The sequence below is a fragment of the Shewanella sp. ECSMB14102 genome (assembly GCF_000813075.1).
Lineage (GTDB): Bacteria > Pseudomonadota > Gammaproteobacteria > Enterobacterales > Shewanellaceae > Shewanella > Shewanella indica.
On the sequence record NZ_JWGX01000053.1, the window covers coordinates 1 to 49,316 of the forward strand.

Consider the following 49,316-nt stretch of genomic DNA (forward strand, 5'->3'; position numbering starts at 1 on the left):
TCAACAACTTGAATAGCATTAGCACCAACGTATCTGATGCCCGTAGCCGTATTCAGGACGTGGACTTTGCCAAGGAAACGGCACAGATGACCAAGCAGCAAATTTTGTCTCAGACATCTTCTGCCATGCTGGCCCAGGCTAACCAGTTGCCTCAGGTGGCTCTGTCACTGCTGTAATCCAAGCGATTAAGGCATAAAAGGTTATAATCAGGAGGGGGAGGGCTTAGTGCCCTCCCTTTTATTTGACGTACCGGGAATAATGGGTTTGCAATGTCACCGGATGATGTTTTAGTCCTTTATGGCTTTTGTTGTACTGGTTATGATGTGACCGATTGCCAGATGTCCAAAGGATGAAAGTGCGTCCTTAAGTTTGTGGCAAACCGTAACAGTGAGTAGGGAGAAACCTATGAGCGGTGAAATACAAATGGCTCCTGCAATTTCAGTTGTGGCAACGCCAGCAACTGAAAAATATGACAGGGCACAACAGAATAGCAGCTCAGACAAGTTGGCTGAAGTTGGCACGAAAGCTGCTTTGAATCCAACAGAGCTAGCCGGTGTTGCGTCCGCAAAGCCAGTCGAGGCTGAAGTAGATACTGATACCCTGATAGCGCTGACAGATTCTCTGACTGATATGATGAGCATGATGCGTAAGGGGTTGGAATTCAGGGTCGATGAGATGCAAGGAATGCCAGTTGTTAGTGTGATGGATATGGACTCGGGTGAACTGATAAGACAAATTCCTTCCGAAGAGGCTTTGGCCTTGGCTGAGAAAATGTCTGAAATTGCCGGTGTATTGATGAAGACTGAGGCGTAACTGGTACGTCACAATATTTAGGAGGTTAGCATGGCGGGTTTAACTGCGACCGGCATAGGTTCTGGGCTGGATATTAGTGGTATTGTTTCTGCTTTGGTTAATGCCGAGAAAGCCCCCAAGGAAGCTAGGCTCAATCAGACAGAAGGGTTGATCAACACTCAAATTTCGGCGATAGGTGCGTTGAAAAGCAGTATTTCCGAGTTTATGGATAAGTTGAAACCCTTGTCTGAAAGCAAAACCTTTACCGGCTTTACTTCCAACTTATCCAAGAGCGATTATTTATCGGCCAAGGCGACGCCGGATGCCGTTGCCGGCAGTTACAACCTGGTGGTTGAACAGTTGGCGCAGAGCCAGAAACTGGGTTCGGCCAATGTAACCGACGTGACCTCCCCTATTGGCAGTGGTTCGCTGGACATTGATGTTGCAGGTGAAAGCTTTGCAATTGAGGTCAACAGTGATGATTCGCTGCAGGATATAGTGAAAAAAATCAATAGCGCAGAGGATAATGTAGGGGTCACGGCGACTATTATCAACAGTGATGCCGGCCCCCAGATGGTGCTGACTTCCAATAAGACCGGAACAGACAATCAGATTCAATTATCGGCTACAGATGATACTGGCACTGCGTTGGCAGATACTTTTGCAATGACGGAAGTTCAAGCCGCTAAAGATGCCATATTGTATGTTGATGGATTGAAGGTGACATCAAATTCCAATGAGGTTGAGAATGCCATTCAGGGGGTGACATTAAACCTCAAAGATGCGGATGCCGATAAAAGCACAACTCTGACCATAGAGCCGGACAGGGCTGGGGCAACCAAGGCGATTAAAGAGTTTGTTGATGCCTATAACAGCATGATGGAAACGGCCCGTGGGATGTCGAGTTATGATCCTAAGACCAAGCAGTCAGGTGTATTTCAAGGTGACTCTCTTATCCGGAGTTTACAAGGGCAATTTAGGGGGGCCATCTCATCGTCTTACGGTGAAGGTATGGCGTTGGCCAATCTGGGGATCAAGACTACCCGCGATGGTTCTTTGGAACTTGATGAAGATCGTCTAAAAGAAGTGCTGGAAAATGATTTAGCCAATGTCACAGACTTTTTTACCAATGAAGAGAATGGGTTCGCGGCTAAAATGAAAAGCGTTGGTGATACCTATGTCCAAACTGGCGGATTGCTCGATAGTCGTGATGAATCACTGGATAATCGTCTGGCCAGGATTGGAGATGAACGCGAGTCTCTGGAATTAAAAATGAAGGCTTATGAGGCTAGACTCACTAAACAATACAATGCGATGGATTTACTGGTTGGCCAACTCAACTCCCAAGGAGCCTTGCTGAGTCAGCGTTTGAATTCTCTCCCTGGATTGGTATCCAAAGATAAGTAACTCTATTACGGAGGTTAATTGAATTTGGATCAGCAGATACTGTTGAATGAGTTGGCAACTTTGTCCAAGAAGCTTGTGGGTGTAGTTGACCAACTTGAGCAATGCTTGATGGAGCAACTGGAAGATCATGAAGAGTTGGCCAGAGTCTTGCATGAATTGGTATTCGAGCGCCAAAAATTAATCGAACAGTTGGTAACATTACCGCTGGAAAGTAGTCAAGATGCATTGGAACAACAACACCAACTGACTTTGGACATAGAACGTCGGATTTCTGTTGTTAGGAAAGCCTATGCCGATACTTTGATTACGCTCCGGGGGAATGATCGCAAACTGAATGTTTATCGATCCCTAGATTTTGAAAGGTAGGAACGAGCTATGAGAGGTTCACTGCAGTCGTATAGAACAGTTTCTCTGGAAAGCCAGCTTTCTGAGGCGAGTCCTCATAAAATCACTCAAATGATGTTCAGCGGGGCTTTGGAAAGAATCGCGCAGGCCAAAGCTGCGATGGAGCAAAATAATGTTGCCCAAAAAGGCGTCCTCTTGGGTAAAGCTATTGGTATTATCCAGGGGTTAAGAGGAAGCTTGGTAATGGAAGCCGGTGGTGAGATCGCTACCAACCTCAATAATCTGTATGACTTTATGCTGCGGCGTATTACAGAGGCGAATCTCAACAATGATGTGCAGGCTCTGGATGATGTTGCGGCTGTGCTGCGGGATATCAAAGAAGCCTGGGATGCTATCCCCGCCGATAAACATCATCTTACGGCTCACGAAGAAAACCGCTGAGTTATTGCTCACTCTGAACAAAGGCGCTTAAGGCGCCTTTTTGACGTTCGTCATTTAATTGACGATATCGACGTTTATACCCTGAATTTAGACTAAAATCTGGAAGGGGTAGGCAGAAAAGCCATCCTAGGCTTGCTTATATCGTGCCGATAATACAATATTCAGCATTGCTACAAATTTAGCTGAGTATGTGAAGAAAGCATTGCCAGACTTTCCAGAGCAACTAACACTAATAATTAATGCGAATCCATAATTGCCAAAGCTTAGCGGCCCACTGAATGATGCATACAGATCAACGAATTTTACTTGTCGGACCCCCCTCTGAGCGTACCAATCGCTTGTCTTGTGTTTTAGAGTTTATTGGTGAGCAAGTCGAAGTCGTGGCTCCCGATACAATTGATGCACAATCGCCGGAAACTCGATGTCGGGCCATGATTTTGGTTGCAGATAGCGTAGAGGGTGATGCATTACAATCACTGATGTTCAAACTGCCATGGCAGCCCATGTTACTGCTTGGGCAGAGTAGCATTAGCTCCTCGAATCTGCTTGGCCGGATTGATGAACCCCTGAGCTATTCCCAGTTAACCGAGTTATTGCACTTCTGTCAGGTTTTTGGCCAGGTCAAGCGGCCTCAGGTACCTACCAGTGCCAATCAAACCAAACTGTTCCGCAGTCTTGTTGGCCGTAGCGAAGGTATCGCCAATGTGCGCCACCTGATCAACCAGGTGGCCGGCTCTGATGCCACAGTGTTGGTGCTGGGCCCCTCTGGTACCGGTAAAGAAGTGGTTGCCCGTAATATCCATTATCTTTCAGAGCGTCGTGATGGCCCTTTTATTCCGGTCAACTGCGGTGCCATTCCGCCGGAACTGTTGGAAAGTGAACTGTTTGGTCATGAGAAAGGTTCTTTTACCGGTGCCATCAGCTCCCGTAAGGGGCGTTTTGAACTGGCCGAAGGCGGCACTCTGTTCCTCGATGAAATCGGCGATATGCCACTGCAGATGCAAGTCAAGTTGCTGCGGGTGTTGCAGGAGAGAGTGTTTGAACGTGTGGGTGGCAACAAGGCGATTAACGCCGATGTACGGGTAGTGGCCGCGACTCACAGAAATCTGGAAACCATGATTGAAGAAGGGGAGTTTCGCGAAGATCTCTTCTATCGTCTCAATGTATTTCCCATCGAAATGCCGCCCCTTAGTGAGCGCCGGGATGATATCCCGCTATTATTGCAGGAGTTGGTCAGCCGGGTGTTCAACGAAGGTAAGGGCCGGGTGCGTTTTACCCAGCGTGCCATCGACTCGCTTAAGGAACATGGCTGGTCCGGTAATGTCCGTGAACTGTCCAATCTGGTTGAGAGGTTAACTATCCTCTATCCGGGTGGTCTGGTCGACGTTAATGATCTACCGGTTAAATACCGTCATATTGATGTGCCCGAGTACTCGGTTGAGGTTAGCGAAGAACAGCTTGAGCGTGATGCCTTGGCATCTATCTTCAATGACGAAGAACCGGTTGATCTGCCTGATACCCGTTTCCCCAGTGAGCTGCCGCCTGAAGGAGTCAATCTCAAGGATCTCTTGGCTGAGTTGGAAATCGATATGATACGCCAAGCACTGGATCAGCAGGATAATGTCGTTGCCCGCGCCGCGGAAATGCTTGGTATTCGCCGTACCACTCTGGTGGAGAAAATGCGTAAATACGGCATGAGTAAAGATTAATATCCTGATAATTTTTGACTTTTAAGTTGGCATAAAGTCTGCATTAACCCTGTCAGCATCGTATTTTTGACGGGGTTAATATGTCCGCAAGCCCGCTGGCACAGCTCGAAACCATCTCTCATCATGGCCGCGAATGGATCCCGGTAAGGGAAGCCGCCAATATGTCCAATCGTATGGAGCATATTCTGCAGGCCATGCCTTCGGGCGTCGTTATCCTCAATGGTGACGGCTTGGTCAGCGAAGCCAACCCGGTTGCCGAATCTTTGTTGGGTGTTCCTCTGGTGGGTCAGCGCTGGCTCACTATTATCAATCGCGCCTTCGCACCGCAAAAAGACGATGGTCATGAAGTTTCCCTGCGCAATGGCCGCCGGGTGAAACTGGCGATTACGCCGCTGACACCGGAGCAGGGGCAGCTGATTATGCTGACCGATCTCACCGAAACCCGGCTATTGCAGCAAAACCTTTCCCACCTTGAACGCCTGTCTGCTCTGGGAAAAATGGTTGCCACTTTGGCGCACCAAATACGCACTCCGCTTTCTGCCGCTTTACTTTATGCCGCCAATTTGGGCAGCCCAAGGCTGGATACCGGCTCCAAAGAGCGTTTTCAGGGCAAACTGCTCGACAGACTTTCCGAGTTGGAGCAGCAGGTCAATGATATGTTGTTGATTGCCAAAGGTAAGCAAGAGGAAGCCTGCGACAGAGTGCCTTTCTCGACAGTGCTGGAAAAAGTGATGGCCAACTGCGAGCCAATTGCCGCTAAGCAAAACGCCGAATTGAGTCTGCAACTTGAAGGTGACCGCGAGATGCAGGTTAATCTTCATGGATTGAGCTCTGCCATCAATAATCTGGTGATCAATAGCCTGGAAGCCGGTGCCACAAACGTCATTCTGCGTCTGAGCTGTGACCAGGCACTGCGCCTTGATGTGATAGATAACGGCAAGGGGCTTGATAGCAAGATGCAAAAACAGGTGTTGGAGCCTTTCTTCACCACCAAGCGTCAGGGTACAGGGCTTGGGCTGGCGGTGGTGCAGTCAGTCGTGCGCAGCCACGGCGGCAAATTGGATCTCAGCTGTGAGTTGGGCGCCGGTTGTACCGTTACGCTGACATTCCCGCTGACGACAGCTTCTCAAGGGGGGGCGGTATGAGCGAAGCAAAAATTCTGTTGGTGGAAGATGACGCCGCGCTTCGGGAAGCGTTGCTCGATACCTTGTTGCTGGCCAGCTATGAGTGCGTCGATGTCGCCAGTGCCGAAGAAGCGATAACGGCTTTGAAAGGTAATCGTTTTGACATGGTGATAAGCGATGTACAGATGGAGGGTATCGGCGGTATGGGACTGCTGGATTATCTGCGTCAGCAGCATCCGCAGTTGCCGGTCCTGTTGATGACGGCCTATGCCACTATCGATAATGCAGTTAGTGCCATCAAATTGGGGGCGGTAGATTATCTCGCCAAGCCGTTTGCTCCTCAGGTGCTGCTTAATCAGGTGAGTCGTTATTTACGTCCCAAAGTGGTTAGTGGCAGCCCCGTAGTGGCCGATGAAAAGAGCTTGGCCTTGCTGGCATTGGCGCAGCGGGTAGCCGCCTCTGACGCCTCTGTGATGATAAGTGGCCCCAGCGGTTCGGGCAAAGAGGTGCTGGCTCGCTATATTCATCAGCATAGCCAAAGACCTGACGGGCCTTTTGTGGCGATTAACTGCGCCGCCATCCCGGAAAATATGCTCGAAGCCACCTTGTTTGGCTACGAAAAAGGCGCCTTTACCGGGGCTTATCAGGCTTGCCCCGGCAAGTTTGAACAGGCTCATGGCGGCACCCTGTTGCTCGATGAGATTTCCGAAATGGAGCTGTCTTTGCAGGCCAAGCTGCTGCGGGTGCTGCAGGAGCGTGAGGTTGAACGCCTGGGTGGCCGCAAGACCATTAAGCTCGATGTCAGGGTGCTGGCAACTTCCAACCGGGATCTGAAAGATATGGTGTCCAAGGGCGAGTTTCGCGAAGATCTTTATTACAGGATCAATGTGTTCCCGCTTGCCTGGCCGGCACTGAATCAACGACCGGCGGATATCATTCCGCTGGCCAAGCATCTGTTGGCACGCCATGCCGAAAATGCGGCGATTAACCCGGTTCCAACTCTCAGCGATGCTGCTGTGCGGCGTTTGTTGGCCCACCGCTGGCCGGGGAATGTCCGTGAGCTGGATAACGTGATCCAGCGAGCACTGATCTTGAATCAAGGGCAGATAGAAGCCGGCGATATTATTATCGATCTGCAGGATGTTGCGCTGGGAGATACCACAGCCCAGGAAACGCCGGAAGCACTCGGTGATGAACTCAAGGCTCAGGAGCATGTAATTATTCTCGAGACTCTGGCTCAGTGTCAGGGCAGCCGTAAGCTGGTGGCCGAGAAGCTTGGGATCAGTGCCCGCACTCTCAGATACAAGATGGCGCGTATGCGTGAGATGGGCATAGAGGTGCCCGCCTGAGTCATCTCCCAAAGTGGCCGTCAGGCCGCTTTCCAATCCTTTTTGTCTTTCCTCTGGCTCTGCTTGAATTCAGGGCCTTTAGCTCTCTCAATCTTGTTTTTTCCACTTTTGGCAAACTAATTGCATAGAGTCCGGTAACCCAGATTTTTCGTCAATTCGCTGACGACAGGAGTGAGAAGATGCAAATAGGTGCCAATTCTTTATTGCAGGAAATGCAATCACTTAAAGGTGAAATTGCCCCAACGGGATTTCAGTCTTCGCCTGTACGTCAGGTGGGCAATACCTCAGGGGCCGACTTTAGCCAATTGCTGGCCCAGGCGGTCGGCAATGTCAGTGAGCTGCAAAGCACATCATCCAATCTGGCTACCCGGCTGGAGATGGGCGACACCACTGTTTCTCTGTCTGACACTGTCATTGCCCGCGAGAAAGCCAGCGTTGCCTTCGAGGCTACAGTGCAGGTGCGCAACAAGCTGGTCGAAGCTTACAAAGAGATTATGAGCATGCCTGTTTAAGGCCTGCTTGCATCACAGATCCCGGATAACAGGAACGCACAGTGAGCACAGAATTAGTAGCAGGATCCAATGTTTCCGCCGCTGGAACTACGCTGGATGGGGTCCAACAGGAAAACAAGTCGGGTGTATTGGGTTCCCTCGGGGGAGTCGATATGTTGCGGCAGATCACCATGATCCTGGCATTGGCTATCTGTCTGGCGCTGGCGGTATTTGTGATGATCTGGGCTCAGGAGCCTGAATATCGGCCACTGGGCAAGATGGACACTCAGGAGATGGTACAAGTACTCGATGTACTGGATAAGAACCGGGTGCCGTACAAGATTGAAGTCGATGTGATAACTGTTCCTGAAGATAAATATCAGGACGTGAAGATGATGCTGAGCCGCGCCGGTATAGATTCCAGCGCCGATGCCAAGGATTATCTGAGTCAGGACTCCGGCTTTGGTGTCAGCCAGCGGATGGAGCAGGCACGGCTGAAGCAGAGTCAGGAGATGAACCTGGCGCGGGCGATTGAAGAGCTCAATAGTGTCAGCCGCGCCAAGGTGATCCTGGCGCTGCCAAAGGAAAATGTGTTCGCCCGCAACCGTGCCAAGCCAAGTGCCACTGTGGTGGTCAATACCCGCAGGGGCGGTTTGGGCCAGGAGGAGGTTGATGCGATAGTGGATATCGTCGCCTCAGCGGTTCATGACATGGATCCCAGTCGGGTGACAGTGACAGACTCCAACGGCCGTTTGCTGAATTCAGGCAGTCAGGACGGGGTATCTGCCCGCGCCAGGCGCGAGCTGGAACTGGTACAACAAAAAGAAAACGAATACCGCAACAAAATTGACTCGATTCTGATGCCCATTCTCGGCCCGGAAAACTTCACCTCTCAGGTGGATGTCAGCATGGACTTCACCGCCGTCGAGCAAACTGCCAAGCGTTTCAACCCGGATCTGCCATCACTTCGCAGTGAAATGACAGTTGAAAACAACAGTGTCGGTGGCAGCAGTGGCGGTATCCCCGGAGCCCTTTCCAATCAGCCGCCGATGGAGTCCAATATTCCTGAAAACGCTGCCGATGCGACGCAAAGCAGCAGTGCTACTTCAGGCAACAGCCATAGGGAAGCGACCCGTAATTTTGAGCTGGATACCACCATCAGCCATACCCGGCAGCAGATAGGTGTGGTACGCCGGGTCAGTGTCTCAGTGGCGGTCGACTACAAGGCTGGGGCTGCCGGTGAAAATGGTCAGGTCGCCAGAGTGCCTCGCACAGGTGAAGAGATGGCCAATATCCGTCGCTTGCTGGAAGGCGCCGTTGGCTTCAACAGCCAAAGGGGCGACATGATAGAAGTGGTGACTGTGCCCTTTATGGATCAGCTGGTTGAAGACCTGCCTGAGCCACCTCTGTGGGAGCAGCCCTGGTTCTGGCGGGCGATGAAACTCGGCATAGGTGCCTTGGTGATTTTGGTGCTTATCCTGTTCGTGGTGCGTCCCATGCTCAAGCGCCTCATCTACCCCGATGGCCAGAATATGCCGGATGAACCTGCGCTGGGGCACGAGCTGGCAGACATTGAAGATCAGTACGCTGCCGACACCCTGGGCATGCTCAACCGCCCTGAAAGTGAATACAGCTATGCCGATGACGGTTCGATTCTGATACCGGATCTGCACAAAGATGATGATATGATTAAGGCCATACGTGCTCTGGTGGCCAATGAACCTGAACTGTCCACCCAAGTGGTGAAGAACTGGTTGCAAGAAGATGCCTGAAAAAAAAGCGGATAAACCAGCCGAGAGCGGCTTCGACGTCAAGAATCTCAACGGGATTGAGAAGACCGCCATTTTGTTGCTGAGTCTCAGTGAAGCCGATGCGGCCTCTATTCTCAAACACTTGGAACCCAAACAGGTTCAAAAGGTGGGTATGGCCATGGCGGCCATGCAGGAGTTCGGCCAGGAGAAGGTGGTGGCGGTTCACAAGCTGTTTCTGGATGATATCCAGAAATACTCCTCCATCGGCTTTAACAGCGAAGAGTTTGTGCGTAAGGCACTGACTACCGCGTTGGGTGAAGACAAGGCCGGTAATCTTATCGAGCAGATTGTCATGGGCAGTGGCGCCAAAGGCCTCGACTCGCTCAAGTGGATGGACGCCAGACAGGTGGCGACTATCATCCAGAACGAACACCCGCAGATCCAAACCATTGTTTTGTCCTATCTTGAACCGGATCAGGCGGCGGAAATCTTTGCCCAGTTCCCGGAAAACACCCGTCTCGATTTGATGATGCGTATCGCCAACCTCGAAGAGGTGCAACCTGCAGCACTGCAGGAGCTGAACGACATCATGGAGAAACAGTTTGCCGGTCAGGGTGGCGCCCAGGCGGCCAAGATGGGTGGTTTGAAGGCTGCTGCCAACATTATGAACTACCTGGATACCGGGGTGGAGAGCCAACTGATGGAAACCCTGCGCGAGTCCGACGAAGAGATGGCGCAGCAGATCCAGGACTTGATGTTCGTGTTCGAAAACCTCATCGATGTCGACGACCGTGGTATTCAGACGCTGCTGCGGGAAGTGCAGCAGGATGTACTGATGAAGGCGCTCAAGGGCGCCGACGAGCCATTGAAGGAAAAGATCCTCGGCAATATGTCCAAACGTGCTGCCGAATTGCTGCGTGACGATCTCGAGGCCATGGGGCCAATTCGTATCAGCGAAGTGGAAGTGGCCCAGAAAGAGATATTGTCCATCGCCCGTCGCTTGTCCGATGCCGGAGAGATTATGCTCGGTGGCGGCGGCAGTGAAGAATTCCTCTGACAGGCGAATTTGAATGACAGACAAAAAGGTGCCCCACAATATTTTGCCGCCGGATGAAGCAGACGAGTTTGTTCATTGGCAGTTGCCCGATGTGGGTGACGCCATGCCGTTTAAGCCGAGTAACCTGTTTGGTCACAAACCTGGACGCATAGAGCCCAAGGCTGTTGCCGAAGAAGTTATTTCGCCACCGACTTTGGCTGAAATCGAATCTATCCGCGAGCAAGCCGAGCAGGAAGGTTTTGCCGAAGGTAAGGAGCAAGGGCTGGCCAAAGGCCTGGAGGAAGGGCGTCTTCAGGGCTTGGAACAGGGCCACAGTGAAGGTTTTTCCCAGGGGCTTGAGCAAGGCCGGGAAGAAGGCCTACAGCAGGCCGCCGCCATGATAGAACGTTTCGATGCTTTGCTCGCTCAGTTCGAGGCGCCGCTGGCGCTGCTGGATACCCGGATAGAAGAATCGCTACTGACCTTGGTCGCCACTTTGGCGCGCAATCTTATTGCCCATGAATTGAAAACCCATCCGGAACATATACTGGCGGCGCTCAGGCAAGGGATAGATGCCCTGCCACTCAAAGAGCAGAAAGTGAATCTGCGCCTGCATCCCGAAGATATGGCTTTGGTCAGCGAGCTCTACGGTGAAGAACAACTGGCACGTAACCGCTGGACACTGGAAGCCGATCCCGGCCTCAACCGGGGCGATTGTGTGGTGGACAGCCAACGCTCGCAAGTGGATATGCGTCTGGAAACCCGTTTGGACGGGGTGTTTGCCAATCTTGAAGCCGAACAATCCATGTTGGCGAAAAGGGCTGCTCAGCAGCAGGCCGCAATAGACGATAGGATAAGCCCGCCTATACCGGACAGCGAGCAGGGGCAAACGCTTGCAGATGAACAAACAGCCGTTGTGAGCGACAAGGCCGAGACCGCAAGTCAAGAGGGCGAACAGCCCAGCGAAGGAGACGCTCATGATGCAGCAGCGCCGAAGCCAACTGCTGAGTGAACTCAAACACTTGGCCGAAAAGCAAGCGCCGTTTCAAGCGGTTGCCAGCGGCCAGTTGGTGCGGGTGGTTGGCCTGACGCTGGAAGCCAGTGGTTGCCGGGCGCCGGTCGGTAGTCTCTGCGCTATAGATACCATGGCGGGTAAGCTTATTGCCGAGGTGATAGGTTTTGACGATGAGCTATTGTATCTGATGCCGGTGGAAGAACTCAGGGGCGTGCTGCCCGGAGCCAAAGTGATGCCGCTTGGTGAGCAAACCGGGCTCAGCGTTGGTTTGAGTCTTCTTGGTCGGGTGCTGGACGGTAACGGCCAGCCGCTCGATGGTATGGGCGCCCTGCACACAGACGAACAAGCCTCGCGCCACAGCCCGGCAATCAACCCCTTGGCCAGACGGGCGATTACCGAACCGCTCGATGTAGGCGTCAGAGCCATCAATGCCATGCTTACCGTGGGCAAGGGCCAACGTATGGGGCTCTTTGCCGGCTCCGGCGTGGGTAAGAGTGTGCTTCTTGGCATGATGACCCGCGGCACCACGGCCGACATTATTGTGGTTGGCCTGGTGGGGGAGCGTGGCCGGGAAGTAAAAGAGTTTATCGAAGAGATCCTGGGCGCAGAGGGACGGGCCCGCTCTGTGGTCATAGCTGCTCCGGCAGATACCTCTCCCTTGATGCGCCTTCGCGCCTGCGAAACCTCGACTCGGATAGCCGAGTATTTTCGCGATCTCGGCTATGATGTTCTGCTGTTGATGGATAGCCTGACCCGTTATGCTCAGGCGCAGCGGGAAATCGCCCTGGCGGTCGGTGAGCCGCCGGCAACCAAAGGCTATCCGCCTTCGGTATTTGCCAAGTTGCCCCGTTTGGTGGAGCGCGCCGGTAATGGCGGTGAAGGGCAGGGCTCGATCACTGCCTTCTATACTGTGCTTACCGAAGGGGATGATCAGCAAGATCCCATTGCCGATGCCTCGCGGGCCATTTTGGACGGTCACATAGTGCTGTCGCGGGCCTTGGCCGACTCAGGGCATTATCCGGCGATAGACATTGAAGCTTCCATCAGCCGGGTGGCACCTATGGTGATAAGTGAGGCGCACCTCGAAGCGATGCGGCGCGTCAAGCAGGTGTATTCGCTCTACCAGCAAAACCGGGATCTGATCTCCATCGGAGCCTATTCCCAAGGCTCGGATCCGCGTATCGACAACGCCATACGCCTGCAACCCGCCATGAACGCCTTTTTGCGGCAGGGGATGCGCGATGCTATTAGTTTCAGTGATTGCCAGCAGATGTTGGGGCAGCTGGCAGCCCAATGTAAGGTGTAATATCACTCTGTGCATGGGTTTTGGGGCTCGACAAAAAAGTGCTGAGAATAGGGTAGCCAGAGCCTGATTGAGAGAGTCGGGTTAAGGCCCGCAAGGCAGGCAATTTTAAGGAATAGTAATACAGATGGCGAAACCCGATCCTTTGCACACAGTGTTGAAACTGGCGGTCGAAGCCGAAGAGCAGGCGGCACTGCAGCTTAAAGCCGCGCAAATGGAATGCCAGAGGCGTAAGTCTCAGTTGCAGGCGCTGCAGGAATACCGTCTTGACTATATGAAGCAACTCGATGCCCAGCAGGGGCAGAGCATTGGCGCCTCCTATTACCAGCAGTTTCATCGATTTGTGCGTCAGGTAGATGATGCCATAGGGCAACAACTCGCCGTGGTTGCCGAGGCCGATAAGCAGCGGGGCTATCGGCAGCAACATTGGCTGGAGAAGCAGCAAAAGCGTAAGGCGGTGGAGATGTTGCTGGAGAAAAAAGCCCTGCAGGCCGAAGCCAAAGCCGCCAAACAGGAGCAGAAACTCATCGATGAGTTTGCTTCCCAGCAGTTTTTTCGTCGTAAGCTGAACCACTGAGCTTCCACAGACTTTCATTCCCGGACAATTCCTTGATAATCCACTCTATATTTTTTGTTGGCGTGAATTTTGCTTTATTTGAGACAGAGACATTAATTCTGACTCGGCCTATCTTTATCTATTGAGGGCCTAGGTGCTGGAGGAAGGCATGCAGCAGTTATCCAATATCCTGATCGGCAATGCGGGCGGCAAGGGAGTTTCCGCCACAGATGCACTACAATCTACTGATAACGAAGCTTTTTTCGCCGCTTATCAACAGGCGCAGACTAAATTTTCATTTGACTCACAAAGCGTTAAGCCGACATTTACCGGCGGCAGTCTTGATAGTGAAAACCTCCATGCAGAACAGGCCGTTGATGTCTCGCTCATTTTGGGGCAGATAGCCATGGGCAAGAACTTGCCGTCTGAAGACGGCACTATGGTCACCGCTATGGCCACCGAAGTCGATGAGCAAAGTCTGCTAACACAGATTGCCGCACTTACCGGGCTCAAGGAAGATGAGATCAAGGCCATGTCTCCCGAAGAACAGATACAGCTCCTGGAAAACCTTAAACAGAGTGGTGTCGAGCTTGGCATAGTAGCGACAGATAGCCCGGAAGGCGCAGAACTGATTACCGCTGACGAAAGTGACGAGAGTGAACAAGACAGCGCCAAACTGACCGATACTGATCAGAAAGCGGCAAGCAAAGGCGATAGCGAAGCAGAGGATGAAACCTTAGATGCTCCTTTGCTGGCTCTTGATATGACGGTTACGGCAGATAAGGCCAAGTCTCAGCAAGGCGAGCAACAAATGGGTTGGCCGGATGCTGATAAGTCAGCGCGTAAGGCGGCGACTCAGGATGGTATGGCAGCTGTGGTTCGTGAAGCTGTGCTCAATGCCACAGAGGAAAAGAGTGACAAGATCTTGGCGCAAAGCGTAATTGCCGATAAGGCCAAGACAGATACTGCCGGCAAGTTGGGTGCTGCGGTGGCCGCGGCGGCAACTGCTGTTGGCGCTGACGGCAAGAGTGACAAAGCTGTCGCCAAGGATGTTCTCGCCAGCTTAGTCAAGGCTGAGGTGAAAGGTACTCAGACTGCTGCCGAGGTGCGAAGCCCTGTGAGTGACGCCATACATCAGGCGCTAAAGGGTGATGCGGCATCAACCCAGACAGATATCAGCCCATTCCAGCAACAGCTGCATCAACAAGGATTACAGCCTCCCCAGCGGGGAGAGATGGCCCAATATCAACTGTCGTTGAGGCAGGGGATGGAGCAATCACTGCAAACCGCCGATATGGTGCAACGCTTTGCCCCCGTGATGCGGCAGCAGTTGATCACCATGGTCAGTAATGGTGTGCAACAGGCTGAAATTCGTCTCGATCCACCTGAGCTTGGAGCCATGATGGTCAGGGTTCAGGTGCATGGCGATCAGACCCAAGTGCAGTTCCATGTCACCCAACCGCAAACCCGGGATATGCTGGAACAGGCTATGCCCAGATTGAGAGAAATGTTGCAGGAGCAGGGAATGAACCTGGCCGATAGCCATATTTCCCAAGGTGGTCGTGAGCAAGGCGAGCAGCAAGGTGGCAATGGCGGTGGTTTTGCCCAGGAGAGCGCCAACGGTGAAATTTCCGTCGAAGAAACGGTACAAAGCACAAATCACACAACAAGTTATGGCTCGGGTATAGATTATTACGCCTGAGCAGGTAACCTATAGGGATGGCATTTTTCCGCGGGCAGTGCGGTTGATTAAGGGATAGGAAAGAGGATGGCAGAGCAAGAAGAGCTTGAGCTGCAAGAGGCGCAGGCGCCTAAAAGTAGAAAGAAACTCTTTATCTTCGGTGGCATAGGTCTGGTGGTGTTGCTGCTGATTGGCGCTGGCTTGTGGTTTTTCCTGGGTGGCTCAGATGATTCTGCGAACGATGCAGCCAAGGGGGAGCAGGGTACCGAAGTCACTCAGGTCAACGACAGCAGGGAAGCCTTCTATGTCGCTATGCCCAGACCATTTCTGTTCAACCTGCCGGGGGCCAACCGTTCCAGGCTGGTGGAGATTAAGGTGCAGCTTATGGTGCGGGGCAGTGATGACGATGTCACTATCAGGAAGCATGTTCCATTGATTGAAGATGCACTGCTGACTACCTTCAGCGGTGCCGATGTCGAAAAGCTCAGCAGCCAGGCGGGTAAGGATGAGCTCAGGCAGTTGGCGCTGCTCAATGTGCAAAACACGCTGCAACCGGTAACAGGCCGAAAAGTGGTTGAGAAAGTGCTGTTTACCGGCTTTGTGATGCAGTAACAGGGACAAGAGGCGAAGGCAATATCGTGAGTGATTTATTAAGCCAAGACGAAATTGATGCGCTGCTGCATGGCGTGGACGACGTCGAAGAAGATGATTCGCAGGAGTCGACTCTTGAAGCTCAGTCCTATGACTTTTCTTCACAGGATCGTATCGTCCGTGGCCGGATGCCGACTCTGGAAATTGTCAACGAGCGCTTTGCCCGTCACCTGCGGATCAGCATGTTCAACATGATGCGCCGGGCCGCCGAAGTCTCCATTAACGGCGTACAGATGCTCAAGTTTGGTGAATATGTGCACACTCTGTTTGTGCCAACCAGCTTGAATATGGTGCGCTTTAGTCCGCTCAAGGGCACGGCACTGATCACCATGGAAGCCAGATTGGTGTTCATTCTGGTGGACAACTTCTTCGGTGGTGATGGCCGTTTCCACGCCAAGATTGAGGGACGGGAGTTCACCCCGACAGAGCGGCGCATAGTGCAACTGCTGTTGAAGATTATTTTTGAAGATTACAAAGATGCCTGGGCGCCTGTGATGGATGTCGAATTCGACTATCTGGACTCAGAGGTTAACCCGGCGATGGCCAATATCGTTAGCCCGACCGAAGTGGTGGTGGTGAACTCTTTTCATATTGAGGTAGACGGTGGTGGTGGCGATTTCCACATCACCATGCCTTATTCTATGATCGAGCCAATCCGGGAGTTGCTGGATGCCGGGGTTCAAAGCGATAAGCAAGATACCGATATGCGCTGGTCTCAAGCGCTGAAAGACGAGATCATGGATGTCGAAGTGGGGCTGGATGCGCGCTTGCTTGAAAAAGAGATGACCTTAAGAGAAGTGATGGAATTTAAGGCCGGTGATGTGATCCCGGTTGAGTTGCCTGAGCATATAGTGATGAAGATTGAAGACTTGCCTACTTACAGATGTAAGTTGGGGAGAGTCAAGGAAAACCTGGCGCTGAAGATCTGCGACAAGATCCCGCGTCCGGAAACGGTCAAGACCGAACTGCAGCTGGTAACCCGCAAAGGGAAATCCAAGGATATCTCGGAAATATAAGGTGAGAGAGAATGAGTACTGAAGAGATGGACGATTGGGCGGCCGCCATGGCTGAGCAGGCTGAAGAGGAGGCCAAAGCGGTTGATTTGGATGAGCTGAAGAATGATGCCAAACCCTTGTCGGAAGAGGAAGCCGCCAAACTGGATACCATTTTGGATATTCCCGTGACTATCTCCATGGAGGTGGGACGCAGCTTTATCAGCATTCGCAATCTGTTGCAGCTTAACCAAGGCTCGGTAGTGGAACTGGATAGAGTCGCCGGTGAACCTCTGGATGTGATGGTCAACGGCACCTTGATTGCTCACGGTGAAGTGGTCGTGGTTAACGACAAGTTCGGTATCCGTTTGACGGATGTGATAAGCCAGACAGAACGCATTAAGAAACTTAAATAAGCCGGTGGCCATGACTCAAACAACGACCCAGGCGGCAACCGCCTTGACTCACGACGGCGGCAGTAGCCTGGCGACTATGGCCAGCATGATGGGTGGGCTTATCCTGGTACTGGCGCTGATTTTTGTGCTGGCTTATCTGGTTAAACGCCTTAATCTGGTGCCGGGCAGCCAATCGGCTATTAAGACCCTGGCGGTTACCCCGCTGGGGCAAAAAGAAAGGTTGGTGTTGGTGGAGTTGGACGGTCAACAGTACCTGCTGGGAGTTACCGCGGCGCAAGTTTCCCTGGTGGATAAGCTGGAGCGGCCGGTGACTATAGACAACGAGAGCTTCGCCGCCAAGCTCAGACAAGCCAGGGTGAAACCATGATGAAATATTGGCCACTCCTGCTACTTCCCCTGATATTGTTGCCAGGCTTTGCCCAAGCTCAGGATGCGCTGTTTCCTGCGGTAACCGTGACGACCGGGGCAGATGGTTCGACCCAGTATTCGGTGACCATGCAGATCTTACTGCTGATGACCGCCATGAGCTTTCTGCCGGCTATGGTGATCATGCTGACCTCTTTCACCCGAATCATAGTCGTCTTGTCTATCTTGCGGCAGGCGATAGGGCTGCAGCAGACTCCCTCCAATCAGGTTCTTATTGGTATGAGCCTGTTTATGACCTTCTTTATCATGGCGCCAGTGTTTGACCGTATCTATGATGATGCGGTGCAACCTTACATGAATGACAGTATGACCTTGCAGCAGGCATTCGATGCCGGACAATCGCCGCTTAAAAAGTTTATGTTGTCGCAGACCCGCACCACAGATCTCAACTCCTTTATTGAGATCTCAGGTTATCAGAATATCAACAATCCTGAAGATGCTCCCATGACTGTGGTGATCCCGGCCTTTATCACCAGTGAACTCAAGACCGCATTCCAGATAGGCTTTATGCTGTTCGTGCCATTTCTGGTACTGGATTTGGTGGTGGCCAGTATCCTGATGGCCATGGGTATGATGATGTTGTCCCCCATGATTGTTTCCTTGCCGTTTAAAATTATGCTGTTTGTACTGGTCGATGGCTGGACCCTGGTGATGGGTACGCTCGCCGGCAGCTTCGGTTTATAGGAGGCATAAATGACTCCCGAGGCACTGATCGACATTTTTCGCGAAGCCCTGGCGGTGATTGTGTTGATGGTTTCGGCCATAGTGGTGCCCGGGTTAGTTATAGGTTTGATTGTGGCCGTGTTTCAGGCGGCAACCTCTATTAACGAACAGACACTGAGTTTTCTGCCCAGACTCTTGATGACTCTGTTCGCACTCATGTTTCTCGGCCATTGGCTGGTACGTACCATGATGGAGTTTTTTATCGAGATGGTTCACAGGATCCCGCAAGTGGTGGGTTGAACCATGGAGATATTGTTCGACAGCATTCAACAAACCCTGGCCGCCTACCTTTGGCCCCTGTTTCGGGTGGCCAGCATGTTGATGGTGATGGCGGTTTTCGGTGCCAATACCACGCCAGCCAGAGTCCGTTTGTTGCTTTCGCTGGCCATGACTGTGGCGATAGCCCCCGTCCTGCCGCCCATGCCCGGGGTGGAGCTTTTCTCTCTGGCGGCGGTATTTATTACTGCTCAGCAAATTCTTATCGGCACTGCCATGGGGTTTGTCACCTTGCTCATTATGCAAACCTTTGTACTGACCGGGCAGATAATAGGTATGCAAACTAGTTTGGGCTTTGCTTCCATGGTGGATCCCAGCTCAGGGCAGCAGACACCTGTGATAGGTAACTTCTTTTTGCTGCTCACCACCATGATCTTCCTGGCGGTCGATGGTCACCTGGTGATGATACGTATGTTGGTGGCAAGCTTTGAAACCTTGCCGGTATCCAATGAAGGGATAAAAATCGCCAACTATCGTACCCTGGCCGAGTGGGGCAGCTATATGTTTGGTGCCGCCTTGACCATGTCTATCTCGGCCATTGTGGCTTTGCTTACCGTTAACCTTTCTTTCGGGGTAATGACCCGGGCGGCGCCACAATTGAACATCTTTGCCATAGGTTTTCCCGTCACCATGATAGGCGGGCTGATTATTCTGTGGCTGACGCTGGGGCCTGTGATGGCTCACTTCGATGAGGTTTGGCATGCGGCGCAGCTGTTGCTGTGTGACATGCTGGAGCTGACCTGTAATCTGGATGGAGTGCCCTGATGGCAGAAAACGAAGATGGGCAGGAAAAAACCGAGGAGGCAACCTCCAGGCGCTTGCAACAGGCCAGAGAGAAAGGGCAGGTTGCAAGGTCAAAAGAGTTAGGCACTTCAGCGGTATTATTGGCTGCAGCTCTTGGTTTTGCCATGTTGGGGCCAAGTCTGGCTGCCAGTCTGGCCTCGGTCATGAGCCGTCTCTTCTCCATGGAGCGGGATCAGATATTCGATACCAATAGTCTGTTCAATGTCTGGGGTATAGTTGCCGCCGAGTTGGGTTGGCCTATGGCCGGTTTTATTCTGTTTCTCGGTTTCGTGGCCTTTGTCGGTAATATTGTCCTCGGTGGTATTAGTTTCTCGGCCCAGGCATTTATGCCCAAGGGCAGCAAGATGAATCCTTTGAACGGCTTCAAACGTATGTTTGGGGTACAGGCGCTGGTGGAGTTGGCCAAGGGGATTGCCAAGTTTTCTGTGGTGGCGCTATCGGCCTATCTGCTGCTGAGTTTTTATTTCGACGATATCCTGAGGTTGTCGCAGGATCACCTGCCGGGCAATATACGCCATGCACTGGAGCTCTTGGTATGGATCTTTATTCTACTCTGCGCTTCGACCTTAGTGATAGTGGTGATCGATGTGCCGTTTCAAATTTGGAATCACGCCAAACAGTTGCGGATGACCAAACAGGAAGTCAAGGACGAGTACAAAGACACTGAAGGCAAGCCTGAAGTCAAAGGCCGTATTCGCCAGTTGCAAAGGGAGATGGCCCAGCGGCGGATGATGACCGAAGTGCCCAATGCCGATGTGATAGTGGTTAACCCTGAGCACTTTGCGGTGGCGATAAAATATGATGTCGACAAGTCACCGGCGCCCTTTGTGCTTGCCAAAGGTGTCGACGATGTGGCCTTTAAAATCCGTGAAATTGCCAGGGAGCACCAAGTCGCCATAGTGTCGGCGCCGCCATTGGCGCGGGCGATTTACCATACCACCAAGCTTAATCAACAGATCCCTGAAGGTCTTTTCACCGCTGTGGCCCAAGTGCTCGCTTATGTGTTCCAGCTCAGGCAATACCAAAAAGGCAAGGGCACACGGCCCAAACCTATTCCTCTCAATCAACCCATTCCGGATGAATACAAGCAGTATTGAGGTGAACTTGGCGCGAAACTTGCTGAACTCAGCCCAAGTGTCAAACTTCAGGCTAATAGTGAATGGATGTTAAAGCGACGCTCGGGCAACTGAGGCAAGTAAAACCGGCAAACTTCAAGGGCGTAGGCACGCCGCTTTTGGTGCTGGCGACATTGGCCATGATAGTTTTGCCTATGCCGGCCTTTTTGCTGGATATCTTGTTTTCCTTCAATATCGCTTTGGCGCTGGTGGTGCTCTTGGTGGCTGTTTATACCCAAAGGCCGCTGGATTTTGCCGCTTTCCCGACTGTTTTGCTGGTTGCCACTCTGCTCAGACTGGCGCTTAACGTCGCTTCTACCCGGGTGGTGTTGCTTGAGGGTCACAATGGTGGTGATGCCGCCGGTAAAGTGATTGAAGCCTTCGGCTCGGTGGTGATCGGCGGTAACTATGCCGTGGGTCTGGTGGTGTTCCTCATTCTGATTATCATCAACTTTGCCGTGGTGACCAAAGGTGCAGGGCGTATCTCTGAGGTAAGTGCTCGCTTTACCTTGGACGCCATGCCGGGTAAACAGATGGCGATTGATGCTGACCTCAATGCCGGGATCCTTAACCAGGAACAGGCCAGGGTGCGCCGCGAAGAGGTGACCCGCGAGGCTGACTTTTACGGCTCTATGGATGGTGCTTCCAAGTTTGTGAAAGGGGACGCGATTGCCGGTATTTTGATCTTGGTGATCAACATTCTGGGTGGTTTCATCATAGGTATAGTCCAGCACGGGCTGAGTTTTTCCCAAGCGGTAGAGATTTACACCCTGCTGACCATAGGTGACGGCCTGGTAGCGCAGATCCCAGGGCTGCTGTTGTCGATTGCTGCGGCGCTGATGGTGACCCGCCAGAATGAGTCCGGCGATATGGGGCAGCAGGTCGTACAGCAGATGTTCGACAATCCCAAATCTTTAATGATCGCTTCGGCCGTGCTCTTTGTGATGGGAATAGTACCCGGCATGCCACATCTGGCATTTTTAACCTTTGCAGTACTGACCTCAGTGGGCGCTTTCTTCATCTATAAGCGCAATGAAAAGAACAAACAACAGGCGCTGGAGCTGGCCAAGAAAGGGCCGACCGAGAAAAGCCTTAGCGAACCCAAAGAGCTTAGCTGGGATGATGTGCGTCATGTTGACACCATAGGTTTGGAGGTAGGTTATCGCCTTATTCCTTTGGTGGATAAAGGTCAGGGCGGCGAGCTTCTTGGCCGTATCAAAGGGGTTCGCAAGAAGCTGTCCCAGGAGCTGGGATTCCTGGTGCCGGCGGTGCATATCCGCGACAATTTGGACCTTTCCCCCAATGCCTATCGTATCTCCTTGATGGGGGTGGCAAGTGGTGAAGCCGAAGTGCGTCACGATTGCGAATTGGCAATCAACCCGGGCCAGGTATTTGGTAAGCTTGATGGCATAGAAACCAAAGATCCCGCCTTTGGCCTGGATGCGGTTTGGATTGCACCCGAGCTCAGAGAGCACGCCCAAACACTGGGGTACACGGTTGTGGATGCCGCAACGGTAGTCGCTACCCATCTCAGCCAACTTTTGACCAACAACGCTTCCAAACTGCTGGGCTACGAAGAAGTGCAACAGTTGCTGGATATGCTGGCCAAGCATTCGCCCAAATTGGTCGATGGTTTTATTCCCGATGTGATGACCTTGGGTAATGTGGTTAAAGTGATGCAAAACTTGCTTAATGAAGGGGTGTCGATTCGGGATCTGCGTACCATAGTGCAAACTTTGCTTGAGTATGGGCCCAAGAGTAATGATACCGAGGTGTTGACCGCCGCAGTGCGTATTGCCCTCAAGCGTATGATAGTGCAGGAGATAGCCGGTCCTGAGCCGGAAATCCCCGTCATAACTTTGGCGCCAGAATTGGAACAGATGTTGCATCAGTCAATGCAGGCGACAGGGGGCGAAGGTCCGAATATCGAGCCGGGACTGGCAGAGCGTATGCAACAGTCACTGGCAGGCGCAGCCCAGAAGCAGGAAATGGTCGGTCAGCCCGCCATATTGCTGACATCCGGCATGCTGCGTTCAACCCTGTCTCGTTTTGTTAAGCACACTATTCCCAATCTGCGGGTGATCTCTTATCAGGAGATCCCAGACGAGAAACAGATACGTATAGTGGCAGCCGTTGGCCAACAGGGGTAACCGAGAGTGAAGATTAAACGTTTTTTTGCCAAAGATATGCGCGCAGCCCTGGCTCAGGTGAAAGAGACTCTGGGCGCAGATGCCGTGATCATGTCCAATAAAAAGGTTACCGGCGGCATTGAAATAGTGGCAGCGGTTGATTATGACGACCCCAAGCCAGCAGCGGCACCAACTGCATCGCCTTTTATGGAATTGGGGGAGGATAAAGTCTCCCTCGGCGCTGGGCATGTACAGGCTAACAGAAAAGCCAAACCAGAGCCTGTGGCCGACTCATTGCAGGCTTTACTTGAGCGGCAACAGAGCCGTTTGAATGAACAGCTTGGGCAGCAAAGTAACGTCAAGGAACTGGAGATGCCGGCTTGGGCCCAAGGGCTTACTGAAGAGCATAAACCAGCCCCACAGCTGCGGGAAAAAACACCTGAGCGGGCAAGTAAGGGCAATAGCGCCAAGCAACAACAAGAGATGGAGGCCATGCGTGAAGAGCTGGCTTCTCTGCGCGGCTTGTTGACTCATCAGCTGTCCAGTTTGATGGCGGATCAGCGTAGCCGCACCGATCCTGTCGGCGCCATGCTGGAACGTAAATTACTGGAAGCCGAATTCTCCCCTGAAGTTGCCGAGCGTCTGGCATCGCTGAGTCAGCACTATCAAAGTGCTGAGCTTGGGCATGCCTTGCCGCAAAGTCTGGCAAACCTGCTTGATAATCAGGGTGATGATTTAATGCGTCAGGGCGGTATTGTTGCGCTGGTCGGCCCTACAGGAGTCGGTAAAACCACGACATTGGCTAAATTGGCGGCCCGTTTTATTGCCCATCATGGCCCGGATTCCGTATTGTTGGTTACCATGGACCATTATCGCATCGGAGCCTTTGAGCAATTGGCAACTTATGGCAAAATAATGGGATGTCCGGTGAAGCAGGCTCATGACCTCAATGAGTTGGAGCAGATACTGTATCAGTTCCGCAGCCGGAAGCTGGTTTTGATAGATACCGCTGGTATGGGGCAAAGGGATATGCGCTTGTACCAACAACTGGATAACCTTGCCGCCAATACCCGTTTGCCTATTCGTAGCTATCTGGTGCTCTCGGCGACCGGCCAACGTCGGGTGCTTGAAGAGGCGGTAAGTCATTTCCAGCGAATTGATCTCGCAGGGGCGGTTTTAACTAAACTTGATGAGTCCGTCTCTTTGGGTGCCGCGTTGAGCGTGTTGATCCAAAGTGGATTATCATTAAGTTATATTACTGATGGTCAAAGGGTTCCTGAGGATATGCAGGTCGCTGATACCCTGACCTTGGCCAAGCAGGCATTGGCCATATTGAACAAGACTGAAGCAAGTCATTTTAATAATAAAGCCAGGTCAGAAGAGATGACCTATGCATTTGAGTAAAGCTATGACCCGGGACCAAGCGAGCGGTTTACGAATGATGAATCAACCAAATAACGAAAAAGTAAAAGTAATTGCCGTGACCGGAGGCAAGGGGGGCGTGGGTAAAACCAGTGTCTCCATCAACACTGCGGTTGCTCTGGCAGAAAAAGGCAAACGTGTCCTGGTTTTGGATGCTGACTTAGGGTTGGCTAATGTGGATGTGATGCTCGGCCTACGCGCCGAACGCAATTTGTCCCATGTGCTATCGGGAGAGTCGGAGCTTGATGATATTATCGTTCGAGGTCCAAAAGGAATAGGTATTATTCCTGCCACCTCGGGGACTCAGGCCATGGTCGAACTGACTGCGGCTCAGCACGCCGGGCTTATCCGCGCCTTTAGTGAAATGAAAACCCAGTTTGATATTTTGGTAGTCGATACGGCTGCCGGGATCTCGGATATGGTACTCAGCTTCTCCCGTGCATCACAGGATGTACTTGTGGTTGTCTGTGATGAACCCACCTCTATTACCGATGCTTATGCGCTGATTAAGATCCTCAGTCGTGAGCATGGTGTGTTCCGCTTCAAAATTGTCGCAAATATGGTACGGAGTTTGCGGGAAGGGATGGAGTTATTTGCTAAGCTCAGTAAAGTAACTGACAGATTTTTGGATGTGGCACTTGAACTTGTGGCAACCATTCCGTTTGATGAGAACCTACGCAAGTCGGTGCGGAAACAGAAATTGATAGTGGAAGCCTATCCCAAGTCTCCGGCCAGTATTGCTTATCATGGACTGGCAAACAAGATTATGAGCTGGCCGATACCTCAGCAACCTGGGGGGCATCTCGAGTTTTTTGTTGAGCGCTTGGTTCAAAGGACAGATTACCGAGAGGATGGTACGAGTGAATAAAGCGGCTGCATACGCAGGTTTAAACGATAAGACACAGATCGTTGAGCATTATGCACCGCTGGTAAAACGAATAGCCCATCATCTGCTTGCCCGTCTGCCTGCATCGGTTCAACTCGATGACCTGCTGCAGGCCGGCATGATGGGATTGCTGGAAGCTTCATCCAAGTTTGATGGCAGCAAAGGCGCCAAGTTTGAGACCTTTGCCGGGATCCGCATTCGTGGCGCCATGATAGATGAGATACGCCGTGGCGACTGGGTTCCACGCTCGGTTCATCGCAATAACCGGCGAGTCGCTCAGGTGATGGATGAGCTCGAACAGGAGTTGGGGCGGGATGCCCGTGATAGTGAAATTGCCGAGCGATTGGAGATGTCGTTGGATGAATACCATCATATTCTCAATGATGTTTCCACCGGTAAAATCATAGGAATAGAAGATTTGGGGGTAGCGCCCGATGTGTTGATGTCGGAAGATATGCCGGCAGATGACACTTTTGAGGGCCTGGCTCAAAGCCAATTCCAATCAGCCTTAACCGATGCCATTAAGCGCTTGCCAGAGCGCGATGCCTTGGTTTTGTCGCTGTATTATGACGAAGCACTGAATTTAAAAGAGATTGGTGTCATTCTTGAGGTAAGTGAGTCCCGGGTGAGCCAGATCCATAGTCAGGCCATGCTGAGGCTGAAAGCCAAACTCAAGCACTGGACACAAGCGTAATTAATGATTGAGCAACTTATAAGTATGTCAGCTCACCGGAGGAAACCTTGGACAAGAATATGAAGATTCTCATCGTTGACGACTTTTCAACGATGAGACGGATCATTAAGAACTTGTTGCGAGACCTGGGGTTCAATAACACCCAGGAAGCAGACGATGGTTCAACAGCTCTGCCTATGCTGCAAAAGGGCGACTTTGACTTCGTCGTGACCGACTGGAACATGCCTGGGATGCAGGGAATCGACCTGCTCAAGGCGATTCGTGCCGACGAGCATCTCAAACATATCCCTGTGTTAATGGTAACTGCCGAAGCCAAACGTGAACAGATTATTGCGGCGGCTCAGGCCGGCGTGAATGGTTATGTTGTTAAGCCTTTTACCGCGGCTACGTTGAAAGAGAAATTGGATAAGATTTTCGAACGGCTCGGTTGAGTGGGGTGATGCAATGAAAGCAGAGACATCCGGGCTGGTGACTTTGGAGCAGGCACAGGAATTGGTTGCCCTGCTCAGTCAGGGAGAGCAGGATAAGGCCGACGAATTGCTGCGGGAACTGGCGGCTCCCCTGCAAAGGGATCTGTTCGAAGAAGTCGGTAAGCTGACCCGCCAGTTGCACAACGCCTTAGTGGATTTTCAGGTAGATAGCCGCCTTATTGAGCTTGCCAACACTGATATCCCCGATGCCAAAGAACGCCTTACCTATGTCATTGATATGACAGAGCAAGCAGCCAACAAAACTATGGACGCAGTCGAAGAATGCTTGCCTTTGTCGGATGCTCTGAGTACCAATCTGCAAAATGTCAAACCCGCCTGGGATAAGCTGATGCGCCGTGATTTGGCCTTGCATGAGTTCAAGGGCCTGTGTCATGACGTACAACACTTTATGCAACAGAGTGAAGCCGATGCTTGTCGGCTGCGGGAATTACTGAATCAGATACTGATGGCTCAGGATTTTCAGGATTTGACCGGACAGATGATCCGTCGGGTCATAGAGCTGGTGCGGGAAGTGGAAAACAGCTTGGTTTCTTTGCTGACAGTGTTCGGTGAGCAGCCGCTGGATGATCTCTGCGGTGCTGAGGATAAGAGCATAGAGGCAGAAGGCCCCATACTGAACGCAGAGCAACGCGAAGACGTGGTGAATGGTCAGGATGAAGTCGATGATCTGCTCTCAAGTCTGGGTTTCTAATTAGGAGTCAATTTAATGGCCTTTGATGTTGATGAAGAGATACTCCAGGATTTTTTGATTGAAGCTGGCGAGATCCTTGAGCTGTTGCAAGAGCAGTTGGTATCTCTGGAAAATAATCCGGAAGATACAGATTTGCTGAACGCCATCTTCAGGGGATTTCACACGGTCAAAGGCGGTGCAGGATTCCTCGGGTTAGGGCCCATGGTGGATGTCTGTCACGAGGCAGAAAACACCTTCGATTTATTGCGTACCGGTAAGCGCAGTGTCAACTCCGAGTTGATGGATATTATACTGCAAGCGTTGGACACGATTAACACCATGTTCAACCAAACCCAATCCGGCCAGGAGCAGGAAGCTGCAGATGAAGTGTTATTGGCAAAACTCAAGCTGCTTAGCTCAGGTGCGCCTTTACCTTCAGAACAGGCTCAGGCTGAAACGCCTGCCGCAGTAGAAACCGGCGATGAGAGTGTTGATGAGTTGTTTGATGGCATGCTTGATAGTGCCGCGGTGGAGCTGTTTGAGGAGCCAACTTCACAGACTCCCGAGACATCGACTAGTATAGATGAAATTGATGAAGCCGAGTTTGAAGCCTTGCTGGATGCCTTGCATGGTTCAGGCAAGGGGCCTTCTGTCGGCAGTGCTCCGGCTTTGGGTAGTGACGCCCTCAAGTCCAGCGACAGCGCTCCTGTAAGTTCCTCTTCAGATGACATCACAGACGATGAATTTGAGCGACTGCTCGATGAATTGCATGGTAAGGGGCAGTTTGCCGCGGCGCCTGCAGCCAACAGTGCTGTTGTTGAGGAAGCCGCATCTGCCAGTGTCGATGCCGATGAAATCTCCGATGATGAGTTTGAAAAGCTCCTCGATGAGTTACATGGCAAAGGCGCCGGTCCAGGGGCTAAAGCCAGTGGTTCAGCGCCTGCTGTATCCCAACCCTCGGCATCTCAAGCTGCCGCGTCCCAAGCGCCGGCAACGAATGCAGCGGCGGTACAAAAGGCCGCTGCTGCAACTAGCAAAGTCGAGGCGCCTAAAGCCGCCGCCAAGCCTCAGGCCAAGTCTCCTGCAGTTGCTAAAGACGCTACACCTGCCAAGGCTGCGGCCAGCGTGCCGCAGGGGGAAACGACAGTTCGGGTTGATACGGCTCGCCTGGATGAGATCATGAATATGGTCGGTGAGCTGGTATTGGTGCGTAACCGTTTGGTCAGCCTCGGGATATCCCGTGAAGACGAGGAGATGTCCAAGGCGCTGGCTAACCTGGATCTGGTGACTTCCGATTTGCAGGGGGCAGTGATGAAGACCCGGATGCAGCCGATTAAGAAGGTATTCGGTCGTTTCCCCAGGGTGGTTCGTGACTTGGCCCGCAGCCTCAATAAAGAGATAGATCTGCGGATGATAGGTGAAGACACGGATCTGGATAAGAACCTGGTCGAAGCCCTTGCCGATCCTCTGGTGCACCTGGTGCGTAACTCTGTGGATCATGGTATTGAAATGCCTGATGTGCGTGAGGCCAATGGTAAGCCAAGAACCGGGGTGATTACCCTGGCAGCCAGCCAGGAAGGTGACCATATTCTGCTTAAAATTGAGGATGACGGCGCCGGAATGGACGCTGGGAAACTCAAAGAGATTGCCATTAGTCGTGGCGTGCTGGATGAAGACAGCGCGGCCCGGATGTCCGATCAGGAAGCCTATAACCTGATTTTCGCCCCCGGCTTCTCGACCAAGGTAGAGATTTCCGATATTTCCGGCCGTGGGGTGGGGATGGATGTGGTTAAGACCCGTATCACCCAGCTTAATGGCTCTGTGCATATCGACTCAGCCAAAGGTAAAGGCACCCGTCTGGAGATTAAGGTACCTTTGACCTTGGCGATAATGCCCACTCTGATGGTGGAAGTTGCCAAGCAGGTGTTTGCCTTGCCGCTCTCCAGTGTGAATGAAATTTTCCATCTGGATCTGACCAAGACCAATATAGTGGATGGACAACTGACGGTAATCGTCAGGGAAAAGGCGGTGCCACTGTTCTATCTCGAACGTTGGCTCAGCCGTAAACCGATGAGCTTCCAACATGGTGACAAAAAGCATGGCCATGTGGTTATAGTGCAGCTTGGCACTATGCAGATAGGCTTTGTGGTGGACGCCCTGATAGGTCAGGAAGAGGTGGTGATTAAACCGCTGGGCTCCATGTTGCACGGTACGCCGGGGATGGCGGGGGCCACTATAACATCGGACGGCGGTATTGCGCTGATCCTCGATGTACCAGGATTATTGAAGCACTACGCCAAGTCCAAGCGTTGAAGTGCTGTATAAGGATTTAAATGACCATTAAAGTTTTGGTTGTCGATGATTCGAGCTTCTTTCGACGACGAGTCAGCGAAATAGTCAATCAGGATCCTGAGCTTGAAGTGATAGGAATGGCCAATAACGGTGCCGAAGCCGTTAAGCTGGCCGCTGAGCTCAAGCCTCAGGTGATCACCATGGATATTGAAATGCCGATAATGGACGGAATAACCGCCGTGCGGCAGATAATGGCCACTCATCCGACACCTATCCTGATGTTCTCTTCTTTAACCCATGATGGCGCCAAGGCAACCCTGGATGCGCTGGACGCAGGGGCTTTGGATTTTCTTCCCAAGCGGTTTGAAGATATTGCCACCAACAAGGATGAAGCGATTCGTTTGCTGCAGCAAAGGGTCAAGGCGTTGGGACGCAGGCGGATATTTCGCCCCATAGTTCGGCCGAACGTAACGCCTACGCCGCTTGGTTCGTCAAACCGGCCCGCAGCGTCAAGCAGTTTGCCGCGCCAGAGCGCCACAGCAGCAAGTATTTCAGCCAATCGTCAATTGCAGAGACGCAGTGCGGGGGCGGCGCCTGCAAGAGCCAGTGGCAAGCAATATAAATTGCTGGTTATAGGCACTTCCACCGGTGGGCCGGTGGCATTACAGCGAATATTGACCCAGTTTCCGGCGGACTATCCGCATCCCATTTTATTGGTACAGCATATGCCGGCAGCTTTTACACCGGCCTTTGCCAGCAGGCTAAATGGTTTGTGTAAGATAGAAGTCAAAGAAGCTGTCAACGGCGACATGCTCAGACCCGGTTGCGCCTATCTCGCGCCCGGCGGCATGCAAATGATGCTGGAGCGTTCAGGGGCTACAGGCCGGATTAAAATTCTCGCCGGCAATGAAGATATGAATTACAAGCCCTGCGTCGATATCACTTTTGCGTCAGCTTCCAAGGCTTTTGGCGGTGATGTTTTGGCGGTTATCCTGACGGGCATGGGCGCCGATGGCCGTGAAGGGGCGCGTATGCTTAAAGGTGTTGGTGCTACCATCTGGGCCCAGGATGAAGCTTCCTGTGTTGTTTATGGTATGCCGCAGGCTGTGACAACTGCCGGCATTTCCAGCCAATCCATTTCGCTGGATAATATGGCTGAAGCGATCTTGCGAGAGTCGGCTCGTGGCTGATAACGAAACGCGCATACTGGGATACCGGTTGGCGCTGTTTTTATGTTTGGTTGCCCTGTTGGTAGTGGCTGCACTTTACTGGGATTTGCGACAAAAGAACCGGCACCTGAGCGAGGAAGTCAACCAGCTTGAGTCGTCCCAAGTGCTCTTGATGGTGCCGGACGAACAGGCGGCGATTATTGCCGATTGGATGAGCCGTCATCCACAGCAGACAGCATCCTTATTGGATGTGATTAGACCTAAGGTGACATCGGCGGCAGAGACTGCTGCGGATGTATCGCCTCAAGTGCAAGCTCCCCGGGCTGCAGCGACCGCAGAGAACCCTGAAAAAATAACGGTTCAAGGTACTGCTGTAACGCCAGCGCCCCAAGCTGATACTGAAGATGCCAGGGTGACGGAGTTGGAAGATGGCGTAAAAGTAATACGTTTACCTCACGGTGGGATCCGGGTCACTACCCGTGAAGAGGGTAATGAGTAGCCGAATAAGACAAGAACGACAATAATAGTGGCTCGTTTCGCGAGTTGGCCGACAAGGCGAGAATAAGGGGCAGAAAGTGAAGGTCTGGACCATTGCAAACCAAAAAGGCGGGGTGGGCAAAACCACAACTGTAGCCAGTTTGGCGGGCACGCTGGCCAAGCGTGGTCAGCGGGTTCTGATGATAGACACAGATCCCCATGCTTCGCTGGGTTACTATTTGGGCATAGATTCGGAAGAGGTGCCAGGCTCATTGTATGACCTGTTTCTGGCTCATAAGCAGCTTGATACCTCTTTGGTAAAACAGCATGCGGTTCCCACTTCGGTTGAGGGGGTCGATCTTTTGGCGGCAACTATGGCGTTGGCCACTTTGGATCGCGCCCTTGGTCACCAGGAAGGGATGGGACTGGTGCTGCGTAATATTCTCAACTCGGTTGAGGAAGACTATGATGTCGCCTTGGTCGACTGTCCTCCTGTGCTGGGGGTATTGATGGTCAATGCTCTGGCAGCCAGCCAACATATAGTGATCCCGGTTCAGACCGAGTTTTTGGCGATTAAAGGCTTGGATAGAATGATCAAAACCATGGAGTTGATGGGACGCTCGAAGAAGACCCGCTACAGTTACTCCATAGTGCCAACCATGTATGACAGACGCACCAAGGCTTCGCCTGCAGCTTTGCAACATCTCGGCGAGGTATACGGCGACACCCTATGGCCGGATGTGATCCCTGTGGATACCAAGTTCCGAGATGCCAGTTTGGCCCATCTGCCGGCGTCCCACTATGCCCCCAATACGCGGGGGGTGAAGGCCTACGAGCGTTTGCTCGATTATCTGCTGGCGGGGGAGTTTAACCATGTCAAAATCGGTTGATGAGACTGTTTTTGATTATTTCAACCTGTTGCTGACTGAGTCTGACCCGGCAGCCCAAACAACACCCACTGGGTCAAGGGATAATACTGCTGCGCCAATAGAGGCTGAGCCCAAGATGGTGGTTATTTCCCGGCCCGAGATGAGTGCCGAGCAATATCCGGCAGCGCAGAAGACGCCGACACTCGACCGCAATGCGCTGGAGCAGTTGTTGGCGCCGGTGTTTAAAGAGGCGGTTGCTGAGACGAAAGCGGCTGAAGTGGCTACAGAAACGCCGTTGAAAACGGTTAACAAGCTTGAACCGCAGGTTGAAGCTATTGCCGGGCAGTTGAATGTTCAAACTGATGCTGCCGTGAGCGAACAGGCTCAGATACAAGAGCCAACAGAGCCTGAGCGACAGGAAGCGGTGCAATTGGAAACGCAAGTCGGCGCACCGGCAGTGCCTCTAGAACCGCTCAAGGCCCAACTGGAAGACGAGTTTCAAGTATTGTTCTTTAAAGTGGCGGGACTGACATTGGCCGTGCCGCTGATAAGTCTGGGCGGTATCGTCAGAATAGAGCGTATCAACCATATTTTTGGACGCCCAAGCTGGTTTATGGGGGTTCAGGGCTACCGGGATTCACAACTGAATATCGTTGATACCTGCGCCTGGGTTATGCCGGAAAAATACGACGATAAACTGGCGCAATCCGTAAATTATCAATATCTTGTAGTATTGGAAAACAGTAATTGGGGTTTGGCTTGTGAGTCTTTGGTCAATGCGGTCAAGATTGACAAGTCACAGGTCAACTGGCGAGGCAGTCAAGGTAAGCGCCCCTGGTTGGCCGGAGTAGTGAAAGAACAAATGTGTGGCATTTTACATGTGCAGGCATTGATTGAAATGCTCAATGCCGGGTTAGGTTGTCAGGATCCGATAGACTGAGGTAAATATGACTGATTCAAGAAATGTAGCAGCGGTATCTGCAAGCAAGGACGATGCCGTTCTCCAGTGGGTAACCTTCAGGCTGGATAACGAAACCTATGGCATCAATGTGATGCAGGTTCAGGAAGTATTGCGTTATACCGAAATTGCCCCGGTCCCGGGGGCTCCTTACTATGTATTGGGGATCATCAATCTGCGCGGTAATGTGGTGACGGTTATTGATACCCGCTCGCGTTTTGGCTTACCTTCCTCCGAAGTAGACGATTCTACCCGAATCGTAATTATCGAAGCGGAAAAGCAGGTGATAGGTATTTTGGTCGACAGTGTCGCCGAGGTGGTTTATCTGCGCCGCTCTGAAATCGATAACGCGCCGAATGTGGGTACCGAAGAGAGTGCCAAGTTTATTCAGGGGGTTAGCAATCGTGGTGATGAGCTATTGATCTTGGTCGACTTGGACAAGTTGCTTTCAGATGATGAGTGGGCCGAGTTGGCACAAATCTGATAAGCCTTGGTGGAAAAGGAGTTTTAACCCATGATGGGCGATGGTTTCTTGATCGCTGCGCTGGTATATGTCATTGCCTGTCTCGGACTGGTACTTTACCTGCAAAAACAAAGTAATAAGCTCAGGAACAAGGTTGAGGCGTTAACTGTCCTGGTCAAGGAAAGCGACAGGCAAAGAGAGGCCTTCAAGCGGGAGCTGCAGGAGCTGCGTAGCGGTACCATAGGCGTTGGCCGTCGGGTGTTGGAGCTGGAAAAACGTCTGGCGCAGCAAAATGCTCGTCTCGATGAGTCAATGCAGCAGGACCCTCAGGCCAAGCTTTACAGCCGGGCTATGAAAATGGTGCAACTGGGAGCCGGAGTCGATGAGCTTATCCGCGAGTGTGAGCTACCCAAAGCGGAAGCAGAACTTTTAATTCGCTTGCATGGCAAGACAGCCCGGGCCTGATATTCAACCAAATAAAAAGAGCGCATTTTAAATGCGCTCTTTTTATTTCTATCGTCAGGAAAACGAACGAAGCCCCTTCAAGGTAATTCTTTGCCTGTGTTAGCTCTCTTTCTTTAGGCCTGGTCGACAATTCTTTGATGCAGGTTATTCCACTGCTCGGGAAACTTGCCATCCAGCATATAGACAAAAGCGATCAGCTCGGCGATCAGTTGATAGAGTTCCTTGGGGATCTCTTGTCCCAACTCCAGCATTTGCAGAAAATCACTCAAGTAAGGGTCTTGATGGATATGAATGCCCGCCTCTTTTGCCAAAGCGATAATCTCCTCAGCCAGCAGATCTTGCCCTTTGGTGGTGATTTTGGGCGCAGTTTTGCCATCATAACTCAGGGCCACCGCCTGACGAGGTTTGCTTGGCTTGTCGATTGAATCTTCGGACATGGTTTTTCCTCAGGCCTTCAGTTGTACCAGGTAATGATCGCCGGGCAACAGGGAAGCGGGTACAGGGGCAACGTGGGCGTTCAATTCATTGGGAGTGAGTCCTAACTGAAGCAACTTTTGCGACAATGGTTGCAGGAAATTACTCACTCTATTGATCAGGGTTTGGGTGCTGCCGACAAACTGTAGGTCGACCTTGGTATCCTTCACTTGCGCCTTAATGAGCAAGGAGCCCATTCCCAGGTTAAACTTGAGCTGCAACTGCCATGCTTTGTCTTTGTTCGTGTCCTGATCCGACTCTTGATGCTCGAATTTGCCTTCCAGCTGCTCATTTCTTTGGTTGAGATAGTAGGGCAGCATAAAATACCAACATTGACCGCCGTTATCTGTATTGGCCTGTTGATAGAGTGCTACTGCCTGAGACATCTGCTGCAGCGCATCCAGTGTACCGTGCTTTTCCAGCGAGGCCAGTTGGTAATTTTGCAGACCGGATTGACTTTGCAACCCTTCTAAATACTGCTTCAAACGCTGGGGTACACTGAGGTTTTGATTGCCGGCCCTGATGCCAAGCAACAGCTGAAACAAGGTGGTAATGGCACCGGCTTGTGTCAGCGTTTGCGACGGCGCTTGTTGGTGGGTTAATTGTAATCCAGTGAGGCCCAGCAGCTCAGCTTTCAGCAAAGAGGGCTCGGTCAGTTCACTCAGCGGGACAGGCGATAACGCCGGAAACTGCTTGAGCATCTCCGTAGCCAGATTGTATTTGACTTCAAGAGCCATCGCTTCGGCCCTCGGCATGGCTCCGGCTTTGTTAAAGGCGCGCTGAAGAAAGTTGAGCTCGGGCGTTTTCGGCACCTCTGGTGTCACTTTATCGGATGTTGTCCTAGTTGTTGGTTTTTCCGTTGCGGCGGTTGGCTTTTCAGCTGTAGTCGTTCTTGCCAGCTGCTGTAAAGCCTGAAGTGACGCTTTGTCAGTACTTGATAAAACAGCCGTTCTCGACTCAACCAAGCCGATTTTATCAAGTGTTTGCTGTGTCAAAGGTAAGACAGGCGTTGATACCTTACTGCCAGGCGTTGTTATCGAGTCGGCTTTGGAGTCAATATTTGCTCGGGCCTCTGAGTTTATTTGCGGCGCTTGAGCTTTGGGTTGTTGTTCCAGAAGTTTGATTAACCTGGCATAGGTTTGGGCGAGTTCCGGCTTGGTTATCAGACGCTCACTTGCCACATCGGTAGTCGTTGTTGATAAAGCGGGGGCCGGCGATAGTTTCACCTCCTGTCTTGCGCTGATAGGGCTTAATTCCAGCTGCAGCCCTTGACTGTTACTGATGACCTTGGCGACATATTCTCCTGTCGGCAGTTGTAACTGCGCCGGGAAGGCTATGCTGGTACCGTTGGCAAAACGCATCTCAGCCTGAGAAACAGTCAACATGGGTAGCGGATAACCCTGTGGTCTGGCAGCCAACTGTTGCAGTGCCGTTTGGCTGATGCCATTTTTGGCTGCCAGCTGCATCAGTGCATCCGGCAGCTTTATCTGTACTTCATTCGCCAGCCATAGCAATTGCACCGGCCTGCCTTGACTAATCTCCCCTAAGGGACGGGTCAGCTCCAACAGGGTAGTATTGGACTGATATATAAGTGCTTTTGCTTGTGTGCTGGCCTGAGGTTCGACGAACTGCAATTGGTATTGAATATTTTGTAACTCTAGTCTGAGCTCACTACCTAAATCCACTACAGTTACCGGTAACAGCGGAATAGACACATTGGTTTGAGAGGAAGGCCCTGGCCCTGAAGGCGGGATTGTACCTTTGATTGGATCCATTGTTGCAAACCCCACTCCTCTAATTGATTTCTTGATGGGCAATCGTAAATTTAAATTTGATCTATTTCCTCAGCGAAGTATCCTTATCCGTCCGAATCGGCATTGGTAGAAGGTTGATTGTCGCACCGGATAATCTTGTTATCGGCGCATAGTAATCAAAGCTTTAACAGTTTTTCGGTTTGACTACAGTGGTACTTATACAAAGAGAGTAATATGAAGTTTAAATGGATTCTGATGCTTGCGGCTGCCCTGGGGGTTCATTCGGCAATGGCTGCAGAAAGCGGTGAAGGAAAGAATACACAGGACGTACGCATCAGCTACAGTGACCCACGGGATCCTATCGAAGGGTTCAACCGAGCCATGTGGGACTTCAACTATCTCTACCTGGATAGGTATCTCTATCGTCCAGTTGCTCATGGTTATAACGATTATGTGCCCATTCCGGTTAAATCTGGCATTAATAACTTTGTTCTAAACCTGGAAGAACCCCACAGCCTGGTAAACAACACATTGCAAGGCAAGTGGGGCTGGGCCTTGAATGCCGGAGGCCGTTTTACTGTTAACTCAACCGTGGGGTTGCTCGGCCTGATTGATGTAGCCGATATGATGGGAATGCCCCGTAAACAGGACGACTTCAACGAAGTGCTGGGTTACTACGGTGTACCTAACGGGCCCTACTTTATGGCGCCATTCTTCGGTCCTTATATCACCCGTGAACTCGCTTCAGATTGGGTGGATGGTCTATACTTTCCTTTGTCAGAATTAACTATGTGGCAGTCAGTGATCAAGTGGGGGCTGAAGAATCTCCACGCACGCTCAGTTGCCATAGATCAAGAAAGATTAGTAGACAACGCGCTCGATCCATACACTTTCGTTAAAGACGCTTATATACAGCACATGGACTATAAGGTGTACGACGGCAATGTGCCTTCGAATGAGGACGAAGACGAGTTGCTAGATGAATATATGCAGGAACTGGAGTAACCCGCCGTCTGCTTGTCTACCCGCAGGAGGTTAAAGGTTACTCGTTACCGGCGATTGATACCTGCGGGGATTTAACCATGGCGCTGAACAGTCTCAATGTACTGCTGGTTGAGGATGACCCTGTTTTTCGCAATATTGTTGCCGCCTTTTTGAGTGGACGGGGTGCCAATGTTGTTGAAGCCGAGGACGGTGAACAAGGGCTGCAGAGTTTCAAAAGCCAGAAATATGATGTGGTGGTAGCCGATCTTTCCATGCCTCGAATGGGGGGCTTGGAAATGCTCAAGGCGATGTCGCGCATCAACCCCGCTATTCCTTCCATTGTGATCTCCGGAAATCAGGTAATGGCCGATGTAGTAGAGGCTCTAAGGATCGGCGCCTGTGATTACTTGGTTAAGCCAGTATCAGATCTTTACAGTATTGAGCACGCCATTAATCAATGCCTGACATCTGTGGATCAGGAGCACGCTGCTGTTAATCGGGACGTTGAAGAACTCTCTTTTATGGAGCTGAATGAAAACCTGGCTTTGCTTGAGCAAAATGCAGAAGCAGCCAGATGCGTGCAGCAACAGCTATTCCCCGCGAGCCGTATTGAATATCCCAAGGCCAGATTGGATTACAGTTTGTTCAAGCACGAACAGGTAAGTCCTTACTTTATCGATTCTGCCATGGTTGGTAACCATCATTTAATTATGTATATGGCGCACTTTCATCCGGAGGATAATCGCGCGGCTTTTGCCAGCGTGTTGATGCGGAGTTTTGTTAATCAGAAGCTTAAGCTTAATCGTACCGGTGTTAGTTCTGTGGTGATAGAACCCTTCAACATGCTGAGTTATCTGAATGATCGTTTGGTCAAATCTGGTTTGGATCTCTATTGCGATATGATTTACGTGGCAATAGAACTTGATAGTTACCGGGCAGCCATTGCCCAAGCGGGCAGGGGACTGAGGTGTTATATACGTAACCAAGATGGCATTACGCCACTGGCGCTGGCAGATTCGCTGCAGTTGGGCCTACTTGAGTGGGGTAAGCCCACAACTCAATTTCGAAGCTTAATGCCCGCAGAGCAGCTTTGTGTAGTTACCAGTGAGGCAGAACATAGGATGCTGCTACAACAAGACAGATTCCTGGGGCTGAGTTTTAATCCCAAAATCCCCCAGGGGGGCTTTGTGCAGCTGTCGCTGTAACGCTTTATAAAGGCGAAACCAAGGCGGTAAGTTATTAAATTGCAAATAATAAAAAAGGCTGCATGTCGCAGCCTTTTTTATTAGGTAACTAAATGATTATTAGCGCTTTATCGCTTCATGCTCACCTGTTACGGCAATTTCTTGCTCCAAAGCTTCTTCTTCGGAGTGATCGTGAATCTTGCTTTCTGCGCCGTGCATCCAATCGACCAGTTTATCGGCCATAAAGTAGAGGAGCACGCCTGAAATAGCTGCCGTGATGGCAATGCCGGAGAAGATAGACATGGCATTGGCCAATTGTTCTTCTTTCTCGCCGCCGTGGCCGATAAATGAACCTACATAGCCTGCGGTTAAGTTGGCAATAAAAATAAAGCAGAACCAAAAGCCCATCAGCAGTGACATGATACGCAGAGGTGCCAACTTAGTGACCATAGACAAACCGATAGGGGAAAGGCAAAGCTCACCCATGGTATGGAAGAAGTAGGCACCAACCAACCACCACATACTGGACTTGGCAGAGGCGTCGCCACCCATCTCCAGTACTGCGCCTATCATAAACAGGAAGCCAATAGCCAACAGAACCAGACCAAGGGCAAATTTCACCGGTGAGTTGGGTTCTTTATTTCCAAGACGGATCCAGATAGAAGCTATCACAGGGGCAAAAACCACGATAAAAATGGCGTTCAGTGACTGGAAATAAGTTGTCGGTACTTCCCAAGTACCGATAAAGCGGTCGGTAAACTCATTGGTGAATAGGTTCATCAAGCCGCCGGCTTGCTCAAAACCCGCCCAGAAGATAATAGTAAACAGACCCATCACCATGATCACTTTAATGCGGTCACGCTCTACTTTAGTCAGGGGTTCTTTTCTTACTTCACCGCGTTCGGCGGCACGTTGTTTTTCAATTTTTGCTGCTGGAACTGTACCAATATCACCCAAGAGTTTTTGGGCAAACAGGAACTGGATAAGCAGAGAGATCAGCATACCGACACCGGCACAGAAGAAACCGGCTTGCCAGTTGTTAACTGTCACTTCAACGCCATCGATAATTTCTTTATGACCAAAGCTAGTATAAGCCCAGGCGACAACAAAGCCGGACAGGGCTGCACCCAAGTTAATACCCATGTAGAAGATGGTAAAGGCGCCGTCGCGGCGGTGATCACCCTCTTCATAAAGGTCGCCTACCATGGTTGAAATGTTGGGCTTAAATAAACCGTTACCTACTATCAGGGTACCAAGACCGGCATAAAAGACTATGGTCTCCATCCCGGGCACCCAACTATGGGGAGCGGCCAAAGTGAACTGGCCTATCGCCATCAAGGCACCACCGATATAAATCGCTTTCCGCTGGCCAAGAACATTGTCGGCCAACCATCCACCCAAAAGCGGTGTCAGGTAGACCAAGCCGGTAAACCAAGCGTAGAGTTTCAAAGCGTCTGCTTGAGTCCAGCCTAACCCCCCTGCGCCTTGGGTTCTTACTTGGTCAACAAGATAAAGTACCAGAATGGCACGCATCGCATAGTAACTGAATCGTTCCCAAAGCTCTGTTGTGAACAGCAGGAACAATCCCTTGGGATGTCCGAGCACAGTCCCCTGAGGTTTTGCTAAGCTCATGAAGTCTTCCACCTTAAAATTGTTAATTGGCCGTGTGACAAAAGTCGACACAGAAAGCGATTGTATTTATCCCAGCTGTTTTGCCGTTAACATCACACTGTTTTGTAAAGTGTTATGGGCATGTCTTTTAATGCGCTGTGATTGAGGCTTTGGTTTTCTGTATTGTAATTTGTTCATCAAAAGCAACAAAGCTCACCTTATATACTCTGGATCCAGTAACAAAGTCAATTTCAAGGCCGGGAAGCGACGGCTTTATGAGCAATGCACGCCGCTACATTGGTCAGACCTGTTTGATTTGTGACCGTGATTTCAATTAGACCAAAGTGGGGGGAGGGGGAAACCTGAAATTCACTTTCAATTGTAAACTTATGTCTGCTATGATTGCCCGCTGTGATAGGACGTCACCTGACAGAAACCAAGTAGTGAGAACACCATGAAGGCCTGGTACCTTTTGTACTGTAAACCTCGCAGTGAAGTGAGGGCTCAACAGAATCTGATGCTCCAAGAGCTTGAGACCTATTTGCCGATGGTGCGGCTTGAAAAGAAAGAAAAAAACAAAACTGTCGTTCAAAAGCAACCTCTGTTTCCCAACTACCTATTCATCAAGTTTGATCCTGAACTGACCAGCGTGCGTCAGATCCGCTCTACTCGCGGTGTTGCCAATTTGGTCAATTGTCGTGAGAAACTGCTGCCAATTGATGAGCAACTAATCATTCAGCTCAAGCAACGTGAGTTAGCTACGCCCTTGATCACAGAAAAGCCCCTGCAGTCCGGTGATAAAATACAGTTTACTGAAGGACCATTTACTGATTTTGATGGCATATTTGCTGAAAAATGCGGCGATACCCGCTGTAAAGTATTGTTTACTTTTCTTGGTCAGCACAAAAGTATAATAGTGGACCAAAAGGCAATTAAAGCCGCGTGTGCGTAATTGCTCGCTGCTCGTGTAAGACATTTCCCATTGTTACAAAGCTCAACATTTGCGAACTATGAATAAGTTTGTATTTTTCACTAAAAAATCATGCTGTTATATTTTTCATTTTTGCAAAAATAGTGTGGCTGTAACTTGGTAGTTGAATTATTGCTCAGTTTAACAAGGGCTGGGTGTTTTTTGAACTGTATCACCTGGGTTGTTGGGATATAATCCCCCGGCAAAGCAAGACCTGGTACAGGAAATAAATGTTACCTTAAAGACTTTGGGTAGCATTTTTTTAACGCTTTAAAAAATATAGTTTTTGCATAGCAAAGGGCAAGTTGGAGGCCGCAATCCATGGGCGGTAGCGTGTCTGAAGGACAAGAATATGAATAGTTTCATATTCTTAGTGAACGCCGAAGCCCTCTGGGCGCCACGCGGAACGGTAGCGTGTCTGGAAGACAAGAATATGAATAGTTTCATATTCTTAGTGGACGCCGAAGCTCTCTGAGCGCCACGCGGAACGGTAGCGTGTCTGAAGGGCAAAAGCGGGCGTCAAAGCTCTTTGGGTGGTATACGGAACGCTAGCTCTGTGATGATGCGAAAACCTGTATAACTCAATGGGTCTGATGTTTATGGCTAAACGCTATTATCAGGTTCAGAGAAGTTAAACCGGAAACTGTTCAGTTTCCGCCATTTAAAAATCAGCAAGTAAGAGGCGTTGGTCTCAAATGGAATCCGGGTTGAAGCGCGTATCGCGTTAAACGCGGTTGTTGCATTGCTGAAAGGTTCATTTGATTTTTAGTGCTATTCACCATTACGGAGACAACTGGTGTTACAGAAAACCAAAAAACTCATCATAGCGGGTATCGGCGCTTTGGCTTTGCTTGGCTCGCAAGCTCAAGCTGTTACGCCATCACCTCAGATGATCGAACAATTCAAAAATTTGCCTCGCGCTGAACAGGAAAGGTTAGCCAAGCAGTATGGAATAGATCCTTCCATATTGAGTGGAGGCAGTAACATCAGTCAGAAACAAGTCAATCCGCAAGTTGTTTATCCAAGAGAAAAAAAGGATAACAGCGCTAATGGGGGAGAAAAGCCAACTTTAGACTTTACGGTTGAAGCAACAGACAAGAGTGCTCTCAAGCGTTTTGGTTACTCCTTGTTTGCCGGTGAACCCAGCACTTTTGCGCCGGTTTCCGATGTGCCGGTTCCCAGTGAGTACCTGATGGGGCCAGGGGATACCCTGATGGTGCAACTCTTCGGTAAAACCAATAGAGAGTTCTCACTTACCGTTAATCGTGATGGCACTGTACAGTTCCCTGAACTTGGCCCTATCAGTATTGCCGGTTTAAGTTTTGCCGAAGCCAAAGATACCCTGCAAAAACGCATCAAACACCAGATGATAGGCATAGAGTCCAATATCACTATGGGTGAACTGCGCTCTATTCGTATCTTTGTGGCCGGTGATGCCTACAAACCGGGTTCTTACACTGTATCCAGTCTGTCAACCATGACTCAGGCGCTGTTTGTCTCCGGCGGCGTTAATGAAATAGGTTCGCTGCGTAAGGTACAGCTGAAGCGTGGCGGCAAATTGGTCGGTACTCTGGATCTTTATGACTTATTGATGCGCGGTGATGCCTCCGGCGATCTGAGATTGCAATCCGGAGATGTAGTGTTTATTCCTCCTGTGGGTGGGCTGGTCAGTGTGGCCGGCGAAGTGCGTCGCCCCGCTATCTATGAGCTGAAAGGCGGTGAAACCTTTGGGGATGTGGTGAATATGGCCGCCGGTGTTAAGCCGGGTTCCTATCCAAAGGCCAGTGTGGTCGAACGTTACAATGACCAAGGCCTTAAATCTTTGCTCACAGTTGATCTCACTTCAGCCAAAGGTCAAAAAACAGTGGCCAAAGCAGGCGATGTGGTTAGGGTTAAGGGAACCTCAGGGCAATATGATAATGCCGTGACTCTGGTTGGCGCTGTTGTTCGGCCTGGAAAGTACCAATGGCATCAAGGTTTGAGGGTGAATGACATTCTCAAATCAATTTGGTCTGATTTACAAATATCCGCCGATTTGGATTATGCAATTTTGCTTCGTGAGGTGGATGACTACGGCAACATAGAGGTCTACCAATTTGCACCGGGAAAGGCGATTGTTAATCAGGACACCGATGAAAACCTGGTACTGCAACCAAGAGATAAGCTGGTTGTTTTCAACTTCAGTGACGATAGCCTTAACCGATATGAGCTGAATAAGCTGGTCAAGCAAAGAGTGGCCAAGGTGACTTCGCTTTCGGGTAACTCGCTGATAGGAAATGATCTGTTCAAGGCAGGTTTCAACCTGCTGCAAAGTAAAACTTTGCATAGGCGCAACGCTGTTGGTGGGGTAGTGGTTGATGACAGCGATGCAACAAGTGATGAACAGGCAGTTGTAATTTCAGAAGTCAGTAAGATGTTATTGAACCTGTTTGATGACACTGACTTAATCAAATATAGCTACATGATGAATCGTAGCGAACTCTTGTACCCGGTTATCAGTAAACTCAACGCCCAGGCCCGTGCCGGTGACAGTGTAAAAATTGTTGCCGTTGGCGGCCAGGTTCGCCACGAAGGTATGTACCCGCTGACGGTTAATGCCTCTGTCAGCTCTTTGATTGAAGCAGCCGGGGGCTTGAAAGAAGGCGCCTACACAGCCAGGGCTGAGTTGACCCGCACTGTTACCAATGCCGGCGGTTCATCCATAGAGCATAAAACCGTGGACTTAACCAGTGCGCTTCAGGGGAACAAAACTGCTGATTTGCCATTGGAAGGGCGCGATATCCTTACAGTGATGACCACCCCGGACTGGCAGGAGCATCAAACCGTTGAAATACGCGGCGAAGTTAAGTTCCCGGGTATTTACAATATCCGCCGCGGTGAAACGCTGCAGGATGTGATCCAACGGGCCGGTGGCTTTACCGAATTTGCTTATCTCCCTTCTGCGGTATTTGTGCGGGAATCGGTGCGTAAGCAGGAGCAGATGGAAATCAAGAAGCTGGCCGACCAACTGCGGCGCGATATCGCCACCAGAGGGGTTTCCAAGGACGGTAACTTAGTTAACTATGCCGATGCTCAATTGATGCTGAAAGATTTGGAAAGCATTCAGGCTGTCGGCCGTTTGGTGGTGGATTTGCCGGCTATCTCAGTGGGGATATCCCAGGCAGATATCCAGATGGAAGATCAAGATATTCTCTATGTGCCATCAACCAAGCAGACCATAGCGGTTATGGGCGAAGTGCAACATGCATCGACCCATAGGTATAAAGAAGGTATTACTCTTGACCAATACCTTGATATGTCCGGCGGTACCCGTAAGCGTGCTGATGAAGACAGAACTTACGTAATAAAGGCAGATGGCTCGGTAATGATGCCTAAACGTTCCATGTGGTTCAGCAGTGCAGATAATCTGCAACCCGGGGACACCATCATAGTTCCATTGGATACAGAGTATAAGGATAACCTGACACTCTGGAGCCAGGTAACCCAAATCATCTACAACACAGCTGTGGCCGTAGCGACCATTTCCGGGTTGTAATCACAAATAAATGGCTTTGTTCCAGAGAGGCGTTAAGCCACTCTGGAGCAAAATCAAAATAATTTATTACTAGATAAAAAAATATGACATCAAATATTACCCCTCAGCATCATCCTGACGCGCAGTTTGCGGCGAATGCGCTAAGAGATGATGAAATCGATCTTCGTGAACTTTTCAGCGTAATTTGGCAAGGTAAATGGCTGATTGCGGGTATCACCCTGGTGTTTGCCGTCGCCTCTGTGGTTATCGCGCTAATGCTACCGAATATCTATAAATCGGAAGCATTATTGGCCCCGGCGTCGGAAGAGCAGGGCGCAGGAGGGCTTGCGGGGCTTGCCTCCCAGTTTGGTGGCCTTGCCAGTATGGCGGGGATCAACTTAGGCGGCAAAGGTGGCACCGATAAGACGCAACTGGCTATTGAAGTACTCAAGTCAAGGCAATTTATCGGCAACTTTATTGAAAAACACCAAATATTGCCTGAGCTAATGGCGGTCGATAAGTGGCACATGGCCGACAATAGTTTGTCATTTGACCCTGAAATGTATAACCAACAAAGTAAGACTTGGGTACGTGACGTTAAGCCGCCATTTCAGCCAAAACCTTCCTTACAGGAAGCACATAAAGCATTTTCTAAAATACTCGTTGTCAACAAAGATAAAGAAAGTGGCATGGTGAAGATTTCGATAGAACATCAATCCCCTTTTATCGCCAAGCAATGGGTAGATTGGTTAGTTGCAGATATCAACCTAACCATGAAAGAGCGGGATGTTGCAGAGGCTAACCGAAGTACTGAGTTTTTAAATAAACAGATTGAACTCACTAATGTTGCCGACATTCGAGCTATTCTCTACAAGCTGGTAGAAGAACAGGCTAAAACAATAATGTTCGCTGAAGTACGGGATGAATATGTGTTTAAAACAATCGATCCAGCCTTTGTCCCTGAAGAAAAGGCCAAGCCAAAGCGAGCATTAATTTGTGTGCTTGGTACCATGTTAGGCGGTATGTTGGCCGTGATGATAGTTCTAATCAAACATTTTTTTAGAAAAGACTCTGAAATATAGCTAAAAAATGTGAAGGGTATATTGGGACTACTGCTGTTAAATAAAGAACAGAAAACGGTGAAACCTAGGCTTTTTATGGGGCAGCGAAAATCCGATTGTCTCAAAATGGACGAACAGTGGTTCAGCTAGGTTTAAAAAGCTGAGATATTAGTTTGCATTAACTCAGTTTTTATAGCAAAGATGGTAACATTTTAGTTACCCAAGGCACTTGAGAGCAAAGATTTATTATTGATTATAAAGGTAGTGAAAATGATTGTATCACTAGATAATGCTAAAATTGGTATTATTGGATTAGGTTATGTAGGTTTACCTTTGGCGGTTGAGTTCGGTAAGAAAGCTCCGACTATCGGCTACGATATCAACCAAGCACGTATTGATGAGCTTAGCGCTGGCCGTGATAGCACGCTTGAGTGCAGTGACAAAGAGCTTGCAGAAGCTGTTCATTTATCATATAGCGCTTCGCTTCAGGATCTTAAAGAGTGTAACGTTTACATTGTAACGGTTCCAACCCCAATCGATGAACATAAACAGCCTGATTTAACACCATTGATCAAAGCATCAGAAGCCCTCGGCACTGTCGTCTCTCAAGGCGATGTAATTATTTACGAGTCTACTGTTTACCCTGGGGCTACAGAAGAAGCATGTATTCCAGTCGTTGAGCAGGTCTCTGGGTTGAAATTTAATCAAGACTTCTTTGCAGGTTATTCGCCAGAGAGAATTAATCCAGGTGATAAAGAGCATCGAGTAACCAATATTTTGAAAGTGACAAGTGGTTCTACACCAGAAGTTGCAGAGTTTGTAGATCAGTTATATAAGTCAATTATTATAGCAGGTACGCATAAAGCATCGTCAATTAAAGTGGCTGAGGCTGCGAAAGTTATTGAAAACACCCAGCGTGATGTCAATATTGCTTTGATTAACGAGTTATCTATTATTTTCAACAAACTAGGGATTGATACGTTAGAAGTGCTTGAAGCTGCTGGTACTAAATGGAATTTCTTGCCGTTCCGTCCAGGGTTGGTTGGTGGACATTGTATTGGTGTTGATCCTTACTACTTAACACACAAAGCACAATCTGTTGGTTATCATCCTGAAATGATTTTGGCTGGTCGTCGTTTAAATGATGGCATGGGGCAATATGTAGTTTCACAGCTAGTCAAAAAGATGCTTAAAAAGCGAATTCATGTTGAAGGTGCAAATGTACTTGTTATGGGGCTTACATTTAAAGAAAACTGCCCAGATCTTCGGAATACTAAAGTCGTTGATATTATCGCTGAACTTAAAGAGTACAACATTAATGTTGATGTTATGGATCCTTGGTGTTCAAGTGATGAAGCTACGCACGAGTATGGCATAACACTTTGTGATATAGAAAAAAAAGGTAACTACGATGCCATTATTATGGCTGTATCACACAATGAGTTTAAAGAAATGGGTGTGGATAGAATTCGTGCATTGGGTAAACCTGAGCATGTACTTTATGACCTAAAATATATTCTAGATAAAGAAAGCGTTGATATGCGCCTGTAAATTATCTTTCATAGGAGACCTATAATTGGTCTCCTTAATCAATATGACGATTATTTTTATAAATATCTCTATCTGCAATAATTACTTCTTATTTCCTAGGGAAGACAATGACCAAATACGAAAAAGTTCAACGAGAGCTAGTTGAATCGCCTAAAAAATGGTTAATAACTGGAGTTGCGGGCTTTATTGGCTCAAACCTACTCGAAAAGTTACTTAAACTTGATCAAACCGTTGTGGGTTTAGATAATTTTGCAACGGGATATCAGTACAACCTAGATGAAGTAAAAAGCTTAGTAAGCGAATCCCAGTGGGAGCGTTTTAGCTTTATTGAAGGTGATATCCGAAACCCCATAACTTGTCAACAAGCTGTAAAAGGTGTTGATTACGTACTACACCAAGCTGCATTAGGTTCTGTACCTCGCTCTATTGCTGATCCACTAACTACAAATACGGCAAACATCACCGGATTTTTAAATATGCTGGATGCCGCAAAAGAAGAAGGGATAAGCAGCTTTACCTATGCAGCGAGCAGTTCAACTTATGGCGACCATCCAGCACTTCCAAAAGTCGAAGAAAATATTGGTAGCCCATTGTCGCCTTATGCGGTAACTAAATACGTAAATGAGCTTTATGCCGGTGTATACGCGCGAACTTACGGCTTTAAAACCATTGGACTTCGTTATTTCAACGTATTTGGGCGAAGGCAGGACCCGAATGGTGCATACGCAGCTGTTATCCCTAAATGGACAGCTGCTATGATAAATGGCGATGATGTTTTCATAAATGGTGACGGAAAAACAAGTAGGGATTTCTGTTACATCGAAAATGTCGTGCAAATGAATCTGTTAGCAGCTACTGCTGAATCAAAAGTTAAAGATGAAGTGTACAACGTAGCTGTTGGTGATAGAACGACTTTGAATGATCTTTATTATGCCATTAAAAGTGCATTAAATGATAATGCTATAGCTGTTGAGGGGAACCCTGTTTACCGAGATTTTCGTCCGGGGGATGTGAGACATTCTCAAGCAGATATTAGTAAGGCTATAAAAAAATTAGGATATTTCCCCAAATACAATATTTTTGATGGGATTAGTAAAGTCATGCCGTGGTATAAAAGCTTCTTGAAATGAGTATATTTACGAATTTGTCTGCGAATATAAGAGGCTTTGTTGCCTAAATCCAGAGATAAATATAAAAGCCACGATTTGAGTGTCTACATTCTTAATAATAGTAGGTTCATGGTCTTGCTACAAATTAATCAATTAGAAATGCTTTAACAAGCCTTGATTTACTTCGGTTCTCTGACCGCTGAGATTGATGATTAAGCGGTAGTCGAGTGGATGCAAATAAGCAAGGAAAACGTGGAAGAGTATGGTCCAGAAAGATTTTGTAGAGTCAGTATTCAAGGCACGGCGGGATCATACTTTGTTAACAGCACGGAACTTATAGTATCAGCATGATCTGACCAGACATGTTATTCTGCCGAGCCTAATCCATGTCCTTGTTTGATCATTTGAAACTCAATGAAGACCCACGCTCATATATCAACCTTGAGCACCATTTAGTTGATATCATCTTCCTCGTTTTAGCCGCAACAGCATCCATCCGGTTGTCACGGATGGTTTGAGATTGAGGAGTTTGGTCATGAACACTTGTCATGGCTCCAAAAACATCGGTCTTTCGCAAAAGGAATAACTACTAGACACTCTATTGCGCGGATTATTAAGGCAATTGAGGTCGATATGATGGTACTGGCATTGTTTCGATGGACTAATAGCTTGAGAGCGTCTGCCGGTAAACCATTAATCGCAATTTACGGAAAAACTCTCCGTGGCGCAGTTAATCAAAACAGTACGGAGCAAGCATTACACCTCGACTCAGCGTTTGATACCGAGCAAGGCATTGTCCTCTATCTACAGGACACAAAAACTAAAGGTAGTGATGTTGCTACGGTTCGCGAGTTACTGCATATGTTGGATATCGAGTATGCAGTATTGACCTTTGTGTTCTGCGCTGCAACAAGGAAAAAATCGCTCAAATTGTCAGGCGTAAAGTTGTGCAAGTGAAAGGGAATCAACCAACGCTTAGAAAGGGGATTGAAGCGCTGTTTCAGCCATACAGGGAGACTAATGCTAGCGATATTCCTATGTTTGAAGAAAGCAACAAGGCCCGAATTCAGAGAAGAACGTCGAACCGCGTTTCAAATTCCAGTCTGTTGCCAAACAGTGGCCATCCGCCAAATCGTTAATAACCGTTGAGTGCGAACGTAAATGCGATGGAAAGACGACTATCGATACGCATTACTACCTGAGTTCACTAGACGTTGAGCAGGCAGCTCAAGCGGTAAGGCAGCATTGGCATATCGAGAATCAACAACATCGGGTACTGGAGGCGTTGTTACCTAAATAAGCGGAACCTTTTTCGCTTTCCATGATCTGATCTTGCATAACAGGTCTTCGGTCAGTTTCATGGGTGAGTCAGAACGCAATATCACCAATTGGAAGCAATACAATCAGGCATTAGTCAACCGTGGTTCGGTTACCTTCTGGCTGGACGAGGCAGCGGTTAACGCTTGGCATTGCACAAAGCATCACGGCGGTCGTGGCCGTGGCTTTCAATTCAGCGACACCGCCATCGAAACCGCCTTGATGCTCAAAGGGATTTTTAAGCTGTCATTACGTGCGACCGAAGGGTTCATCAACTCACTGTTTCAGCTGATGAAAATACCGTTAATTGCCACAGACTACAGCTGTATCAGTAAACGCGCTAAGACGGAGAACGTCAAGTACCGCAATCCCTCAAGAGGTGCGGTAGCGCATGTTGTC

General features: G+C 50.0%; 47 protein-coding genes and 1 pseudogene. 45 read left to right on the forward strand and 3 right to left on the reverse strand.

Annotated features, from left to right (window positions below; all coding sequences use genetic code 11):
• From RC73_RS20195 to RC73_RS16365, 36 genes are all read left to right on the forward strand, one after another.
• A partial coding sequence (locus RC73_RS20195) for a flagellin (protein ID WP_268814492.1) occupies window positions 1-176 on the forward strand: 176 nt, incomplete at its 5' end.
• Window positions 177-405: 229 nt separating this feature from the next.
• A complete protein-coding gene (locus RC73_RS20200; protein WP_224866650.1) occupies window positions 406-813 on the forward strand; it encodes a flagellar protein FlaG in 408 nt (135 codons plus the stop codon).
• A gap of 30 nt (window positions 814-843) precedes the next feature.
• On the forward strand, window positions 844-2,199 hold the full coding sequence (fliD, locus tag RC73_RS16200) for a flagellar filament capping protein FliD (RefSeq protein WP_039035632.1): 1,356 nt from the start codon (window positions 844-846) through the stop codon (window positions 2,197-2,199).
• A gap of 18 nt (window positions 2,200-2,217) precedes the next feature.
• Window positions 2,218-2,565, forward strand: a complete 348-nt coding sequence (locus tag RC73_RS16205; RefSeq protein WP_039035633.1) for a hypothetical protein — start codon at window positions 2,218-2,220, stop codon at window positions 2,563-2,565.
• A gap of 9 nt (window positions 2,566-2,574) precedes the next feature.
• Window positions 2,575-2,985: a flagellar export chaperone FliS gene (gene fliS / locus RC73_RS16210; RefSeq protein ID WP_039035634.1), complete on the forward strand. Its 411-nt coding sequence runs from the start codon at window positions 2,575-2,577 to the stop codon at window positions 2,983-2,985.
• A 278-nt stretch (window positions 2,986-3,263) separates the two neighbouring features.
• The gene (locus RC73_RS16215) at window positions 3,264-4,694 is read left to right on the forward strand and encodes a sigma-54 dependent transcriptional regulator (protein WP_039035635.1); all 1,431 of its coding nucleotides are present in this window, start codon (window positions 3,264-3,266) and stop codon (window positions 4,692-4,694) included.
• 80 nt (window positions 4,695-4,774) lie between these two features.
• Complete coding sequence (locus tag RC73_RS16220; protein WP_039035636.1) at window positions 4,775-5,839, forward strand: sensor histidine kinase; 1,065 nt, start codon at window positions 4,775-4,777, stop codon at window positions 5,837-5,839.
• Window positions 5,836-7,167: a sigma-54-dependent transcriptional regulator gene (locus RC73_RS16225; RefSeq protein ID WP_039035637.1), complete on the forward strand. Its 1,332-nt coding sequence runs from the start codon at window positions 5,836-5,838 to the stop codon at window positions 7,165-7,167. The genes RC73_RS16220 and RC73_RS16225 overlap by 4 nt, the downstream gene beginning before the upstream one ends.
• A 179-nt stretch (window positions 7,168-7,346) precedes the next feature.
• Window positions 7,347-7,679, forward strand: coding sequence for a flagellar hook-basal body complex protein FliE (fliE, locus tag RC73_RS16230; RefSeq protein ID WP_039035638.1), 333 nt, complete (start codon window positions 7,347-7,349; stop codon window positions 7,677-7,679).
• Window positions 7,680-7,720: 41 nt separating this feature from the next.
• The gene (fliF, locus tag RC73_RS16235) at window positions 7,721-9,430 is read left to right on the forward strand and encodes a flagellar basal-body MS-ring/collar protein FliF (protein ID WP_039035639.1); all 1,710 of its coding nucleotides are present in this window, start codon (window positions 7,721-7,723) and stop codon (window positions 9,428-9,430) included.
• Window positions 9,423-10,466, forward strand: coding sequence for a flagellar motor switch protein FliG (gene fliG / locus RC73_RS16240; RefSeq protein ID WP_025011061.1), 1,044 nt, complete (start codon window positions 9,423-9,425; stop codon window positions 10,464-10,466). Before fliF ends, fliG begins: the two co-directional genes overlap by 8 nt.
• 13 nt (window positions 10,467-10,479) lie before the next feature.
• The gene (gene fliH / locus RC73_RS16245; protein WP_039035640.1) at window positions 10,480-11,457 is read left to right on the forward strand and encodes a flagellar assembly protein FliH; all 978 of its coding nucleotides are present in this window, start codon (window positions 10,480-10,482) and stop codon (window positions 11,455-11,457) included.
• Window positions 11,426-12,766 (forward strand): flagellar protein export ATPase FliI, encoded by a 1,341-nt coding sequence (gene fliI, locus RC73_RS16250; protein ID WP_028779131.1) that lies wholly within the window; start codon window positions 11,426-11,428, stop codon window positions 12,764-12,766. Before fliH ends, fliI begins: the two co-directional genes overlap by 32 nt.
• 124 nt (window positions 12,767-12,890) lie before the next feature.
• Window positions 12,891-13,340: a flagellar export protein FliJ gene (gene fliJ / locus RC73_RS16255; protein ID WP_039035641.1), complete on the forward strand. Its 450-nt coding sequence runs from the start codon at window positions 12,891-12,893 to the stop codon at window positions 13,338-13,340.
• Between the two features lie 148 nt (window positions 13,341-13,488).
• The gene (locus RC73_RS16260; RefSeq protein WP_052248251.1) at window positions 13,489-15,021 is read left to right on the forward strand and encodes a flagellar hook-length control protein FliK; all 1,533 of its coding nucleotides are present in this window, start codon (window positions 13,489-13,491) and stop codon (window positions 15,019-15,021) included.
• A 66-nt stretch (window positions 15,022-15,087) separates the two neighbouring features.
• Window positions 15,088-15,612 carry a flagellar basal body-associated protein FliL gene (fliL, locus tag RC73_RS16265; RefSeq protein WP_039035642.1) on the forward strand — a complete coding sequence of 175 codons (525 nt, stop codon included), beginning with the start codon at window positions 15,088-15,090 and terminating at the stop codon, window positions 15,610-15,612.
• Window positions 15,613-15,638: 26 nt separating this feature from the next.
• Entirely contained in the window at window positions 15,639-16,667 is a 1,029-nt protein-coding gene (gene fliM / locus RC73_RS16270) for a flagellar motor switch protein FliM (RefSeq protein WP_039035643.1), read from the forward strand.
• Between the two features lie 11 nt (window positions 16,668-16,678).
• Window positions 16,679-17,059, forward strand: a complete 381-nt coding sequence (gene fliN / locus RC73_RS16275) for a flagellar motor switch protein FliN (RefSeq protein WP_039035644.1) — start codon at window positions 16,679-16,681, stop codon at window positions 17,057-17,059.
• A gap of 10 nt (window positions 17,060-17,069) precedes the next feature.
• Entirely contained in the window at window positions 17,070-17,426 is a 357-nt protein-coding gene (fliO, locus tag RC73_RS16280; RefSeq protein ID WP_039035645.1) for a flagellar biosynthetic protein FliO, read from the forward strand.
• Entirely contained in the window at window positions 17,423-18,169 is a 747-nt protein-coding gene (gene fliP / locus RC73_RS16285; protein ID WP_039035646.1) for a flagellar type III secretion system pore protein FliP, read from the forward strand. Before fliO ends, fliP begins: the two co-directional genes overlap by 4 nt.
• Before the next feature lie 9 nt (window positions 18,170-18,178).
• Complete coding sequence (gene fliQ / locus RC73_RS16290) at window positions 18,179-18,448, forward strand: flagellar biosynthesis protein FliQ (RefSeq protein WP_039035647.1); 270 nt, start codon at window positions 18,179-18,181, stop codon at window positions 18,446-18,448.
• 3 nt (window positions 18,449-18,451) lie between these two features.
• Entirely contained in the window at window positions 18,452-19,249 is a 798-nt protein-coding gene (gene fliR / locus RC73_RS16295) for a flagellar biosynthetic protein FliR (RefSeq protein WP_039035648.1), read from the forward strand.
• On the forward strand, window positions 19,249-20,385 hold the full coding sequence (gene flhB / locus RC73_RS16300) for a flagellar biosynthesis protein FlhB (RefSeq protein WP_039035649.1): 1,137 nt from the start codon (window positions 19,249-19,251) through the stop codon (window positions 20,383-20,385). The genes fliR and flhB overlap by 1 nt, the downstream gene beginning before the upstream one ends.
• A 62-nt stretch (window positions 20,386-20,447) precedes the next feature.
• Window positions 20,448-22,553: a flagellar biosynthesis protein FlhA gene (gene flhA, locus RC73_RS16305; RefSeq protein WP_039035650.1), complete on the forward strand. Its 2,106-nt coding sequence runs from the start codon at window positions 20,448-20,450 to the stop codon at window positions 22,551-22,553.
• 6 nt (window positions 22,554-22,559) lie between these two features.
• A complete protein-coding gene (gene flhF, locus RC73_RS16310) occupies window positions 22,560-23,936 on the forward strand; it encodes a flagellar biosynthesis protein FlhF (RefSeq protein WP_039035651.1) in 1,377 nt (458 codons plus the stop codon).
• Between the two features lie 4 nt (window positions 23,937-23,940).
• Window positions 23,941-24,822, forward strand: a complete 882-nt coding sequence (locus tag RC73_RS16315) for a MinD/ParA family protein (RefSeq protein WP_039035673.1) — start codon at window positions 23,941-23,943, stop codon at window positions 24,820-24,822.
• Window positions 24,815-25,534 carry an RNA polymerase sigma factor FliA gene (locus RC73_RS16320; protein ID WP_039035652.1) on the forward strand — a complete coding sequence of 240 codons (720 nt, stop codon included), beginning with the start codon at window positions 24,815-24,817 and terminating at the stop codon, window positions 25,532-25,534. The genes RC73_RS16315 and RC73_RS16320 overlap by 8 nt, the downstream gene beginning before the upstream one ends.
• A gap of 47 nt (window positions 25,535-25,581) precedes the next feature.
• Window positions 25,582-25,965, forward strand: a complete 384-nt coding sequence (gene cheY / locus RC73_RS16325; protein WP_025011074.1) for a chemotaxis response regulator CheY — start codon at window positions 25,582-25,584, stop codon at window positions 25,963-25,965.
• 13 nt (window positions 25,966-25,978) lie between these two features.
• Window positions 25,979-26,716, forward strand: coding sequence for a protein phosphatase CheZ (locus RC73_RS16330; RefSeq protein ID WP_039035653.1), 738 nt, complete (start codon window positions 25,979-25,981; stop codon window positions 26,714-26,716).
• Between the two features lie 15 nt (window positions 26,717-26,731).
• Window positions 26,732-29,008, forward strand: coding sequence for a chemotaxis protein CheA (locus RC73_RS16335; protein WP_039035654.1), 2,277 nt, complete (start codon window positions 26,732-26,734; stop codon window positions 29,006-29,008).
• Between the two features lie 20 nt (window positions 29,009-29,028).
• Entirely contained in the window at window positions 29,029-30,177 is a 1,149-nt protein-coding gene (locus tag RC73_RS16340; protein WP_039035655.1) for a protein-glutamate methylesterase/protein-glutamine glutaminase, read from the forward strand.
• Window positions 30,170-30,655 (forward strand): hypothetical protein, encoded by a 486-nt coding sequence (locus tag RC73_RS16345; protein ID WP_039035656.1) that lies wholly within the window; start codon window positions 30,170-30,172, stop codon window positions 30,653-30,655. The genes RC73_RS16340 and RC73_RS16345 overlap by 8 nt, the downstream gene beginning before the upstream one ends.
• A gap of 76 nt (window positions 30,656-30,731) precedes the next feature.
• Complete coding sequence (locus tag RC73_RS16350) at window positions 30,732-31,523, forward strand: ParA family protein (RefSeq protein ID WP_039035657.1); 792 nt, start codon at window positions 30,732-30,734, stop codon at window positions 31,521-31,523.
• On the forward strand, window positions 31,507-32,442 hold the full coding sequence (locus RC73_RS16355; RefSeq protein WP_039035658.1) for a chemotaxis protein CheW: 936 nt from the start codon (window positions 31,507-31,509) through the stop codon (window positions 32,440-32,442). The genes RC73_RS16350 and RC73_RS16355 overlap by 17 nt, the downstream gene beginning before the upstream one ends.
• A gap of 7 nt (window positions 32,443-32,449) precedes the next feature.
• On the forward strand, window positions 32,450-32,944 hold the full coding sequence (locus tag RC73_RS16360) for a chemotaxis protein CheW (RefSeq protein WP_039035659.1): 495 nt from the start codon (window positions 32,450-32,452) through the stop codon (window positions 32,942-32,944).
• A gap of 33 nt (window positions 32,945-32,977) precedes the next feature.
• Window positions 32,978-33,388 carry a DUF2802 domain-containing protein gene (locus RC73_RS16365; RefSeq protein WP_101056102.1) on the forward strand — a complete coding sequence of 137 codons (411 nt, stop codon included), beginning with the start codon at window positions 32,978-32,980 and terminating at the stop codon, window positions 33,386-33,388.
• A 113-nt stretch (window positions 33,389-33,501) separates the two neighbouring features.
• Here the strand turns inward: RC73_RS16365 and RC73_RS16370 are convergent, their stop codons facing one another.
• Complete coding sequence (locus tag RC73_RS16370) at window positions 33,502-33,825, reverse strand: EscU/YscU/HrcU family type III secretion system export apparatus switch protein (RefSeq protein WP_152608458.1); 324 nt, start codon at window positions 33,823-33,825, stop codon at window positions 33,502-33,504.
• Window positions 33,826-33,834: 9 nt separating this feature from the next.
• Complete coding sequence (locus tag RC73_RS16375) at window positions 33,835-35,637, reverse strand: hypothetical protein (protein ID WP_039035661.1); 1,803 nt, start codon at window positions 35,635-35,637, stop codon at window positions 33,835-33,837.
• A 267-nt stretch (window positions 35,638-35,904) separates the two neighbouring features.
• Between RC73_RS16375 and RC73_RS16380 the strand changes: the two genes are divergently transcribed.
• Together RC73_RS16380 and RC73_RS16385 are read left to right on the forward strand one after the other, a co-directional pair.
• Window positions 35,905-36,621, forward strand: coding sequence for an MlaA family lipoprotein (locus tag RC73_RS16380; RefSeq protein WP_233962586.1), 717 nt, complete (start codon window positions 35,905-35,907; stop codon window positions 36,619-36,621).
• A 77-nt stretch (window positions 36,622-36,698) separates the two neighbouring features.
• Entirely contained in the window at window positions 36,699-37,805 is a 1,107-nt protein-coding gene (locus RC73_RS16385) for a response regulator (RefSeq protein ID WP_039035663.1), read from the forward strand.
• Between the two features lie 99 nt (window positions 37,806-37,904).
• On the opposite strand, the gene RC73_RS16390 is transcribed toward RC73_RS16385, so the two are convergent.
• Window positions 37,905-39,416: a peptide MFS transporter gene (locus tag RC73_RS16390; RefSeq protein ID WP_039035664.1), complete on the reverse strand. Its 1,512-nt coding sequence runs from the start codon at window positions 39,414-39,416 to the stop codon at window positions 37,905-37,907.
• A 433-nt stretch (window positions 39,417-39,849) separates the two neighbouring features.
• Here RC73_RS16390 and rfaH point away from each other — a divergent pair, with 433 nt between their 5' ends.
• The 7 genes and pseudogenes from rfaH to RC73_RS16425 all read left to right on the forward strand — a co-directional run.
• Window positions 39,850-40,347: a transcription/translation regulatory transformer protein RfaH gene (gene rfaH / locus RC73_RS16395; protein ID WP_039035665.1), complete on the forward strand. Its 498-nt coding sequence runs from the start codon at window positions 39,850-39,852 to the stop codon at window positions 40,345-40,347.
• Window positions 40,348-41,161: 814 nt separating this feature from the next.
• Entirely contained in the window at window positions 41,162-43,900 is a 2,739-nt protein-coding gene (locus tag RC73_RS16400) for an SLBB domain-containing protein (RefSeq protein ID WP_039035666.1), read from the forward strand.
• Window positions 43,901-43,983: 83 nt separating this feature from the next.
• Window positions 43,984-44,961, forward strand: coding sequence for a Wzz/FepE/Etk N-terminal domain-containing protein (locus tag RC73_RS16405; protein WP_039035667.1), 978 nt, complete (start codon window positions 43,984-43,986; stop codon window positions 44,959-44,961).
• 249 nt (window positions 44,962-45,210) lie between these two features.
• On the forward strand, window positions 45,211-46,491 hold the full coding sequence (gene tviB / locus RC73_RS16410; RefSeq protein WP_039035668.1) for a Vi polysaccharide biosynthesis UDP-N-acetylglucosamine C-6 dehydrogenase TviB: 1,281 nt from the start codon (window positions 45,211-45,213) through the stop codon (window positions 46,489-46,491).
• A gap of 107 nt (window positions 46,492-46,598) precedes the next feature.
• The gene (locus RC73_RS16415; protein ID WP_039035669.1) at window positions 46,599-47,621 is read left to right on the forward strand and encodes an NAD-dependent epimerase/dehydratase family protein; all 1,023 of its coding nucleotides are present in this window, start codon (window positions 46,599-46,601) and stop codon (window positions 47,619-47,621) included.
• Window positions 47,622-47,986: 365 nt separating this feature from the next.
• A pseudogene (locus tag RC73_RS21260) lies at window positions 47,987-48,882 on the forward strand (ISAs1 family transposase); the annotation flags it as partial.
• Between the two features lie 77 nt (window positions 48,883-48,959).
• Window positions 48,960-49,316 (forward strand): IS5/IS1182 family transposase (locus tag RC73_RS16425; protein WP_039035670.1); only part of this gene is annotated, 357 nt, incomplete at its 3' end.

Excerpts from the sequence above, each read along its gene's own strand:
- RC73_RS20200 (WP_224866650.1), top strand. The coding sequence starts at position 406 with ATGAGCGGTGAAATACAAATGGCTCCTGCAATTTCAGTTGTGGCAACG.
- fliD (WP_039035632.1), top strand. The coding sequence starts at position 844 with ATGGCGGGTTTAACTGCGACCGGCATAGGTTCTGGGCTGGATATTAGT.
- fliS (WP_039035634.1), top strand. The coding sequence starts at position 2,575 with ATGAGAGGTTCACTGCAGTCGTATAGAACAGTTTCTCTGGAAAGCCAG.
- RC73_RS16215 (WP_039035635.1), top strand. The coding sequence starts at position 3,264 with ATGATGCATACAGATCAACGAATTTTACTTGTCGGACCCCCCTCTGAG.
- RC73_RS16220 (WP_039035636.1), top strand. The coding sequence starts at position 4,775 with ATGTCCGCAAGCCCGCTGGCACAGCTCGAAACCATCTCTCATCATGGC.
- RC73_RS16225 (WP_039035637.1), top strand. The coding sequence starts at position 5,836 with ATGAGCGAAGCAAAAATTCTGTTGGTGGAAGATGACGCCGCGCTTCGG.
- fliE (WP_039035638.1), top strand. The coding sequence starts at position 7,347 with ATGCAAATAGGTGCCAATTCTTTATTGCAGGAAATGCAATCACTTAAA.
- fliG (WP_025011061.1), top strand. The coding sequence starts at position 9,423 with ATGCCTGAAAAAAAAGCGGATAAACCAGCCGAGAGCGGCTTCGACGTC.
- fliH (WP_039035640.1), top strand. The coding sequence starts at position 10,480 with ATGACAGACAAAAAGGTGCCCCACAATATTTTGCCGCCGGATGAAGCA.
- fliI (WP_028779131.1), top strand. The coding sequence starts at position 11,426 with ATGCAGCAGCGCCGAAGCCAACTGCTGAGTGAACTCAAACACTTGGCC.
- fliJ (WP_039035641.1), top strand. The coding sequence starts at position 12,891 with ATGGCGAAACCCGATCCTTTGCACACAGTGTTGAAACTGGCGGTCGAA.
- RC73_RS16260 (WP_052248251.1), top strand. The coding sequence starts at position 13,489 with ATGCAGCAGTTATCCAATATCCTGATCGGCAATGCGGGCGGCAAGGGA.
- fliL (WP_039035642.1), top strand. The coding sequence starts at position 15,088 with ATGGCAGAGCAAGAAGAGCTTGAGCTGCAAGAGGCGCAGGCGCCTAAA.
- fliN (WP_039035644.1), top strand. The coding sequence starts at position 16,679 with ATGAGTACTGAAGAGATGGACGATTGGGCGGCCGCCATGGCTGAGCAG.
- fliO (WP_039035645.1), top strand. The coding sequence starts at position 17,070 with ATGACTCAAACAACGACCCAGGCGGCAACCGCCTTGACTCACGACGGC.
- fliP (WP_039035646.1), top strand. The coding sequence starts at position 17,423 with ATGATGAAATATTGGCCACTCCTGCTACTTCCCCTGATATTGTTGCCA.
- fliQ (WP_039035647.1), top strand. The coding sequence starts at position 18,179 with ATGACTCCCGAGGCACTGATCGACATTTTTCGCGAAGCCCTGGCGGTG.
- fliR (WP_039035648.1), top strand. The coding sequence starts at position 18,452 with ATGGAGATATTGTTCGACAGCATTCAACAAACCCTGGCCGCCTACCTT.
- flhB (WP_039035649.1), top strand. The coding sequence starts at position 19,249 with ATGGCAGAAAACGAAGATGGGCAGGAAAAAACCGAGGAGGCAACCTCC.
- flhA (WP_039035650.1), top strand. The coding sequence starts at position 20,448 with ATGGATGTTAAAGCGACGCTCGGGCAACTGAGGCAAGTAAAACCGGCA.
- RC73_RS16315 (WP_039035673.1), top strand. The coding sequence starts at position 23,941 with ATGACCCGGGACCAAGCGAGCGGTTTACGAATGATGAATCAACCAAAT.
- RC73_RS16330 (WP_039035653.1), top strand. The coding sequence starts at position 25,979 with ATGAAAGCAGAGACATCCGGGCTGGTGACTTTGGAGCAGGCACAGGAA.
- RC73_RS16335 (WP_039035654.1), top strand. The coding sequence starts at position 26,732 with ATGGCCTTTGATGTTGATGAAGAGATACTCCAGGATTTTTTGATTGAA.
- RC73_RS16340 (WP_039035655.1), top strand. The coding sequence starts at position 29,029 with ATGACCATTAAAGTTTTGGTTGTCGATGATTCGAGCTTCTTTCGACGA.
- RC73_RS16355 (WP_039035658.1), top strand. The coding sequence starts at position 31,507 with ATGTCAAAATCGGTTGATGAGACTGTTTTTGATTATTTCAACCTGTTG.
- RC73_RS16360 (WP_039035659.1), top strand. The coding sequence starts at position 32,450 with ATGACTGATTCAAGAAATGTAGCAGCGGTATCTGCAAGCAAGGACGAT.
- RC73_RS16365 (WP_101056102.1), top strand. The coding sequence starts at position 32,978 with ATGGGCGATGGTTTCTTGATCGCTGCGCTGGTATATGTCATTGCCTGT.
- RC73_RS16370 (WP_152608458.1), bottom strand. The coding sequence starts at position 33,825 with ATGTCCGAAGATTCAATCGACAAGCCAAGCAAACCTCGTCAGGCGGTG.
- RC73_RS16375 (WP_039035661.1), bottom strand. The coding sequence starts at position 35,637 with ATGGATCCAATCAAAGGTACAATCCCGCCTTCAGGGCCAGGGCCTTCC.
- RC73_RS16380 (WP_233962586.1), top strand. The coding sequence starts at position 35,905 with ATGGCTGCAGAAAGCGGTGAAGGAAAGAATACACAGGACGTACGCATC.
- RC73_RS16385 (WP_039035663.1), top strand. The coding sequence starts at position 36,699 with ATGGCGCTGAACAGTCTCAATGTACTGCTGGTTGAGGATGACCCTGTT.
- RC73_RS16390 (WP_039035664.1), bottom strand. The coding sequence starts at position 39,416 with ATGAGCTTAGCAAAACCTCAGGGGACTGTGCTCGGACATCCCAAGGGA.
- rfaH (WP_039035665.1), top strand. The coding sequence starts at position 39,850 with ATGAAGGCCTGGTACCTTTTGTACTGTAAACCTCGCAGTGAAGTGAGG.
- RC73_RS16405 (WP_039035667.1), top strand. The coding sequence starts at position 43,984 with ATGACATCAAATATTACCCCTCAGCATCATCCTGACGCGCAGTTTGCG.
- tviB (WP_039035668.1), top strand. The coding sequence starts at position 45,211 with ATGATTGTATCACTAGATAATGCTAAAATTGGTATTATTGGATTAGGT.
- RC73_RS16415 (WP_039035669.1), top strand. The coding sequence starts at position 46,599 with ATGACCAAATACGAAAAAGTTCAACGAGAGCTAGTTGAATCGCCTAAA.